Annotated in this window: 56 protein-coding genes, 3 tRNA genes and 4 pseudogenes (2 of these 63 running past the window's edge); 25 read left to right on the plus strand and 38 right to left on the minus strand. The window is 64.4% G+C overall.

Annotation, left to right across the window (positions count from 1 at the left end):
* Positions 1–490, minus strand: the 5' portion of a protein-coding gene (locus F600_RS0121665; RefSeq protein WP_018162758.1) for a uracil-DNA glycosylase. 185 nt of this gene lie to the left of the window's left edge; 490 of the gene's 675 nt are visible here — the first part of the coding sequence; the start codon lies at positions 488–490; its stop codon lies off the left edge, out of view.
* A 1-nt stretch (position 491) separates the two neighbouring features.
* Positions 492–1,478, minus strand: coding sequence for a thiamine-phosphate kinase (locus F600_RS0121670; RefSeq protein ID WP_018162759.1), 987 nt, complete (start codon positions 1,476–1,478; stop codon positions 492–494).
* 55 nt (positions 1,479–1,533) lie between these two features.
* Here F600_RS0121670 and F600_RS29300 point away from each other — a divergent pair, with 55 nt between their 5' ends.
* Positions 1,534–2,067 (plus strand): DUF3515 domain-containing protein, encoded by a 534-nt coding sequence (locus F600_RS29300; RefSeq protein ID WP_018162760.1) that lies wholly within the window; start codon positions 1,534–1,536, stop codon positions 2,065–2,067.
* Here the strand turns inward: F600_RS29300 and F600_RS0121680 are convergent.
* Together F600_RS0121680 and F600_RS0121685 are read right to left on the minus strand one after the other, a co-directional pair.
* Positions 2,064–3,131, minus strand: coding sequence for a D-alanine--D-alanine ligase family protein (locus F600_RS0121680; protein WP_051090893.1), 1,068 nt, complete (start codon positions 3,129–3,131; stop codon positions 2,064–2,066). The two genes, F600_RS29300 and F600_RS0121680, sit on opposite strands and share 4 nt — an antisense overlap.
* A 19-nt stretch (positions 3,132–3,150) precedes the next feature.
* A complete protein-coding gene (locus tag F600_RS0121685) occupies positions 3,151–4,149 on the minus strand; it encodes an NAD(P)H-dependent glycerol-3-phosphate dehydrogenase (protein WP_018162762.1) in 999 nt (332 codons plus the stop codon).
* A gap of 106 nt (positions 4,150–4,255) precedes the next feature.
* Between F600_RS0121685 and cofC the strand changes: the two genes are divergently transcribed.
* From cofC to F600_RS0121700, 3 genes and pseudogenes are all read left to right on the plus strand, one after another.
* Entirely contained in the window at positions 4,256–4,897 is a 642-nt protein-coding gene (cofC, locus tag F600_RS0121690) for a 2-phospho-L-lactate guanylyltransferase (protein ID WP_026306822.1), read from the plus strand.
* Positions 4,898–4,974: 77 nt separating this feature from the next.
* A pseudogene (locus tag F600_RS29305) lies at positions 4,975–7,041 on the plus strand (RNA degradosome polyphosphate kinase); the annotation flags it as partial.
* A 2-nt stretch (positions 7,042–7,043) separates the two neighbouring features.
* Positions 7,044–7,961, plus strand: a complete 918-nt coding sequence (locus tag F600_RS0121700; RefSeq protein WP_026306823.1) for a bifunctional NUDIX hydrolase/histidine phosphatase family protein — start codon at positions 7,044–7,046, stop codon at positions 7,959–7,961.
* 32 nt (positions 7,962–7,993) lie between these two features.
* Here F600_RS0121700 and F600_RS0121705 read toward each other — a convergent pair.
* The 3 genes and pseudogenes from F600_RS0121705 to leuC all read right to left on the minus strand — a co-directional run.
* A pseudogene (locus tag F600_RS0121705) lies at positions 7,994–8,377 on the minus strand (HU family DNA-binding protein); the annotation flags it as partial.
* A gap of 165 nt (positions 8,378–8,542) precedes the next feature.
* A complete protein-coding gene (leuD, locus tag F600_RS0121710) occupies positions 8,543–9,145 on the minus strand; it encodes a 3-isopropylmalate dehydratase small subunit (protein WP_018162767.1) in 603 nt (200 codons plus the stop codon).
* A 12-nt stretch (positions 9,146–9,157) separates the two neighbouring features.
* Positions 9,158–10,567 carry a 3-isopropylmalate dehydratase large subunit gene (leuC, locus tag F600_RS0121715; RefSeq protein ID WP_040632270.1) on the minus strand — a complete coding sequence of 470 codons (1,410 nt, stop codon included), beginning with the start codon at positions 10,565–10,567 and terminating at the stop codon, positions 9,158–9,160.
* Between the two features lie 44 nt (positions 10,568–10,611).
* On the opposite strand from leuC, the gene F600_RS0121720 reads away from it, so the two are divergent.
* Positions 10,612–11,313 (plus strand): IclR family transcriptional regulator, encoded by a 702-nt coding sequence (locus tag F600_RS0121720; RefSeq protein WP_018162769.1) that lies wholly within the window; start codon positions 10,612–10,614, stop codon positions 11,311–11,313.
* A gap of 25 nt (positions 11,314–11,338) precedes the next feature.
* On the opposite strand, the gene F600_RS0121725 is transcribed toward F600_RS0121720, so the two are convergent.
* Positions 11,339–12,178: an endonuclease domain-containing protein gene (locus F600_RS0121725; RefSeq protein ID WP_245541601.1), complete on the minus strand. Its 840-nt coding sequence runs from the start codon at positions 12,176–12,178 to the stop codon at positions 11,339–11,341.
* Positions 12,179–12,315: 137 nt separating this feature from the next.
* Positions 12,316–13,137, minus strand: a complete 822-nt coding sequence (locus tag F600_RS0121730) for a DUF2804 family protein (protein WP_018162771.1) — start codon at positions 13,135–13,137, stop codon at positions 12,316–12,318.
* Between the two features lie 17 nt (positions 13,138–13,154).
* On the opposite strand from F600_RS0121730, the gene F600_RS0121735 reads away from it, so the two are divergent.
* Positions 13,155–13,892, plus strand: coding sequence for a class I SAM-dependent methyltransferase (locus F600_RS0121735; protein WP_018162772.1), 738 nt, complete (start codon positions 13,155–13,157; stop codon positions 13,890–13,892).
* A 1-nt stretch (position 13,893) separates the two neighbouring features.
* Here F600_RS0121735 and F600_RS0121740 read toward each other — a convergent pair whose 3' ends face one another.
* Together F600_RS0121740 and F600_RS31735 are read right to left on the minus strand one after the other, a co-directional pair.
* Positions 13,894–14,331: a DUF4870 domain-containing protein gene (locus F600_RS0121740; protein ID WP_018162773.1), complete on the minus strand. Its 438-nt coding sequence runs from the start codon at positions 14,329–14,331 to the stop codon at positions 13,894–13,896.
* A 167-nt stretch (positions 14,332–14,498) separates the two neighbouring features.
* A tRNA-Glu gene (locus F600_RS31735) sits at positions 14,499–14,585 on the minus strand.
* A gap of 163 nt (positions 14,586–14,748) precedes the next feature.
* Here F600_RS31735 and F600_RS0121745 point away from each other — a divergent pair.
* The 4 genes from F600_RS0121745 to F600_RS30770 all read left to right on the plus strand — a co-directional run bounded on the left by F600_RS0121745 (position 14,749) and on the right by F600_RS30770 (position 18,990).
* Positions 14,749–15,099 (plus strand): hypothetical protein, encoded by a 351-nt coding sequence (locus tag F600_RS0121745; protein ID WP_018162774.1) that lies wholly within the window; start codon positions 14,749–14,751, stop codon positions 15,097–15,099.
* Between the two features lie 409 nt (positions 15,100–15,508).
* The gene (locus F600_RS0121750) at positions 15,509–15,967 is read left to right on the plus strand and encodes a DUF4145 domain-containing protein (RefSeq protein ID WP_018162775.1); all 459 of its coding nucleotides are present in this window, start codon (positions 15,509–15,511) and stop codon (positions 15,965–15,967) included.
* 116 nt (positions 15,968–16,083) lie between these two features.
* Positions 16,084–16,722 (plus strand): hypothetical protein, encoded by a 639-nt coding sequence (locus F600_RS30765; RefSeq protein WP_156024758.1) that lies wholly within the window; start codon positions 16,084–16,086, stop codon positions 16,720–16,722.
* A gap of 132 nt (positions 16,723–16,854) precedes the next feature.
* Entirely contained in the window at positions 16,855–18,990 is a 2,136-nt protein-coding gene (locus F600_RS30770) for a protein kinase domain-containing protein (RefSeq protein ID WP_018162777.1), read from the plus strand.
* Between the two features lie 90 nt (positions 18,991–19,080).
* Here F600_RS30770 and F600_RS31740 read toward each other — a convergent pair whose 3' ends face one another.
* The 8 genes and pseudogenes from F600_RS31740 to F600_RS0121795 all read right to left on the minus strand — a co-directional run bounded on the left by F600_RS31740 (position 19,081) and on the right by F600_RS0121795 (position 23,190).
* Positions 19,081–19,230: a hypothetical protein gene (locus F600_RS31740; RefSeq protein WP_018162778.1), complete on the minus strand. Its 150-nt coding sequence runs from the start codon at positions 19,228–19,230 to the stop codon at positions 19,081–19,083.
* The gene (locus F600_RS0121770) at positions 19,230–20,537 is read right to left on the minus strand and encodes a phage major capsid protein (protein ID WP_018162779.1); all 1,308 of its coding nucleotides are present in this window, start codon (positions 20,535–20,537) and stop codon (positions 19,230–19,232) included. The genes F600_RS31740 and F600_RS0121770 overlap by 1 nt, the downstream gene beginning before the upstream one ends.
* 313 nt (positions 20,538–20,850) lie before the next feature.
* Complete coding sequence (locus tag F600_RS0121775) at positions 20,851–21,411, minus strand: hypothetical protein (protein WP_018162780.1); 561 nt, start codon at positions 21,409–21,411, stop codon at positions 20,851–20,853.
* A 175-nt stretch (positions 21,412–21,586) separates the two neighbouring features.
* A complete protein-coding gene (locus F600_RS0121780) occupies positions 21,587–21,958 on the minus strand; it encodes a hypothetical protein (RefSeq protein WP_018162781.1) in 372 nt (123 codons plus the stop codon).
* The gene (locus F600_RS32480) at positions 21,955–22,158 is read right to left on the minus strand and encodes a hypothetical protein (RefSeq protein ID WP_245541602.1); all 204 of its coding nucleotides are present in this window, start codon (positions 22,156–22,158) and stop codon (positions 21,955–21,957) included. Before F600_RS32480 ends, F600_RS0121780 begins: the two co-directional genes overlap by 4 nt.
* Positions 22,159–22,551: 393 nt before the next feature.
* Positions 22,552–22,761, minus strand: a pseudogene (locus F600_RS32740) (hypothetical protein); the annotation flags it as partial.
* On the minus strand, positions 22,758–23,018 hold the full coding sequence (locus tag F600_RS31335; RefSeq protein ID WP_040632272.1) for a WhiB family transcriptional regulator: 261 nt from the start codon (positions 23,016–23,018) through the stop codon (positions 22,758–22,760). The gene F600_RS31335 and the pseudogene F600_RS32740, both read right to left, overlap by 4 nt.
* Entirely contained in the window at positions 22,999–23,190 is a 192-nt protein-coding gene (locus F600_RS0121795) for a helix-turn-helix transcriptional regulator (protein WP_245541603.1), read from the minus strand. The genes F600_RS31335 and F600_RS0121795 overlap by 20 nt, the downstream gene beginning before the upstream one ends.
* 101 nt (positions 23,191–23,291) lie before the next feature.
* Between F600_RS0121795 and F600_RS30775 the strand changes: the two genes are divergently transcribed.
* Complete coding sequence (locus tag F600_RS30775) at positions 23,292–23,852, plus strand: helix-turn-helix domain-containing protein (RefSeq protein WP_018162784.1); 561 nt, start codon at positions 23,292–23,294, stop codon at positions 23,850–23,852.
* Positions 23,845–24,978, plus strand: coding sequence for a tyrosine-type recombinase/integrase (locus F600_RS0121805; RefSeq protein WP_018162785.1), 1,134 nt, complete (start codon positions 23,845–23,847; stop codon positions 24,976–24,978). Before F600_RS30775 ends, F600_RS0121805 begins: the two co-directional genes overlap by 8 nt.
* Before the next feature lie 40 nt (positions 24,979–25,018).
* On the opposite strand, the gene F600_RS0121810 is transcribed toward F600_RS0121805, so the two are convergent.
* The 4 genes from F600_RS0121810 to F600_RS0121825 all read right to left on the minus strand — a co-directional run bounded on the left by F600_RS0121810 (position 25,019) and on the right by F600_RS0121825 (position 27,566).
* Positions 25,019–25,091: transfer RNA gene (locus F600_RS0121810), tRNA-Glu, on the minus strand.
* 42 nt (positions 25,092–25,133) lie between these two features.
* Positions 25,134–25,205, minus strand: a tRNA-Gln gene (locus F600_RS0121815).
* Between the two features lie 125 nt (positions 25,206–25,330).
* A complete protein-coding gene (gene gltX, locus F600_RS0121820; protein ID WP_018162786.1) occupies positions 25,331–26,794 on the minus strand; it encodes a glutamate--tRNA ligase in 1,464 nt (487 codons plus the stop codon).
* Positions 26,795–26,804: 10 nt separating this feature from the next.
* A complete protein-coding gene (locus F600_RS0121825; protein ID WP_026306826.1) occupies positions 26,805–27,566 on the minus strand; it encodes a fumarylacetoacetate hydrolase family protein in 762 nt (253 codons plus the stop codon).
* Between the two features lie 326 nt (positions 27,567–27,892).
* Here F600_RS0121825 and F600_RS0121835 point away from each other — a divergent pair, with 326 nt between their 5' ends.
* The 6 genes from F600_RS0121835 (at position 27,893) to F600_RS0121860 (ending at position 35,053) form a co-directional block, all read left to right on the plus strand.
* Complete coding sequence (locus F600_RS0121835) at positions 27,893–28,513, plus strand: DUF4333 domain-containing protein (RefSeq protein ID WP_040632274.1); 621 nt, start codon at positions 27,893–27,895, stop codon at positions 28,511–28,513.
* 258 nt (positions 28,514–28,771) lie between these two features.
* Complete coding sequence (locus F600_RS0121840; RefSeq protein ID WP_156024760.1) at positions 28,772–30,394, plus strand: beta strand repeat-containing protein; 1,623 nt, start codon at positions 28,772–28,774, stop codon at positions 30,392–30,394.
* 134 nt (positions 30,395–30,528) lie between these two features.
* Positions 30,529–31,530: a hypothetical protein gene (locus F600_RS0121845; RefSeq protein ID WP_026306828.1), complete on the plus strand. Its 1,002-nt coding sequence runs from the start codon at positions 30,529–30,531 to the stop codon at positions 31,528–31,530.
* 159 nt (positions 31,531–31,689) lie between these two features.
* Positions 31,690–32,844, plus strand: coding sequence for an MFS transporter (locus tag F600_RS0121850; RefSeq protein ID WP_018162790.1), 1,155 nt, complete (start codon positions 31,690–31,692; stop codon positions 32,842–32,844).
* Between the two features lie 174 nt (positions 32,845–33,018).
* A complete protein-coding gene (locus F600_RS0121855) occupies positions 33,019–33,333 on the plus strand; it encodes a hypothetical protein (protein WP_018162791.1) in 315 nt (104 codons plus the stop codon).
* 451 nt (positions 33,334–33,784) lie between these two features.
* Positions 33,785–35,053, plus strand: coding sequence for a hypothetical protein (locus tag F600_RS0121860; protein ID WP_026306829.1), 1,269 nt, complete (start codon positions 33,785–33,787; stop codon positions 35,051–35,053).
* Positions 35,054–35,338: 285 nt separating this feature from the next.
* Here the strand turns inward: F600_RS0121860 and F600_RS31745 are convergent, their stop codons facing one another.
* The gene (locus F600_RS31745) at positions 35,339–35,545 is read right to left on the minus strand and encodes a hypothetical protein (protein WP_156024761.1); all 207 of its coding nucleotides are present in this window, start codon (positions 35,543–35,545) and stop codon (positions 35,339–35,341) included.
* Positions 35,546–35,547: 2 nt separating this feature from the next.
* Between F600_RS31745 and F600_RS0121870 the strand changes: the two genes are divergently transcribed.
* Entirely contained in the window at positions 35,548–36,183 is a 636-nt protein-coding gene (locus F600_RS0121870; protein WP_156024762.1) for a hypothetical protein, read from the plus strand.
* A gap of 82 nt (positions 36,184–36,265) precedes the next feature.
* Here the strand turns inward: F600_RS0121870 and F600_RS0121875 are convergent, their stop codons facing one another.
* The 6 genes from F600_RS0121875 to F600_RS0121900 all read right to left on the minus strand — a co-directional run bounded on the left by F600_RS0121875 (position 36,266) and on the right by F600_RS0121900 (position 43,456).
* Entirely contained in the window at positions 36,266–37,273 is a 1,008-nt protein-coding gene (locus tag F600_RS0121875; protein ID WP_018162794.1) for a 3-isopropylmalate dehydrogenase, read from the minus strand.
* On the minus strand, positions 37,270–38,856 hold the full coding sequence (serA, locus tag F600_RS0121880; protein ID WP_018162795.1) for a phosphoglycerate dehydrogenase: 1,587 nt from the start codon (positions 38,854–38,856) through the stop codon (positions 37,270–37,272). The genes F600_RS0121875 and serA overlap by 4 nt, the downstream gene beginning before the upstream one ends.
* A 113-nt stretch (positions 38,857–38,969) precedes the next feature.
* A complete protein-coding gene (locus F600_RS0121885; RefSeq protein WP_018162796.1) occupies positions 38,970–39,296 on the minus strand; it encodes a 4Fe-4S dicluster domain-containing protein in 327 nt (108 codons plus the stop codon).
* Positions 39,293–40,879, minus strand: a complete 1,587-nt coding sequence (locus F600_RS0121890; RefSeq protein WP_018162797.1) for an FAD-dependent oxidoreductase — start codon at positions 40,877–40,879, stop codon at positions 39,293–39,295. The genes F600_RS0121885 and F600_RS0121890 overlap by 4 nt, the downstream gene beginning before the upstream one ends.
* Positions 40,866–42,152: an MFS transporter gene (locus tag F600_RS0121895; protein ID WP_018162798.1), complete on the minus strand. Its 1,287-nt coding sequence runs from the start codon at positions 42,150–42,152 to the stop codon at positions 40,866–40,868. Before F600_RS0121895 ends, F600_RS0121890 begins: the two co-directional genes overlap by 14 nt.
* Positions 42,134–43,456, minus strand: coding sequence for an LLM class flavin-dependent oxidoreductase (locus F600_RS0121900; RefSeq protein WP_018162799.1), 1,323 nt, complete (start codon positions 43,454–43,456; stop codon positions 42,134–42,136). The genes F600_RS0121895 and F600_RS0121900 overlap by 19 nt, the downstream gene beginning before the upstream one ends.
* A gap of 265 nt (positions 43,457–43,721) precedes the next feature.
* Between F600_RS0121900 and F600_RS29330 the strand changes: the two genes are divergently transcribed.
* From F600_RS29330 to F600_RS29340, 3 genes and pseudogenes are all read left to right on the plus strand, one after another.
* On the plus strand, positions 43,722–44,819 hold the full coding sequence (locus F600_RS29330) for an ABC transporter substrate-binding protein (protein WP_245541604.1): 1,098 nt from the start codon (positions 43,722–43,724) through the stop codon (positions 44,817–44,819).
* A 2-nt stretch (positions 44,820–44,821) separates the two neighbouring features.
* Positions 44,822–45,598 (plus strand): annotated as a pseudogene (locus F600_RS29335) (ABC transporter ATP-binding protein); the annotation flags it as partial.
* A 22-nt stretch (positions 45,599–45,620) separates the two neighbouring features.
* The gene (locus F600_RS29340) at positions 45,621–46,463 is read left to right on the plus strand and encodes an ABC transporter permease (RefSeq protein WP_156024763.1); all 843 of its coding nucleotides are present in this window, start codon (positions 45,621–45,623) and stop codon (positions 46,461–46,463) included.
* 57 nt (positions 46,464–46,520) lie between these two features.
* Here the strand turns inward: F600_RS29340 and F600_RS0121920 are convergent, their stop codons facing one another.
* The gene (locus F600_RS0121920) at positions 46,521–47,345 is read right to left on the minus strand and encodes a type IV toxin-antitoxin system AbiEi family antitoxin domain-containing protein (protein ID WP_018162803.1); all 825 of its coding nucleotides are present in this window, start codon (positions 47,343–47,345) and stop codon (positions 46,521–46,523) included.
* A 162-nt stretch (positions 47,346–47,507) separates the two neighbouring features.
* Here F600_RS0121920 and F600_RS30780 point away from each other — a divergent pair, with 162 nt between their 5' ends.
* The gene (locus F600_RS30780) at positions 47,508–47,888 is read left to right on the plus strand and encodes a hypothetical protein (RefSeq protein ID WP_156024764.1); all 381 of its coding nucleotides are present in this window, start codon (positions 47,508–47,510) and stop codon (positions 47,886–47,888) included.
* A gap of 47 nt (positions 47,889–47,935) precedes the next feature.
* Here F600_RS30780 and ilvC read toward each other — a convergent pair whose 3' ends face one another.
* From ilvC to F600_RS0121940, 3 genes are read right to left on the minus strand one after another with little or no spacing between them, the layout of a single operon-like run.
* A complete protein-coding gene (gene ilvC / locus F600_RS0121930) occupies positions 47,936–48,937 on the minus strand; it encodes a ketol-acid reductoisomerase (protein ID WP_174523579.1) in 1,002 nt (333 codons plus the stop codon).
* 46 nt (positions 48,938–48,983) lie between these two features.
* Positions 48,984–49,490 (minus strand): acetolactate synthase small subunit, encoded by a 507-nt coding sequence (ilvN, locus tag F600_RS0121935; protein WP_018162806.1) that lies wholly within the window; start codon positions 49,488–49,490, stop codon positions 48,984–48,986.
* On the minus strand, positions 49,487–51,391 hold the full coding sequence (locus F600_RS0121940) for an acetolactate synthase large subunit (RefSeq protein WP_026306830.1): 1,905 nt from the start codon (positions 51,389–51,391) through the stop codon (positions 49,487–49,489). The genes ilvN and F600_RS0121940 overlap by 4 nt, the downstream gene beginning before the upstream one ends.
* Before the next feature lie 254 nt (positions 51,392–51,645).
* Between F600_RS0121940 and F600_RS29350 the strand changes: the two genes are divergently transcribed.
* Positions 51,646–52,074 (plus strand): PH domain-containing protein, encoded by a 429-nt coding sequence (locus F600_RS29350; protein WP_018162808.1) that lies wholly within the window; start codon positions 51,646–51,648, stop codon positions 52,072–52,074.
* A gap of 15 nt (positions 52,075–52,089) precedes the next feature.
* Here the strand turns inward: F600_RS29350 and F600_RS29355 are convergent, their stop codons facing one another.
* The gene (locus F600_RS29355; RefSeq protein ID WP_018162809.1) at positions 52,090–52,857 is read right to left on the minus strand and encodes a DoxX family protein; all 768 of its coding nucleotides are present in this window, start codon (positions 52,855–52,857) and stop codon (positions 52,090–52,092) included.
* Positions 52,858–52,958: 101 nt separating this feature from the next.
* On the opposite strand from F600_RS29355, the gene F600_RS0121955 reads away from it, so the two are divergent.
* Positions 52,959–54,071, plus strand: coding sequence for a PQQ-dependent sugar dehydrogenase (locus F600_RS0121955; protein WP_018162810.1), 1,113 nt, complete (start codon positions 52,959–52,961; stop codon positions 54,069–54,071).
* Positions 54,072–54,086: 15 nt separating this feature from the next.
* Here the strand turns inward: F600_RS0121955 and gatB are convergent, their stop codons facing one another.
* From gatB to F600_RS0121970, 3 genes are all read right to left on the minus strand, one after another.
* On the minus strand, positions 54,087–55,583 hold the full coding sequence (gatB, locus tag F600_RS0121960) for an Asp-tRNA(Asn)/Glu-tRNA(Gln) amidotransferase subunit GatB (protein WP_018162811.1): 1,497 nt from the start codon (positions 55,581–55,583) through the stop codon (positions 54,087–54,089).
* 9 nt (positions 55,584–55,592) lie between these two features.
* Complete coding sequence (locus F600_RS29360) at positions 55,593–56,339, minus strand: carbonic anhydrase (RefSeq protein ID WP_018162812.1); 747 nt, start codon at positions 56,337–56,339, stop codon at positions 55,593–55,595.
* Positions 56,340–56,443: 104 nt separating this feature from the next.
* Positions 56,444–56,897, minus strand: the 3' portion of a protein-coding gene (locus F600_RS0121970; RefSeq protein WP_018162813.1) for an MFS transporter. It continues 695 nt past the right edge of the window; the window shows 454 of its 1,149 coding nt (coding positions 696–1,149); the start codon falls outside the window, past its right edge; it ends in the stop codon at positions 56,444–56,446.

Genomic DNA, 56,897 nt, shown 5'->3' on the forward strand with positions numbered 1-56,897 from the left:
CGACGAGCGGCTCGGGACGATCAACCAAAGCGTGAATCGCCTGCTCAGTGACCTCTTCCCAGCCCTTGCCCTTGTGCGATCCGGCGTTGCCCGGAGTCACCGTGAGCACTCGGTTCAGCAGGAGGATGCCCTGCTTCGCCCAGGGCGTGAGGTCACCGCTGGTCGGCGGCGGAAAGCCCAGGTCCGTCGCGTATTCCTTGTAGATGTTCTCGAGGCTCCGCGGCAGCGGCCGAACATGCGGCTCGACACTGAAACTCAGGCCGACGGCATGCCCCGGAGTCGGGTAGGGGTCCTGCCCGACGATCAGAACGCGAACCTGGTCGAACGGCTGCTGGAAGGCGCGCAGCACGTTAGCGCCAGCAGGTAGGTATCCACGACCAGCAGCGTTCTCCGCGCGGAGAAACTCCCCCATTGCGGCGATCTGCTCAGCGACCGGAGCCAGCGCTTGCGCCCAGCCGGCTTCCACGACTTCTTCGAGAGGGCGAGCCATCTCAACCTTTCGGATCGAAACTCTGCCAACCTTGGGAGCCCTCCCAAGGTGTGCCATCAACAGTGACGCCGGCGCCCGCGGCGGTGCGCCCGATGCGACGCCAGCCTACGGGCAGCATTACCTCATCCGGAAACACCGCCACCAGCGCGTGGTCCTCGCCGCCGGTGAGCACCCAGGCGAGCGGATCGAGGCCGAGAGCACCAGCCGGTTCAATCAGCGCAGCGTCCGCCAATGCGGCCGAATCGAGGTCGACCGCAACCCCCGACGCTGCTGCCACATGCCCTAGGTCAGCAAGCAGCCCGTCGCTGATGTCGATCATCGCGGTCGCGCCGGCATTCGCGGCAGCAGGTCCGGATGCGTAGTCGGGCGTCGGCGCCTGATGTGCGGCAACGAATCCCCGGAATCCGTCCACCTTGGCATCCAGCAACGCCAACCCGGCCGCCGACCAGCCAAGACGTCCGTGCACCGCGACGGTCTGGCCCGCCTTGGCGCCGCTGCGAGTGGCCGGCGCGCGGCCGCCGAGATCACCGAGCGCCGTCACCGAGATGACGACCCGATCCGACTGGACCATGTCTCCGCCGATGATTCCGCCGCCCGTAAGCGCTGCCTCCGCGGCCATTCCCTTGGTAAGCCCGTCGATCACCGACACCGGAGTCGTCGAGGGGCAGCCCAGACCGATGACGAACCCCGTCACCTCGGCGCCCATCGCGGCGATGTCCGCACCGTTCTGCGCGATCGCCTTACGGCCGATGTGTTCGGGGTCCGACCAGTCGAACCGGAAATGCCGACCCTCGACGAGCATGTCGGTGGTGACGACGACCGAACCCGAAGGTGCCGCCAGCACCGCAGCATCATCTCCGGGCCCGAGAAGCGTCGCCGCGGGTTGAACCAGGTTCGCGGTGATGCGTCGGATGAGCGCGAACTCCCCGAGTTCGCCAACCGTCTCCGTGATGTCCGTCCCCCGTCCGGTCGTTGCGCCTGACCGCAATACAGTGTCACTGACAGTACGCAATCGTTGATCGTGAAGCGGGAGGGCTCCACACGTGATCAAGCCGGCGCAAGCCGCGATCATCGCACTGCCCGTGCTGGGCGTCGCTGCGCTCATCTATGCGGCGCATACCGTCGCGAACGCGCCGATCGACGAACGAATCGCGGTCGGATCGGTTCCGGCACCGAAGGCTTCGAGCGCCGAATGCGCACAGCTGATCGCCGCCCTTCCGGACAAGCTCGGAGATTTCACGGCTGGGAAACTCGTGGAGCCGGCGCCACCCGCGACGAAGGCGTGGGCCTCGCCGAGCGGCGGCGAACCGATCGTTCTTCGGTGCGGCATCGAGCGGCCGAGCGAGTTCAAGGTCGCCACACCGCTTCAAGACATCACGGTCGAGGGCAATGTTGTGTCCTGGTTCCGCATCTCGGACCCCGACATGAAGGCCGCCACCTGGTTCGCCGTCGATCGACCGGTCTACGTTGCCTTGACGATTTCCGACGGCACGAACGCCGCAACGGCGGTCCAAGAAATCACCGAGGCGATTGCCACGTCGCTCGAGCGCGTGAAGATCGACCCAGCGCCCCTCTAACGGAGGCCGGTCCCCCGCGCAATCGCCGTCTCGATGAGCGTCGACAACAGCGTCGGATAGTCGACGCCGGTCTCGGCCCACATCTTCGGGTACATCGAGATGGACGTGAAGCCGGGCATGGTGTTGATCTCGTTGATGACCGGGCCGTTCTCGGTGACGAAGAAGTCGACGCGAGATAGTCCCTGGCAGTCGAGCGCCTTGAACGCCTTCACCGCGATCTCACGAATCTGGGCAGTCGTCTCATCGTCGAGATGGGCCGGAATGTCGAACTCGGTGACGTTGTCCAGGTACTTCGTGTCGAAGTCGTAGAAGGACTCGTCGGTGGTGAGGTTCGTCAGCCGGATCTCGGCGATCTTGCTTGCCTCGACGCGACCGTCCGGGAACTCGAGCACACCGCACTCGACCTCTCGGCCGACGATGTTCGACTCGATGATGACCTTGGGATCGTGGTTTCGCGCCTCGGCGATCGCGGCATCGAGGTCGTCCCAGTTCGCCACGCGCGAGATGCCGATCGACGAGCCGCCACGCGCCGGCTTCACGAACACCGGCAGGCCCAGCTGTTCTTTCTGCTCCGCGGTCAGCGTCTTCTCGCCCGCTCGCAGAACGAGCTGAGTTCCGATCGGAAGCCCTTCGGCGGCAAGCAGTTTCTTGGTGAACTCCTTGTCCATGCCAGCCGCGCTCGCGATGACGCCGGGGCCGACGTACGGCTTCCCGGACACCTCGAACACGCCCTGGATGGTGCCGTCTTCGCCCCACGGTCCGTGCAGGATCGGGAAGATGACGTCCGCGCTGTGCAACGCTTCGACGGCGGCGGCGCTGAGCATCACCCCGCTGCCGTCCGACTCGACCGACGGCAGAGTGCGGTCCTCCCGCGCGCCGGGCATCGCCCCGACGATCCACTCGCCCTCTCGCGAGATGCCGACCGGGATGATTTCGTAGCGCTCCGGGTCGAGGTTCGCGACGACGCTGCCGGCCGAGGTGACACTCACCGAGTGCTCGTTGGACCGGCCACCGAAGATGAGGGCTACACGGGTTAGGGCCGGCACCCGACTTGGATCAGACACGCAGTCACCGTACCTTTGTTTATTCGGGCTTCGGCGGGCGACCGAGCAGCTCGCCGACCGCCTGTCGAACCGACAGACCTTCATGACATACGCGATGAACTGCGTCAGTGAGGGGCATTTCGACGTCGTAGCGGGCGGCGAGCGCACGGATCGACGTGGCCGACTTCACGCCCTCGGCGACCTGACCGTGGGTCGCTTCCTGCGCGGCTTCCATCCCGCCGCCTTCACCGAGCACCTTGCCGAACGACCGGTTTCGCGACAGTGGCGACATGCACGTGGCGACGAGGTCGCCGACACCCGCGAGTCCGGCCAGGGTCGCCGGGTTGGCGCCGAGCGCCACCCCGAGACGGGTCGTCTCGGCCAGACCACGCGTGAGGATGCTGGCGAGCGAGTTGTCGCCCATGCCCATACCGGACGCGATGCCGCACGCGAGTGCGATGACGTTCTTGCAGGCGCCGCCGACCTCGCAACCGATGACATCGGTGTTGGTGTACGGACGGAAGTACCGCGTGGCACTCGCGTTCTGAATCTCGATTGCCCGCTCGGAGTCGAGGCAGCCGATGACCGTCGCAGCCGGCTGACGGGCCGCGATCTCACGCGCGAGGTTCGGTCCCGACAGCACCGCGATGCGCGATTTGTCCGCACCCGTGACCTGGTGAATGACCTGGCTCATGCGCAGCAGCGTGCCGTTTTCGACGCCCTTCGCCAGGCTCAACATCGTCGAGTCGGAGCCGATGTACGGCGTCCACTCTTTGAGGTTCGCGCGTAGTGATTGCGAGGGCACCGCCAACACGACGATCTCAGCGCCGTCGAGCGCCTTGGTGAAGTCATGGGTCGCCGTCAGCGATTCCGGCAGTGTGATGCCTTTGAGGTAGTTGCTGTTCACGTGGTCGTTCGTGATCTCGTCGGCGACCTCTTGGCGCCGCGCCCACATCGTGACGTCACTACCGCCGTCGACCAGGACCTTTGCGAATGCGGTACCCCACGACCCCGCACCCAGTACTGCCGCACGTGTCATTGCTGCACCACCCCGCAAACGAAGTTCACACGCTCACCCCTCACGGCAGTAACCGTATCCCGAGACAGGTTGTGCAGGACCCGGATCGGACTGGCACGATGGGCGCGTGAGCGGAATTCACGCATTGGTGCCGGTTAAGGGCCTTGTGAACGCGAAATCCCGCCTGTCCGCACGCTTCACAGACGATGAGCGCCAGGATCTGGTTCTCGCAATGCTGACCGACACCGTCCGCGCGGCGCTGGCGGCGGAGTCGATCGAACGGGTGGCCGTGGTGACCGGTGACCCGATCGTGGCGGACGCGGTTCGCGCTCTCGGCTGCGAGGTTCTGCGCGAGCCCGCGTGGTGCACGTCGTTGAACGAGGCCCTGAACTGGGCGATCGGTCAGGTGAATCCGAGCGCCCGGGTCCTGATCCTGCAAGCTGATCTGCCCGCGCTCACGGCGACTGAGCTTGCGGCGTTCACCGCGGCGTCTCCGCAGGCTGACCGTGTCTTCGTCCACGACCAGCACGAAACCGGAACGACCGCACTGCTCCTCCGTTCCGCATCCATGCCGTTCGAGCCGAAGTTCGGAGTCGATTCCGCACTCCGTCATCGCGACGCCGGCGTGCAACTGGTGGAAGGTGACTGGCCCGGCTTGCGCCACGATGTCGATACCGCGGACGACCTCGACGTTGCGGTGTCGATCGGCGTCGGTCCGGCAACGCGGGCCGCGCTGGCGCTGGCGAGCGCCACGGTCCAGCGCGGCTGAGGAATCCGCCCGAATTCACAGTCTTCTGTGTGCGAGCAATCCCCGGAATGGGGAATGATCTAACCGTGAGTGAGCCAAGCACCATCGAAGACGAACTGCCCGAGGACCGGTATCTCAACCGGGAGCTGAGCTGGTTGGACTTCAACTCGCGGGTCTTGTGCCTGGCCGAAGACGACCAGAACCCGCTGCTCGAGCGTGCGAAATTCCTGGCGATCTTCGCGTCGAACCTCGACGAGTTCTACATGGTTCGCGTCGCCGGTCTCAAACGCCGTCACGAGACGGGTCTTTCCGTGCGATCGGCCGACGGACTGTCGCCGCGCGAACAACTCGCGTTGATCGGGCAGCGCACTCAACAGATCTCCAAGCGCCATGCGCGGGTGTTCCTCGAGGAGATCCTGCCCGCCCTCACCGAAGACAATGTGCGGATCGTCGCGTGGTCCGAACTCGATGCCGTGCAGCGGGAGCGGCTTTCGGCGTACTTCCACGAGCAGGTGTTCCCGGTGCTCACTCCCCTCGCCGTCGACCCCGCGCACCCGTTCCCGTTCGTGTCCGGCCTGAGCCTGAACCTTGCGGTCACGGTTCGCGAGCCGGAAGAGGGCGGCGAGCACTTCGCGCGCGTGAAGGTGCCGGACAACGTCGATCGCTTTGTTCGACTCCGGAAAGAGGCGGAGTCGAACGACGTCTTTCTGCCGATGGAAGAACTCATCGCGGCTCACCTCGACGTCCTTTTCCAGGGTATGGAGATCGTCGAACACCATGCCTTCCGCATCACCCGCAACGCGGACTTCGAGGTTGCCGAGGACCGCGACGAAGACCTTCTGCAGGCCCTCGAACGCGAACTCGCACGTCGCCGGTTCGGCTCGCCGGTTCGGCTCGAGGTCGCGGACGACATGTCCGAGCACATGCTCGAACTGCTCCTTCGCGAACTGGACGTTCACCCCGACGACGTCATCCAAGTCCCCGGACTCCTCGATCTGTCGTGCCTGTGGCAGATCTACGGCGTCGATCGTCCGCACCTCAAGGACGCGCCCTTCGTTCCCGTGACCCACTCCGCCTTCGCCGAGGGTGAGCAGCCCAAGAGTGTCTTCTCGACGCTTCGCGACGGCGATGTGCTCGTGCACCACCCGTATGATTCGTTCTCCACGAGCGTGCAGCGATTCATCGAGCAGGCCGCGGCCGATCCGCACGTGCTCGCGATCAAGCAGACGCTGTACCGGACGTCGGGTGACTCGCCCATCGTCAACGCGCTGATCGACGCAGCCGAGGCGGGCAAGCAGGTCGTCGCACTCGTGGAGATCAAGGCGCGCTTCGACGAGCAGGCCAACATCAAGTGGGCGCGAGCGCTGGAGAAGGCGGGCGTCCACGTCGTCTATGGACTCGTTGGACTCAAGACGCACTGCAAGACGTGCCTCGTTGTCCGTCGCGAAGGCAACCAGATCCGTCGGTACGCCCACATCGGAACCGGTAACTACAACCCCAAGACCGCTCGCCTCTACGAAGACGTCGGAATCCTGACGGCCGATCCGGAACTCGGCGGCGACCTCACGGACCTGTTCAACTCGCTCACCGGTTACTCGCGGAAAACCAACTACCGGAACCTGCTGGTCGCCCCGTACGGAGTCCGCCGCGGAATCGTCGAGCGGATCGAGAAGGAGATCGCGCTCCACGAGGCGGGCAAGCCCACCCGCATCCGGATGAAGGCGAACGCCCTGGTCGACGAGCAGGTGATCGACTGGCTGTACCGAGCCTCGAACGCGGGCGTTCCGGTGCAGATCGTCGTGCGGGGCATCTGCGCGTTGAAGGTCGGCGTCAAGGGAGCAAGCGAGAACATCGAGGTTCGTTCGATTCTCGGCCGCTTCCTCGAGCACTCGCGACTCTTCCACTTCCTCGGCTCGGACGAGATGTGGATCGGCAGCGCGGACATGATGCACCGCAACCTCGACCGTCGCGTCGAGGTCATGGCCCAGGTCAAGGACCCTCGCCTCGCGGCGCACCTGGGTGAGATCTTCGATTCGGCGCTCGATCCCCAGACACATTGCTGGGAGCTGCAGCCCGATGGCAGTTGGAAGGAATCGCCGACGAGCGGTCCGCGCCACGAGCACCAAGACCTCATGATGCGCCGACGCAGGCCCAGCATCGCCTGATCATGGCCAGCCCTAATTCCGAACGGCCTTCCGTGGCGGCCGCCGGCGCCGTCGTCTGGCGCCGCAAGAAGAAGACCGGCGCGATCGAGATCGCCCTGATCCACCGCCGTCGATATGACGACTGGAGCCTGCCCAAGGGCAAGCTCGAACCCGGCGAGACGGCGATCGTCGCGGCTGTGCGCGAGATCCGCGAAGAGACCGGCCTCGACTGCCGTCTCGGTCGACATCTGCGCCAGGTTCGATACAAGCTCGCCAACGGCTCGCTCAAACGGGTCGATTACTGGTCGGCGCAGATGCTCGGCGGGCGCTTCACCCCCAACCGCGAGGTCGACCAACTCCGTTGGATGACTGTCGAGTCCGCGAAAAAGCTGCTGTCCTACCGCGTCGATCGCAACGTCCTCGACGAGTTCGTGCGGCTGTCGGTCGACCTCCGGACGATCGTCATCGTGCGGCACGCCCTCGCGGGCCGGCGGAAGCGGTTCAAGGGCGACGACAACCGCCGCCCCCTGGACAAGATCGGCCGATTGCAGGCGCAGGCGCTCGTGCCACAACTTCTCGCATACGGCGTCACGCACGTCCACTCGGCAGATCCGGACCGCTGCGTCGCGACGGTGATTCCCTTCGCTGAACTCATCGGCGCGAAGATCAAGATCGAGCCCGAGATGTCCGAACGAGCGTTCGCGAAAAACAACGAACCGACGCAGCATCGAATTCTGGAACTGGCGACAAAGCCGGGAGTTCGGGCGGTGTGCAGCCAGGGGAAGGTCATGCCCCAACTGTTGGGTTGGTGGGCAGAACGCAGCGGCTTCCCGCTACCCCACGGACGCACCCGCAAGGCCAGCATGTGGGTTCTGTCGCTCGACGGCGACCGGATCGTCGCGGCGGATTACGTCGACAGCCCCCTACCGCGTCAGCGGTAAGAGGCTGTCGGAGAGAACTTCAGCGGCGATTACTTCTTTTTCGCGGCCTTCTTCGGAGCGCTCTTCTTGGGGGCGGCCTTGGCGGTGACCGCCGCGCCGGCGCCACGCTTCACCGCGGGCCCGCTCGAAGGCAGCTTCGCCTCCCCAGCGATGACCGCCTTGAACTGCGCACCGGGGCGGAATGCCGGCACCGACGTCGGTTCAACTCGCACGGTCTCGCCAGTGCGCGGGTTGCGCGCGACCCGGGCGGCGCGCTTGCGCTGCTCGAACACGCCAAACCCGGTGATCGTCACACTTTCGCCCTTGTGGACAGCACGCACAATGATGTCCACGATGTTCTCGAGGGTTTCCGTTGCCGTACGACGGTCCAGCGGCACCTTTTCGGTAAGAACATCGATCAGCTCGGCCTTGTTCATTTGAGAAGTCCTCCGCGCGGCACCGAGGGGGCCCATGCATCAGCCCCACCTACGTAACACGTTAATCCTTAAGTGCCGCAATGACGGTCAGCAACGAAAATTTCGCAGCAAATATCCAGCGGATCAAAATGATCTTTGTGGCGCTAAAGCATTCGCGAAGGACGCTTATGCGTGCGGCACCGGCAATGTCACCGGTTTGAACGAAGGGCGGGACGCCTCGAATGCGGCGATCTCGGCGTCCTTCTGCAGGGTGAGGCCGATGTCGTCGAGACCCTCGAGCAGGCGCCACCGGGTGTAGTCGTCGATATCGAATGGCAGTACCGACGATCCCGCGGTCACGGTCTTGGCCTGGAGGTCGACGGTGAGTTCGAGGCCCGGGTTCTCATCGATCAGCTTCCAGAGCAATTCGACGTTCTCCTGCGACATTTGTGCCGCGAGCAGACCCGCCTTTCCGGCATTGCCACGGAAGATGTCGGCAAAACGGGATGAAATGACGACCTTGAAACCGAAATCATTGAGCGCCCACACCGCGTGTTCACGCGAGGAGCCCGTTCCGAAATCGGGTCCAGCGACCAGGACCGAGCCCTTGTCGTAAGGCGCGACATTCAGAATGAAATCCGGTTGCGCACGCCAGGCAGCGAAAAGTCCGTCCTCGAATCCCGTGCGGGAAACGCGCTTGAGGTAGACCGCCGGGATGATCTGGTCGGTGTCGACGTTCGATCGACGCAGCGGGACGCCGATGCCGGTGTGGGACTTGAAGGCTTCCATCTTGTTTGTTCCTTAGTCCAGGTCAGCGGGAGAGGACAGAGTGCCACGAACGGCGGTCGCAGCGGCCACCAGCGGCGATACCAGGTGCGTACGCCCGCCCTTGCCCTGACGGCCTTCGAAGTTGCGGTTCGAGGTCGATGCACAGCGCTCACCGGGAGCGAGCTGGTCCGGATTCATGCCGAGGCACATCGAGCATCCGGCCTGACGCCACTCGGCGCCGGCGCCGACGAAGATCTCGCCCAGGCCTTCTTCCTCGGCCTGTGCGCGAACGCGCATCGAACCCGGCACGATCAGCATGCGAACGCCGTCTGCGACCTTGCGGCCCTTCAGAATGTCGGCGACCTCACGCAGGTCTTCGATGCGTCCGTTCGTGCACGAACCGACGAACACGGCATCGACCGGCACCTGACGCAGCGGAGTGCCCGGCTGCAGGTCCATGTACTTGAGCGCCTTCTCCGCAGACTGACGCTCAGTCTCGTCGGTCATCTGCTCCGGATCCGGGACCGAGGCACTGAGCGGCAGACCCTGGCCCGGGTTGGTACCCCAGGTGACGAACGGGGTCAGCGCACTGCCGTCGATCTCGACCTCGGCGTCGAACACGGCGCCTTCGTCGGTCTTGAGGTCTTCCCACGCAGCAACGGCCTGGTCCCACTCCTCGCCCTTCGGCGCGTGCGGGCGGCCCTTGATGAACTCGTAGGTGATCTCGTCCGGGCCGACCATTCCGGCGCGTGCGCCGGCCTCGATGGACATGTTGCACATCGTCATGCGCGCTTCCATCGACAGCTTGCGGATCGCCTCACCGCGGTACTCGAGGACGTAACCCTGCCCACCGCCGGTGCCGATCTTCGCGATGACGGCGAGGATCAGGTCCTTGCTCGTGACTCCTGGCTGCAGTTCGCCGGAGACGTTGATGGCCATGGTCTTGAACGGCTTGAGCGACAGCGTCTGCGTCGCCATGACGTGCTCGACTTCGCTGGTGCCGATGCCCATCGCGATCGCACCGAATGCACCGTGCGTCGAGGTGTGGCTGTCACCGCAGACGACCGTCATGCCGGGCTGGGTCAGGCCGAGCTGCGGGCCGACAACGTGCACGATGCCCTGCTCGATGTTGCCCATCGAGTGGAGGCGGATGCCGAACTCTGCACAGTTCTTGCGGAGGGTCTCGACCTGCGTGCGGGAGACCGGGTCGGCGATCGGCTTGTCGATGTCGATCGTGGGGACGTTGTGGTCCTCGGTCGCGATCGTGAGGTCCGGGCGCCGAACCGGACGTCCGGCGAGGCGGAGTCCGTCGAAGGCCTGCGGGCTCGTGACCTCGTGAACGAGGTGCAAGTCGATGTAGATGAGATCGGGGCTGCCGTTCTCACCCTTTACGACAACGTGTTGATCCCAGACCTTTTCGGCCAATGTGCGCGGTGTGCTCATCAAAACCTCTTTGATCTCACTATTTGAGACGTTAGTATCGCCCTATGGGACATATTAGCGGCATCGGCGTGCTCGACAAAGCAGTGCTGGTTCTGCGCGCAGTTGCCGAGGAGCCGTGCGGGCTCGGCGAGCTGTGTGCCCGGACCGGGCTGCCCCGGGCCACCGCGCACCGACTCGCCGTCGGCCTCGAGGCGCATCGCCTGCTCATGCGCGATACGTCCGGTGTCTGGCGTCCCGGCCCAGCTCTGACCGAACTTGCCGCGACCGCGGCGGATTCTCTCGCTGAAGCCGCCGCTTCCATCCTCCCCCGGCTGCGTGAACTCACCGGAGAGAGCGTGCAACTGTATCGCCGCGAGGGCGCAGCCCGCGTGTGTATTGCCGCAGCCGAAGCACCTTTCGGCCTTCGCGACACCGTTCCGGTTGGCGCGCGGCTGCCGATGAACGCCGGGTCCGGCGCGAAGGTGCTGTTGGCATGGGCCGACCCAACGACTCAAGCCGCTCTTCTGCCCGACGCTTCCTTCGGCGAACGCGCCCTGGCCGAGGTCCGCAAGCGCGGATGGGCGCAGAGCGCCGGCGAGCGAGAGACCGGGGTGGCGAGTGTCTCGGTGCCGGTCCGCGATGACAGCGGAGCTGTCATCGCGGCAATCTCGGTCAGCGGCCCCACGGACCGGATCGGCCGCAGGCCGGCCGTCCGCTGGGCCGCAGACCTCATTGCGGCAGCGGACGCTTTAACGAAGCGGCTCTAGTTCCGTGGGCAAAATTCTGGATCGCTCACGAAATTTTGCCCACTCGAAGTGCGAGAGCGGCCCGCACCTCTCGCACGACGTTCTCCGGGTCGTTCGCCAGCCGATGCCAGTCGAACCGCAGCATGTGCCAACCTGCGTTCACCAGCGTGTTCTGGCGCGCAAGGTCATTTGAATTCCGTTTCGCGTCCTTGTGGAACCGCCACCCGTCAACCTCGATCCCGACTCGTTCGCTGACGAAGGCGGCGTCGAGCGCGTAGCCCAGCACCGTCGCCTGCGCTTTCCAACCTCGAAGACCGGCACGGCGAAATATCCGATGTAGTAGCTTCTCCGCGGCGCTCCGGCTTCCGTCCGCGGCCGCGGCAAGAAGTCGCCCAATATGCGTCGCGCCAACCCGCTTGCCATTGCGGGCGTGCACCTCGACCAACTGTTCCAGCGTGACTGATTTTTGGAGCGCCTGGTCCATGACAACCGATCCCTGCGGAAGTCCGGCTGCATCCAACACCGTCAACGGCAGTGCGGTGATGGCGAGTCCGCGGACCTCGGCCACGTCGTTCGGATCCAGATCGCGACGCCGCACGGAAACTTGCTGCAACCGCCGCACTCGCCGTATCGCCGGAATGGTGACCTGGGGTCGTGCCGGCGGCAAGTCCAGAAGGCCGTGCCACCAGCCCGCACTCGCTCCCCACGCAACCGCATCTTTTCCGGATGCGAACACCGCCGCACGCAGACGGGCCTCGTGGGACATCCGGTGCGACGTATCGAAGTAGATGCCATCGAAGAGACGGCGCCATGCGCCGGACATCGTTCGGGCATAAATCTGATCATCGGAGAGACCACATTCGAGGACTTGGTCTCGAGTGATCACGCCGTCCTGCGTTGCGATGTACTGCGCTAGGTCCGAGTTGTGCACACCCAGTTAGACGGTGATTCGTGCGACCGGTTCCGGCCTTCCAGGATTGGGCAATGTTTCGGATCGCACCCGAAACATTGCCCACTGCCCACTCACCACCGAACGTCGTGACTCTCCATGACGCCGTAGCCGTCTGAGAGTTCGACATTTCCAACGCGGCCGGTGAACGTGCCGAACGGCTGCCGATACTCGCTGTCGATCAGCACGAGGCGGTCGTGCCGCGCGCGCTCAGCTTCGGCGTGGAACACCAGGTCACCTGCCCGGGACAGGTCCGTGGCGAAATCGACCGCACCGACTTCCTGGGGAACTCCGTCAACCCACAGCGTCCGCTCGGAGTTCGTCGGGGAATCGTGAACGCCGTCGACGAGGTTCCAAGTCACCTCCGCGCCGGTGTTCGAGACGCCGCAGCCGGCACTCCAGAACCACTTCGTCACGCGTGCGTGGTGACCGGCCGACTCATCGACGAGTCCGCGCGAATCGATCGCCTTCCCGTCGACCGTCCCCGTGACCCGCACTGGCGTCTTCCGGGTCCAGATCGGGTAGTCGCCATGCCTCGATAAGGTCTCCACCGGGTCGCCCGCCCGCTCGTACCGCAGATCGACGCCGCTGAACGTGACTGAGGAATCACCGAATTCGACCGCCGACCACATCACCGCACGATCCCGGAATTCACCAGAGACGCGATCGTGGACGGCCCAGAACGACTGGGCGGCACCGGCGATGCGCGCAACGCCCACGCACAGCTGCACGTCCGCGCCATACACCCCGAGATACCGCCAGCGCTTGAGCGGCCGTAAGCCACGGAACCGCGGCAGGCTGCTGACGTCCAGCGGTGCTTCGCCGTCACCGCCGCGCCAGGGCAGGTCCAAGTTGTCATTGGCGGGCGGGGCAATCAGCTTCCGAAGGTCGAACACCAATTCAGACTAAAGGCATGTCGACGGCACTGGAGCGGGCCCGGGCCACCGCCTTTCCCGCGGCCGAATACGTAGGCCAGGAGAGCTTCGTGTCCGCGAGCGAGATCCGGCAGCTGGCTCGCGAGGCGAGGGTCAGTTCCAGTGTCTCCGTGCTCGACCTCTGCTGCGGAATCGGCGGGCCGGGCCGGATGATCACGGCGGAGTCGGGATGCCGATACCTGGGCGTCGACCGTTCCGCCGACTCACTTGCCACCGCTCGCGAGCTCGCCGGGAATCTCCCCTGCCGATTCGAACAAGCTCACCTCCCGCCGCTTCCGGAAGGCCGCTTCGAGGTCGTGTTCCTGCTGGAGACGATGCTGGAATTCCCAGACAAGAACGCCTTGGTGCGCGAGGTGGCGCGAGTGCTCGAGCCGGGCGGGCGGTTCGCCTTCACGGTTGAGGAAGGCCACCCGCTCACCCCGCAGGAACAGGCGCAGATGCCCGCCGCCGACACGGTCTGGCCGATCGAGTTGGCGGAACTGCGGGCCGTGCTGCGCGACGCGGGACTGACCGTGACCTGGCAGCAGGACTGCAGCTCTTCGCACCAGGCGACGGCGACGGCGCTCCTACGCAGCTATCGAGGGGATTCTTCCCAAATCGCGGACGAGATCGGCGCACCGGCCACCGCCAAGCTGATCACAGCCCATGAGCTGTGGAGTGACTGGCTCGGCAGCGGCCGGGTGCGCAAGTTCGCGATCGTGGCCGCGAAGCGATGACTCAGTGTACGAATCGCGGGGTCATCGGCGGCTTCCACCACTCGCCGCGGTTCGCTTTCATCGCACCGATAATGTGCACGACGAAAGCAAAGAGCAGCGCGAGCGGGTACGTCACGAAGCCGATCAACACCAACATGAGCACGACTGAGATGACCAGCATGATTCCCGTGATGATCTGCACGTTCAGCGAGTTCACCGCGTTCTCACGGACGAACGGGCCACGATCCTTGTAGACGAGATAGATCACGAGCGACGCCACGAATCCGAGCAGTCCGCCGCTGAACACCATCGCGATGAGTGGCACCAGGTGAGCCAGCATTCCGACGGTCCGCTCGTCATCGGCCGTCATCGGGCGAGCCGTGTACGCCGGAGGCGGGTATCCCGGCGGCGGTTTGCTGGGCGCGGAGTATCCGCTGCTGTCGAACGGGGGCTGTGTCATGGTTTCCCTCATCTCGGGTGATGAAGCCAACGGACTTATCTCCCAAACGTACTGACATCTGGGGCTTTCCGCTGTGAGACGTGGGACGCATTCGTCCAAATTGCCCGACTCGACATGCGGCTCGAGACACAAAAAATCCCCGGTCCGAAGACCGGGGATTTCCGTTGTAGCCCCGACGGGATTTGAACCCGCGCTACCGCCTTGAGAGGGCGAAGACGGCACGCAGGTCGAAGAACATAAACAACCTTCTAGCTGCCTGTTTGCCGTTTTCAGGCGTTGGTAAGAGGTGACTGTTTTCGGACGTTTTGTGTACCCGATGTGTACCCGCGCGGCATGGTTTCAGTTATGCGTTTCGCGTCAATCGCTCTGGCTGTGGTTATCGCAGGCTGCTCGACTGGCGTTCAATCAAATGACCGCATGCAAACGCCGAGTAGTACGGCGAGCGCCGTACCGCCCCCGGTAACAACCCAGGCCGGAGTCACGCCACAGGCGCTGTCGGGCTGCTCATACACCACCGACTCTGGTGGATTAGCGGTCATCGAGCTTGTTCAGGGGCAAGCCAAGTGCTCGGAGATGATCCGAATAGCGATCCAGTACGCGATTGACGTCAGCCCCCACCTGACGCAAGCGGGTGAGGACGACTCGCCAGCGATAGCCCCTTGGCAATGCCTTCGCCCGTGGAGCGCCGAGCACGGGAGAGCACAGTACGTCGAGTGCGCCAAGGCTGGTCCGGTGGTGTTCCGCATCATCCAGAAGCCGAAAACCTGAGTCTCACGGAAGTGCCGGAACTAGTTCTCTGTTGTCGACTTTGGCAGCGGACTGTCGGGCACCTTTGTCAGTGCCTACCCTTAGAATCCGCGCGTCACCACATTCACTTCACACGCGACCTTCGAGGAGCCGTGCTCTCGTGCCGACCACGATCTGTTGGAATTGCGAAGCCCTCACACAGCACGAGCTGGTGAACGTCAATGCAGTAAGCGTTGCCGGGCCTCAACACGATTCGCGTCTCGCCAGGCCTCAACACGATTCGCGTCTCGCCAGGCCTCGATACGATTCGAGTATCTCCCGGACGGATAGGTACATCGCATACGGCGCATTCAAATGCCATGCCTGCCAGTCGCTCGCGATTGGAATCGCCGAGAGTCCGAATGGCTCCTCTGCGACCGGTAGGAGCGTTTTGGAGCGCGCCGACACCAGCTTTGTGTGGGCTCCCACCGCAGGACAGACGAAGCCGTACCCACACGCACCCTCCCACATCGGCGACGCCGCGACCGAGGGTTACGAATGCCTAGCCCGGAACCACTACCGAGCGGCGATCATGCTGACGCGCGCCGTGATCGAGGCGACCGCGAAGCACAAGGGCATCGCGAACGGCAATCTGTTTCAGAAGATCGACGCTCTCCGCGATATCGGGGTGATACGCGCACATATTTGTGACGGCGCACATGGCATCCGAAAGCTCGGCAACGACATGGCCCACGGCGACTTCACTGACCCGATAACCAAGGAAGACGCCACTGCCGCGATCACGATGATGGGTGTGATCCTGGATGAGGTCTACACGGCCCACTCGATCATTTCCACAGTGACTGCGTCTGCGGACCAGCGGAAACAGGTACTGCACACGGGTGGATAGTGTGGGGTCAGTTCGGTGTCGTGGGCCTATGCACAGGGCTACTTCGTGTACCCCGTTCGATAGACACGCCTCGCGAACCGAGGAGTACTGACGTCGGCTGCACCATGATCGATGTCGTGACGCAGCCGCCTCCACCACCATGGCAATCGCAGCCACAGCAGCCGCCGTACTCGTCTCAAGCCGGTCAGCCGTACCCGCCGCAGTACCCGGGTACCGGAATGCCGCAGGGGTTCTACCCACCACCGAAGAAGAAGCACACAGTCCGCAACACGATCCTGATCATCGTCGGCGTCATCGTGGGTTTGTTCGTAGTCCTAGGGGCGTGTGCTTCGATCCTCAGCAACGGTAATGACTCAGCCTCGAAGGCCTCGGGGTCGAGCGGCACCGCCGCCGCAGGCAAGCAACAGAGCGGCACGGCGGTCTTGAAGGTCGGCGAGACCGCAGACGTCAAGCGCTTCGACGGCTCAGCGCGCGTCACCGTGTCCGATCTCGTCGTCGCCAACGGGCAGGCCACGGTCATGGTCCGCATCGAGGTCACCAGCGGAAAGTTCACCTACAACGAACTCGACTTCAATGGCCGCACCAAGGATGGTCGCGACACCAAATGGGGCGACGGTGACTTGGGCTCTGGCGATGCTCTCGCGGGAGAGACGGTGAGTGGCCACGTCGGCTTCACCCTTCCCGACGGCAGTGAACTCGGGATCATCACGTACACGCCGGGATTCGATCGCGTGGCGTCCTGGTCAGCTCCGTAGCGGAAAGGCCCGACCAGAAAACGTCGGTTCGACCCCGGGGTCGTTCGCCGAATTTCTTCCGAATCCCCTGCCCCGCGACGCCGTCTGCCGCACAGTGCTCTTAGTCGCGGGCGATGAGCGCTGGAGGTGGGTGTGGACGAGATCGCGTTCGGCCGCTACCGCCTGCGCGGCTCGCTCGGCAAGGGCGGGATGGGTGAGGTCTTCCGGGCCTACGACGTGAACACCGATCGGTACGTCGCGCTGAAACTTCTGGCCCCGCACTCGGCCGACAACGAAGTCTTCCGCGAGCGATTCCGTCGCGAGTCCCACGCTGCGGCCAGCCTGGTCGACCCGCACGTGATCCCGATCTACGACTATGGCGAGATTGACGGTCGACTGTTCCTGGCGATGGCCTTGATCGATGGCACCGACGTGCAGACGATGCTCACGTATGGACCCCTGGCACCCGACGTCGCCGTCGACGTGATCGAACAGGCTGCTTCGGCACTCGACGCTGCGCATGTCGCCGGACTCATCCACCGCGACGTCAAGCCATCCAACCTTCTCGTCAGCGCCAGAAGGTTTGTCTACCTCATCGACTTCGGAATCGCACGGACCATTGCCGACACCGGACTCACCAGCACGGGCGCCGCGGTCGGAACCTTCTCGTACATGGCCCCGGAGCGGTTTACGCAGGCGAAATCCGACCGACGCGTCGACATCTACGCCCTCACCTGCGTGCTATATGAGTGCCTCACCGGAGCCAAGCCCTACCCCGGCGCGAGCATCGAACAACAGATTTCCGGGCACATCAGCGGAGTCATCCCCAAGCCGAGTGACGAGCGCCCCTCACTCGGCACGGCCTTCGACGCCGTCATCGCGACTGGCTTGGCCAAGGACCCCGACCACCGCTACCAGAGCGCGGCCGCACTGGCGACGGCTGCGCGGAGTGCTCTGGCCACCAAGGCAACACTGCCTCGGCCACCCTCGCCCCACCCCCCGAACGACCGCCGCGACGGTCTAGTAGGCCCCCGCGGTTTACTGCGAGCCTTGGTCAAGCGAACCCCAGCGACCAGAAAGCTAGTCGAGTCTGGCACTGAGACGACGCATTCATCACCGTCGAGCCCTTTGCCTGACGAGCATGTTGCTCCGTTCGTCGCGGTTGACCCGGCTGTGATGAAGAGGGACCGACTTCCGCCACTGCCCGGTCCGGCTGGCGGAGTCAGGCAACCGCCTCGCCCGACAACGATGCCGGTTGGGCCGGAGACCATCATCACGGACCACGGCGGACGCCGACCGGCGGGATCGGGTGCGGTCACCGCCGCCGTCGGAGCGTTGTCGCTGACCGCACGAAGACACCGACGGTGGTTTTGGCTCGTTTACGGCGCCGCAATCGTTGTCGCTGTCGCCGCAATTGCAACCACCACGACATTCTTGCGATCCGATGTGAGTTCGACACAACCGCGCATCGCGACAGGAGTTGACTATTCTCTGGCATTGACAAGTTCAGGGGACGTCATCGTGTGGGGCGGCAACCGCGGATTGGGTGCATTCCCTGACCCGCCGTCCAACACGAAATACACGGCGATCTCAGCCGGAGACGCGCAAGCGGTCGCGGTGACAGTTGCGGGCAACGCAGTAGTTTGGGATCGGAGCGGTGTGCGGGAACAACCCCCGCCGGGCGGCCATGTATACACCGCTGTCGCAATGGGCCGGAACGCGTGGTTGGCGTTGACGGACGCGGGCACGATTGACGCCTTCGGCGGGCTCACGAGAGTGCCGGCCCCTGCGAATGGACAGCGGTACACCGCGATCGCGGCAGGAGCCTCTCACGTGATGGCGTTGACTAGCGCCGGTCAGGTCCTCGTCTGGGGCAACGCCAACGCCGAGCTGACCACCGTCCCTGACCCACCTCCGGGTCAGCGCTACACCGCAATCGCCGCGGGCGACAGCTTCTCATTGGCATTGACGACCGCCGGTCAGATCGTCGCCTGGGGACGCAACGCTCACGAGCAGACTACGGTCCCTGCTCTTCCGGGCGGTCAGCGCTACATCGCAGTCGCGGCAGGCTATGGAAATGCTCTGGGACTAACCAGTGCCGGCAGCATCATTGCGTGGGGCGACCAAAGCTATGCGTTAGCGAACGGTCGTCATGCGCCCACTGGCCAAATCTTCACCGAACTCGCCGCGGGTCGGAGCCACGCACTGGCGCTAACAAACGATGGCCGGGTCATCGCCTGGGGCAGCGATCTCGACAACCAGACCAACGTTCCTGACTCGCTCCGCTGATTGAGCCGATTCCGACTCCCATGACGTCGGTAGGCGGTTCGCCGGATGACCACCAGTCGCTCTTTTGGCCTGCGGCAACGGGCGTGCCCTTCACTCCTCCACGGAGCGCGGCAGTTGCCGCCAAAGATGGACCGGTATGCCTTCGCGGATTTCACCAACATCGGGATCATCGAGGTCCGGCCGCTGCGACAGATACGCGACGAGCACCGGCAGTGTGAGCCCGACGATGTAGCGGGCCATCACAGCACCCCGGTGTCGACGACGAACGCACCCGGTTGCAGCACCGCGACGTCGGCCCGCAAATGTGCCAGGAACCCGACCTGCTGGTTGTCGGCGTAGCGCTCGCTGAGGGCCCGGAGTTCGAACCCGGTGCGCAGGCCGATGACGAGCTGATCCCACTGCCCTGTGTACACCTCGGTGGCATTGGACGCGGTGCCCACGGTGAGGTTCGTCGGGACCTGGTTCGTCTGCAGGATCGGCAGCATCCCTTCGGGTGCCTGCAGGTAGCGGCCTTGGGAGTCCTTGAGCTTCGCCAGGCTTGTCGATGTGCGCGGTGCAACGATGTGCGCGGTCGGGCGGTAGTTGTGGCTGCGAACCGAGAGCACGGCATCGAGAAACCAGTCGTAGTTCGAGATCGTCGTGCCGTTTGTGCCGTGCGTTGTCGTCGTGATGCCAGGCGTGTTGAGAAGGCCACGTGGCTCGGGGCTGCTTCCGGAACCCCGGAGAGCAGCACGGTCGAGTTCGACGGCGATCTGAGCCGCGAAGCTGTGGGCGATGACCTGGGAAACTGAAGGATCGCTGTCCTCGAGAAGTTCGCGGGAGACGAGGACCAGACGGTCGAGCGATTGCGCGACGAGGGTGACGACGCCGAACGTCAGATCACCGGCGGTGACGGCCGCGTTCTCGTTTCGCCAGGCCGGTGCGCCTTCTCCGGACAGTTTCGGGATTTTCAACGTCTGCGACCGCATCGGGACGGTTTGTGCACCGGCTTGCACGACTTGGGTGGCGTTGCGGGCGAGGTCAAGCACGTACCCGGCGAGTGGTGTCGGAACGGTGTAGCCACCGGCGGAAAGCGTTCCTTCGGCGAGCGCGCGCTCCTCGTGGGCGCCGGACCAGTTGCCGGTGGCGATCCCACGCAGGTACCGACCGAAGTGGAGATCTTCACCGCGAACTCGGCGCTCGGTCATAGAGAGCCCATTGTCGGTGACCCACTGGGCCAGGGACTGACTGCGGTTCAGCAGTTGAACGCCGTCCAGGTGCTCGGATCGTTTGCTGCTCAGGTGGGCGATGCCGCGTTCGATGGCGTGTTCGCGTTCGAGGTCGTCGCGGAGTTCGGCCTCGCGTTCTCCGAGTTCGGCGAGCTTTGTCTCGTGCTCGGCGATCTGGGCGGCGATTGCATCCCACTGGCGCTGCTGGTCGGCCGAGAGGCTGTCGCGCTTCGCGCCTGCGGCCTCGGCGATGATCTTTCGCCGTTCGCCCCGCGCGATTTCGAGCGAGCGGCGGGTGTTGGTCTGCGCCTCGATGACGCGTTCCAAGAGTTCTTTCATGGTGAATTTCCTTCGGAGGAAGTGAATTTGAGTGTGGTGAAATTGGGCTGCAACCATTCTGGGCAGCGCAATGCGATGTTCACTTTTCGTAATTCACTTTTCGGCGGAATGTTCACTTGTCGCCCAGCGATCATGCGGGGACCGATTCGGGCCGGACTTCGCGTTCCATACCTGCGGGGAAAAGGAGGAAACCCCTAAACGTGAAGGCCGGACCGAACCGCTGATACGAGAGTTCGAGGAACCCTCGTATCAAGAATAGCAATTACCAGCGTAATTGTAACGTCGGCGCGCCGGAATTACGCCGAACATGAATTTACGCGGCATCGTCATCGGAGTCGGCGTCCTTTGATGCTTCGGACCACGGAGGAATGCCTGAGATATCACCAGTCAGATCGGACGGCGGCTGCGGAAAGCCATCGCGAACAGCGCCTGTCCAGTAGTCGGCGACCTCGCGAACCCGCGCTCGGTCGTCAGCTTCGCCCCCGAGTAGGAGCACTGCGCGGGCCCAGTCCCCGAAGTGTTTGGACTCCGCCATGTTGCCGAACAGTTTCAGCCAGCCGGCCCAGGTCGTCGGGCGAGCGCGCAGCTTGTCTAGCTCGGCGGCCTGTGTCAGCTCACCGGGCGTGCGGCTGTCCATCGCAAGCTCATTGAGCGCCTTGGCCGCGGTCTCGGCGGCTCGAACGAGTCCTGGTGGCGTTCGCCATGTGTCCTGCCTGCGCTGGCCCACCGGGCGCGCCTTTGCTCGGGCTTCACGGTCGCGTTCGCGCTGGGCAAATTCAGCGAGAAGTGCGGCCGCCTGCAAGCGCTCAAGCCGCACCCGGTCGAATTCGGTGTACGCGTCTTCGGGTAGCTCGTCGTCGTGGTTGTCGAGCATTTGCTGTCTCCTACGGTCGAAAATTTAAAAGGTGTGAGAAATTGGAAAGGGTGGGAAGTTTATCGGCGTATTCCTACGCGTAAAACTCCCGGGGGGAGAAGAAGTCGATCCTCAGGCGCCGGAATTCTGAATTCATTCGAAGTTTTGACCCCGCCCCCCTTTCTCCGCTGGAGATTTACGGAATTCGAGAGCTCGCGAATCCAAGTACGCGCGCTGACGTGTGCAGTTCAGGTGCCCACGTCGTGAACCGGTTCCTACCACCACCTCGATCGAATCGGACAACGACAGAGGCGACGCCGCGATACGCCGCAGCCTCTTCGACGCTCCCCCAGCCGTAACGGTCGTGGATCACGCGATCACCCACGTAGAACCGCCGCGCTTCCGGCTTCTCCTGCCGCTCGCTGTTGAGACTGTCGTGTCTCCTGGCGGCGAGTTCGTCATCTGGCACCTCAGCCAAGCGAGTGACGTCGAGGGCATTCGGCTGTGCACGTAGAGAGCGGCGCACTGCAAGGTCGTCGGGCGTCCCGTTCTTCGTGACGGTGCTCATGAAGCAGCCTCGACTTTTCTGAGAGGCAGGCCGGGCAGAAGCGCGAGCCGAACTCTCCCCGACCTGCCGAAGTCGACGATCACGGAGTCAAACCCGCCCAGCTTGGCCGCCTGGACTACCCTGCCGTCGCCGTACTTGTCGTGCACGACACGATCGCCCACGGAGAGTTCGAGCGCTGCGACGAGGGGCGGATCGGACATCTCCCGTCGGTGATGGTCTCGGCACACATCGGCGCAGTAGCCGACGGGGTCAGTCTGGAACCTGGGAAGGCTGCCGCCACACCAGAGGCACTGCCGAGGCCCTTCGACAGACGGGCCATCTTCGGTGCGAGCGCGAACCCCCGGAGCCTCAGCGGAGGGGTGAGTGCGAAGCTCCCCCTCTTTCTTATCGTCTTCTGTGCGCAGAATTGGCACTGTCGGACCCCGCAAATCGGTACGGAGATAATCACTACCGTCCCGATTCTCGGCACCGTCACGCCGAGAACGATGGTCCCGATTTTCGGCACCGTCACGAAAGGGCTGCTGTGGAAGCAGTGCCCACAACGCCGCCCGTCGGCCCCGGAACCCTCCGCGCGAAAGGCAGCGAATCCAGCCTTCGCGCTCCAACTCCTTCAAAGCGGACTCCACCGTCGACGGTGCCAGACCGCACTCTTGCGCGAGCCGCCGCACGCCGGGCCGAATTGTCGGCGCGTGCTCCATCAGCCCGAAGGCCACCACCTTTGTGGCAGGCTTCAGTCGCGATCCCAGCAGTGCGGTACGGTATGCGGGGAAACTGACTGCGTACGAGGGCTTACGGTTCGTCATGCCACGGCACTTCCGTTCGCGAGCCAGGCGACCAGAGGCGCGCGCTCGAAACGCACATCGAACGCCGCCCAGACGCCGAACCCGATGTTGAGGTCGATCGCATACAGGCCGCACGCACGCCGGACAGGGCAACCCATACAAATCGCCTTGGCGTCGAGCGCGAGGCCTTGGCTCGGAAACCACGCTTCAGGGGTGCCCGCCCTGCAGGCAGCGTCTTGCCGCCAGTGGGGATGCTCGTCAGGCAACGTCGCTGTCACCCGTCACGGTGCGCCGGTACTCAGCATCGAGCCACTTCTCGACATCACTGCGCCGGTAGAAGACCCTCCGGCGGCCGAGCCGATAAGACTTGGGGCCCAAGCCCGCGAATCGCCAGTAGCGCAGTGTCCCAATTGGGATGTTCGTCTCGTCGCTGACCTGCTGCGTGGTCATGTTCTCGTCCACCATGGGGTTCCTCTCCGGGCGTTTGAGCCCTACAACCAGAATGGCAACGCCCTCTTGCGCTGGCAAGCTATTTTGGCTATGTTGCGATTATGGCAAGCACAAAGATCGCGGAGGAGTTCCGCAAGCGAATTCGGACCGAGCGAGAGCGTCGCAAGTGGTCACAGCCACAACTGGCAGTCCTCATCGAGGGAAAAGGCATTCCGATGCACACAACGGCCATCGCGAAGATCGAGGCGGGCCGTCGCGAGGTCAGGATTGACGAAGCGAGTGCCATGGCCGACCTTTTTGGTCTGTCCGTAGACACACTGCTTGGCCGGTCATCGGACGAAAGCGAGGCTGACCGGTACGCCCTGGTACGTCTCTCGGAACACACGCACTCAGCGCTGGGCGAGTTACGGAAGATGCACCGAATCTTCGTCGCTGATCACGGCGCACTCGCGGCCGCGCACGCCGACCAGCTGAGCGACGCTGCTCGGTCGGTCGAGAGGGCAGTCCAGCGAGTCAACAGCCTGAGTGTCGCGCTGTTCTTCGACGAGGCCACCAACCCGGACAACAGGGCTTATGAGTTCACGCCACCGGCCCCGTACTACGACGACGACGTGAACCCCGCCGACGACGACGCGAAGGGTTCGGCGCATCAAAATGGCTAGCATCGAGAAGCGACTGCGCGACGGCAAGACCCGTTGGTATGCCCGATATCGGGCTCCAGACGGTGCGCAGCGGACGAAGACGTTTGACCGCAAGGTGGACGCCGAGAAGTTCCTCGTGACCGTCGAGAACTCGAAGCTGTCGGGCTCCTACATCGACCCGAATCGATCGAAGGTCAAGCTCGGGCCTTGGGCTGACGACTGGATCGCGTCTCAGACAGACTTGGCACCGAAGACTCGGGATCGATACGAGGGCATCATCCGCGCGCATATCAAGCCCCGTTGGGAGTCTGTTGGACTTGCCGACATCGGGCACGCGGAGGTTCAGAAGTGGGTTGCAGGACTGGACCTAGCACCGGCTTCGGTGCGCAAAATTCACCGCGTCCTTTCGATGATGCTGGATTGGGCTGTCGCTGATGATCGGCTGGCGAAGAACCCCGCCGACAAGATCTCATTGCCACGAGTGGAGCAGAAGGAGATGCGCTTCCTGGACTACGTGCAGGTCGAACAGATCGCCGATGAGTGCGCAGCAGTGTGGAGTGAGTACGGCCTGGTTGTTCGCTTCCTTGCGCACGTCGGAGTCCGGTGGGGCGAGATGGCCGCGCTTCGAGTTCGCCGGATCGATTTCCTTCGCCGTCGCATCCTTGTCGCAGAGTCCGTGACGCCGGTCAAGGGTGTGATGACCTTCGGACCCACGAAGGGGCATTTACACCGTCAGGTTGCGCTGCAGCCGTGGTTGTGCGACCTTCTCGCCGCCCAGGTCGCGGGGAAGGGTCCCGATGACCTCGTGTTCTCAGGCGAGCGCGGAGGTGTGATGCGGTCGCAGACGTTCCAGCGGGCAGCGCTGACGGTGGCTGCGGACAAGGTCGGCGTATCGGGATTTCATCCTCACGAGTTGCGGCACACCTTCGCCTCGTTGGCACTCGCTTCTGGGGCGGACATCAAGGTCGTGCAGAACGCGCTCGGGCATAAGACGGCGATGATGACGATGGATCTCTACGGCCATCTGATGCCGGATCGACTCGACGTTGTGGCCGACGCGATGGACGCGGCAAGGCGTAACGCACTCGCTGATGTGTACCCGTTGTGTACCGGCGCAGAGATTCGGCAACTCAGAACTGGGTCCTGAAACGACGAAATCCCCTGCCTAAGCAGAGGATTCATCGTTGTAGCCCCGACGGGATTTGAACCCGCGCTACCGCCTTGAGAGGGCGGCGTCCTAGGCCGCTAGACGACGGGGCCAAGACTCGCTATTTTGCCGACTGGATCAACAGATCGAGTGCGCTGGGGTACCAGGACTCGAACCTAGAATGGCTGAACCAGAATCAGCAGTGTTGCCAATTACACCATACCCCAATATATTTCACGAATTGCTCGCGCTTTTCGCTCACTGCTCTGACGCTTTCAGGGGATCGCCCCTCTGTCGTTCGAGCCGTGTAAGAGGTTAGCAGACAACCGGCCACTCCCTACAAATCGGCAGGTCAGAGTGCCTTTCTGGCGCTTTCCAACCGAGCGAGCGAGCGCTCGCGGCCAAGCAGCTCCATCGACTCGAAGAGCGGTGGGCTGATGTTCGAGCCCGTGACCCCAACGCGGACCGGGCCGAACGCGTTGCGCGGCTTCAGTCCAAGGCCATCGACAAGGGCAGACTTCAGCGCTTCCTCGATCGGTGCAGCCTCCCAAGCCGGCAGAGCCTCGAGCGCGGCGAGAGCAGCGTCGAGGACCTCAGCAGCACCGGCACCAAGGTTCTTGGACGCAGCAGTCGGGTCGATGGCGAACTCGTCCTCCGGAACGAACAGGAACTTCAGGAGCGCCCACGCGTCCGACAGCACCACGATGCGGGTCTGGATCAGCTCGGCGGCAGCGGCGAAGACCTGGTCGTCGACATCCGGGCCCAGGTGCCCGTGCCCGGTCATGAAGATGCGCAGGCGCTGCGTGAAGTTCGCCGGACTCAGGAGCCGAATGTGCTCGGCATTGATCGCGTCGGCCTTCTTCTGGTCGAACCGCGCAGGATTGGAGTTGACCTTGTTGATGTCGAAGGCGGCCACCATCTCGGCCAACGAGAAGACATCGCGGTCATCGGCGATCGACCACCCCAGGAGCGCGAGGTAGTTCAGCAGGCCCTCGGGGATGAACCCCCGGTCGCGGTGCAGGAACAGGCTCGACTCGGGGTCGCGCTTGGAGAGCTTTTTGTTGCCCTGCCCCATGACGAACGGGAGGTGCCCGAACTCCGGCGTCCCCTCCGCGACACCGATCCGGCTCAGCGCCTCGTAGAGGGCGAGCTGACGCGGCGTCGACGGGAGCAGATCCTCGCCGCGAAGGACGTGCGTGATTTTCATCATCGCATCGTCGACCGGGTTGACCAGCGTGTAGAGCGGGTCGCCGTTGCCGCGCGTGAGAGCGAAGTCCGGCACGACGCCGGCTTTGAACGTCGTCTCGCCGCGCACCAGGTCGTTCCACGTCAGGTCGTGGTCGGGCATGCGGAGGCGAATGACCGGCTTACGTCCCCCGTCGATGAACGCCTGCTTCTGCTCATCCGTCAGCGTGCGGTCGAAGTTGTCGTAGCCGAGCTTCGGGTCGCGTCCGGCCGCCTTGTGCCGAGCTTCGACTTCTTCCGGAGTAGAGAACGACTCGTAGGCCTCCCCGGCCGCCAGCAATTTCTGCACGACATCGAGGTGGATGTCCTTGCGCTGCGACTGCCGGTACGGCTCATACGGTCCCCCGACCTCCGGTCCCTCGTCCCAATCGAGGCCGAGCCAACGGAGCGCGTCGAGGATCGCCGCGAACGACTCCTCGCTGTCTCGTGCCGCATCGGTGTCCTCAATGCGGAAGACAAAGGTGCCGCCGTGATGACGTGCAAAGGCCCAGTTGAACAGAGCCGTCCGGACCAGCCCGACGTGTGGCGTGCCGGTCGGCGACGGACAAAAGCGAACGCGTACCCGCGACAATGGAGGTTCCTTAACGCTTGCTGGTGACGGTGTTGGTGAGCGTGCCGATGCCTTCGATCGTCACCGAGACCGACTGGCCTTCGACGATCGGGCCGACGCCCTCCGGGGTTCCGGTGAGGATCACGTCGCCCGGGAGCAACGTCATCACCGCGGATACCCATTCGATGAGTTCCGGAATGCTGTGCAGAAGCAGGCTCGTACGACTCTGCTGTTTGACGACGCCATCGACCTCGGTCTTGATCTCGAGGTCGCTCGGGTCAATGGAGGTTTCGATCCACGGTCCGAGCGGGCAGAAGGTGTCATAGCTCTTGGCGCGAGTCCACTGCCCGTCCATCCGCTGATGGTCGCGAGCGGTGACGTCGTTGGCCACGGTGTAGCCAAGAATCACGTCGTTGGCGCGAGCAGCCTTCACGTCCTTGCATGGGCGCCCGATGACGACCGCAAGTTCGCCTTCGTAGTCGACCTGTTGCGAGGTCGGCGGAATGACGATCGCCGAGTTCGGGCTGGCAATCGAGGTGCTCGGCTTCATGAAGATAACCGGGTTCTCCGGGGGTGCCGAGCCCATCTCAGCCGCGTGGGCCGCATAGTTCTTGCCGACGCAGATGATCTTCGACGCCAGGATCGGCGCAAGCAGCCGAATGTCGGCGAGCTGCCAGGTTCGACCCGTGAACGTCGGATTACCGAAGGGGTGATCCGCAATCTCGCGGGCTACTTCACCCTCCACGCTGACAAACGCAACACCATCTGGACTCGCGACTCTCGCTAAACGCACTGGCAAAGCTTACTTCTCTGTGGAAGTCCGCTGTTCACGGTCCGTCACCCGGCTGAGGGGACGACGTCCGAGGCGGAGGAGTTCAAGGCGCAAACGCGTTGAACTGACTCGCGTTGACGTCCCAGTCGGGAGCGCTCAGCCGACTTCACACGATCCGATGGCCCCATCCGTCCCAGGTCGACGGACAGACGGTCAGCTGTCCGGACTCAGTGATTCCGATCTGGAAACCGTTATCGGGCAAACGAATGACCTTGATCTGATCTTGCAATTTCAACTACGTGGCGCGCTCTACTCTCGACCAATCCACCGCCACGTACGAGGGTCTGATGATTCGCACACGAAACCTGCACCGTCCAGCACTCGCCTGCGCCTGCTTCGCGCTCATCTGCGGACCGCTCAGTGCCTGCAGCTCCGGTAGCGCTAGTGAAGCCGTCAGTGTCGACAAGGCGCAGATCATCAAAACGCTCAACGATGCCGCGCGCCAGAATCTCGGCGCGCCCTTCGACAAGCTCGACTGCGATAAGGGCCTCAAGCCCACGATCGGCGACAAATCGCGGTGCATAGCCGAGTCCGGCGGCGTTCGCGCCGCGTTCGATGTCTCCGTCACGTCGATCGACAAAGGGAACCTGAACTTCGACTGGACGCTCGACGAAAACAGTCGGGTCGTGACCGCGGAGGCGGTTGAGAAGGAAGTGCGTCCGAAGTTCAAGGATCAGACCGGCGCGGACCTCAAGACGTTCGACTGCATGGGCGACATCCCGGGCCGCGCCGGCGGAACGGGCATCTGCACGGCGACCGGAACCGACGGGGTGGCGCACAAGGTCAACGTCACGGTGTCCTCCGCCGACGGAATGGGCGTCGGCTACGAGTGGAACATCGAGTCGCCAAAGCCTGATCCGAAAAAGAAGACCACCCCCGCTCCGACGACCTCGAAGCGCCCGAACTAAACCGAATTCTTTCGAGTCGGCAGGTAAAGCCTGTCGGCGCTAATTCTCGTTCACGACGGTTTTAGGGCCCCACGTTTTCTCCGGTTCCCTGTCATTCAATCATTTGTCAGCCGTTTTGTTGTCGTGCATTTTGCCGAGTCATTCAATGGGTGGAATCACCACCGAAATGATCTTTATCAGTCCGTGATAGTTCTACTTTCAACTCGTCCGGCGGGGTCGGGACGGTCGCTGGCAGAATTTTGTTTCGGAAGGAATCCAATGTATTCAACTCGCCGCGCATCCCGCGCATTGATCGCCGCCGCTTCGGGTGCGGCGATCATCGGCTTCGCAGTGGCGCCCGCCATTGCGAGCGCCGCCACCCCAGGCCAGAACTACTGCTACTCCGCGAACGGCCGGACCATCTCGAAGGGCTCGGCATCCTGCACGACCGACCCAGGCCGCAACTACGCCTCTGCCCGCGGCGCGAATTCGTCCGCCACTGCGACCGGCGGCACCAACAACCGCGCGACGGCAAACGGCGAGAACTCGCACGCTGAAGCCGGAGCCGGAAACAACAACACGGCGAACGCCAGCGGCAAGGACTCCGTCGCCGTCGCCAACTACGGAAACGGCAACAAGGCGACCGCGGTCGGAAAGAACCGGGCCTACGCGGGTCTCGGCAACAACAACAGCGCAACCGCACGGGGTAACAACAGCAGCGCGTCGGCCGGCGGGTACGACAACTACTACAACTCCGGCAGCGGCGACAACAACACTGCGAGCGTCAACGGATCGAACAGCACCGCCGTGGCCGGAAACGGAAACGGAAACAAGGCCACCACGACGGGCAACAACAGCTCAGCCACCGCTGGCAGCAACGACTATTACTACTACTACGGCACCAACGACAACGACAACAACACCGCCACCGTCAAGGGCGACAACAGCCAGGCGACCGCTGGTCAGAGCTACTACGGCTACGGAGACAACGACGGCAACACCGCGACGGTCAACGGTGACGGTAGCTATGCAAACGCAACCGACGGTGACGGCAACACCGCCTCGACGACCGGTCACGACTCGAATACCAATGCCTACGCGGGCGACAGCAACAGTGCCACGGTCAAGGGCGACGCCAGCAGCGCAAGCGCCTACGACGGTTCGGGTAACACCGCCAGCACCACCGGCACCGGCAGCTCCGCGACGGCCAGCAACGGCGACGGTAACACTGCGACCACTACCGGCGACAGCAGCCAGTCTCAGGCCTTCTCCGGCGACAACAACAGCTCGACCGCCAAGGGCGACGGCAGCCAAGCAGCAAGCGGCTTGGGCGACGGCAACACCGCAACCGTCACGGGCGACCAGAGCATTGCTGGGGCGGGCAACGGCGACAACAACACCGCGACCGCCGAGGGTGATGGAAGCTCCGCTGGCGCCGTCGGCGGCAACGGCAACAGCGCCCAAGTGACCGGCGACGGAAGCATCGCGGCCGCCGGAGGTGCGGAGGATTACTACGGTTCCAACACCGGTGACAACAACACCGCGACCGTCAATGGCGACGGAAGCACGGCATACGCCGGTGGTTACGGTGACTACTACGGCGGAGGCGGCGGTGGCGACAACAACACGGCCACCGTCAACGGCGACAACGCCCAGGCCAACGCCGGTAACGATGGCAACACGTACTACTACGGCTACCCGGTCGGCGACGGCTCGAGCGGCAACACCGCAACCGCGACCGACAACAACAGCTACGCCCAGGCCGCGGGCGGCGACGGCAACACCGCCACCGCCAGCACCGGCGGTTCCGCCACCGCCGGCCCGACCAGTGGCAACACCGCAACCGCGTCCAACGGCTGCACCGTGGCCGTAACCGGCGTCAACCAGACTGGCGGCTGCTAGCAGTCCTCACCTCAGGAGCCCGGCACATCGACGTGCCGGGCTCCTGCACTGTCCAGGCGTTGACGTGTCATCCAAACGGCGTAACGGCACAGAGAACCGCTCTGAGCAGTTCGCAGCCGTTCTACTTTCAACCCATGCATTCAGCTCGCCGAGTTTCCCGCGCACTTATCACCGGCGCAGCCGGCGCCGCGGTCATGTTCTATGCAGTCTCCCCCGTCATCGCTAACGCCACTCCAAGCCCGAACTACTGCTACTCCGCGAACGGCCGGACCATTTCGAAGGGCTCCGCATACTGCACGACCGACCCGGGCCGCAACGTCGCGGCCGCGCATGGCGCCAACTCGTCAGCCACCGCAACAGGCGGATCCAACAACCGCGCGTTCGCAAACGGCGAGAATTCGCGCGCTGAAGCCGGGAACGGCAACAACAACACCGCGGCCGCGAGCGGGAAGGAGTCAATCGCCGTGGCCAACAACGGAAACAGCAACAAGGCCACCGCGATCGGCACGAACCGGGCATACGCCGGATATGGCAACAACAACACCGCGACGACCGTCGGAAACGGCAGCACGTCGTCCGCTGGTGGATACGACCGCGACTACCAGACGGGTAGCGGAGACAACAACACCGCAACCGCCATCGGAACCAACACGCTGGTGGTCGCCGCGGGCGGCAACAACAACAACGCCAAGGCCATCGGCGACAACAGCGACGCGTTCGCCGGCCACGGCTACGTCTACCCGGACGGCAACTACAGCGACAACAACACCGCCACGGCGCTCGGCGACAACAGCTTCGCAGCCGCTGGTGGCCTTGATTCCCAGAACCAGGACGGCGCCGACAACAACACGGCGACCGCGACGGGCGACGGCAGCCGAGCCGCTGCCCACGAAGGCGACAACAACACTGCGACCGCGAGCGGGCAGTCCACTAATGCGGAAGCAAAGAACGGCTCGGCGAACACCGCGACCGCCACCGGTGACGGCAGTAGCGCGCTGGCAACAGATGGCGATGGCAACACCGCCGCGGCCAGCAACGGTGGCGCGGCGATCGCCGGACCCACCAGCGGTAACACCGCCACCGCCAATGCCTGCAGTATCACCGTCACCGGCGTAGACCAGACCGGAAGCTGCTAGTAAACACCTTCTCCGCGGGAGCCCGGCACACCGATGTGCCGGGCTTTCGCGCTGTCAGGCACCATCTCACTTCTCACTATGTGGAAATTGTGTTGCACTATATGGGATGAGTCCGCACGATGATCTCAGACACCAGGTCATCGATGTGATGAGGTCCGCATGAGCGATCCGAGCCAGACTCGACGCTGGACCATGTTGTGGGTCGGAGTGTTCGCACAGACCGCATCGGGAGTCTTCGTCAACGGCGCTGCATTTCTGCTGCCGAAGCTCACCGAAACCAGGTCGACCGCGCATGCCGCAACGATCGTTGCGATGGCCTCGGTCGGGCTCATGCTGACGTTGGTGCTGTGGGGCTACATCCTGGACCGCACCGGTGAACGATTTGTGCTCACGACCTGCCTCACGTTGGTGAGCACAGCGAGCATCGCAGGCATGTTCGCCCATAACGACATCACGCTCGGCGCTACCCTCCTCGCTGGCGGAATGTCAGCCGCCGGCACGAACGCGGCAAGCGGCCGGGTCGTCGTCGGTTGGTTTGCCCCAGACAAGCGCGGCCTTGCGATGGGGATTCGACAGTCGTCGCTGCCGCTGGGAGTGGGGATCGCAGCCATCCTGATTCCCCAGGCAGCGGCCGCTTACGGCATCGCGGGTGGATTGGCGGTACCCGCTATCTTGGCCGCCGCCGGAGCAATCGCGTGCATTGTCGGAATTGTCGACCCACCTCGGCCGGCCCGGACGGACGTCGCGTCGTACGGCAATCCCTATCGCGGTGACCGCCGCCTGGTGCGCATCCACGTCGTGTCGGCCATGCTGGTCGTGCCTCAGGTGACCCTCTGGACGTTCGCGCTCCTATGGCTCCATGACGCCCGCGGATGGACCTTGGCCGCCGCCGGAGTGATGATCACCTTCGTCCAGATCCTCGGAGCGCTGGGCCGCATCGGCGCGGGGGTCTGGTCGGATCGCCTGGGCAGCCGGATGGTGCCACTGCGACAGATCGCGATCGCCGCAGCGATCTCGATGGCGATTCTTGCCTTCACCGACTTCGTCGGCTGGCCCATCGCAGTCCTCGTCATGGTCGCCGCCAGCGTCATCACGGTTGCTGACAACGGCCTTGCCTATACCGCGGTCGCGGAGATCGCGGGTCCATTCTGGAGCGGCCGGAGCTTGGGTCTTCAGAACACCGGGCAGCACGCCTTTGGCGCCGCCATTGCGCCGATCTTCGGCGCGATCATTGATACGACGGGATATCCAGCGGTCTTCGCAGTGTGTGCATTTGTTGCTTTCGCCGCGATACCGCTCGTGCCCCGGGACTGAAAACGCGGCAGTTCCGATATTCGACTGTCAGCCATTCGACCGTCATTCCAAAGGCGAGCCTATTTCCAGCTCGGAATAAGCCGTCGTTATAGGTCCGCAAAGCGGATCACATCGGCTGCAAATGATCGAGTCACCGAATTTCGGGTTCTAGTCTCAGCCAATCCAACGACCCCAATGGATTGGCTGAAATTCAGAAAGACGGATCCCACGATCAATGCCCGCCGGGAATCTAGGATCGCCCAAACTCTCCTCGCAGCCGCAGCGATCACCATCGCCGCTCCAGCCTTTGCGAGCGCCGCACCGACAAAGAACTACTGCACTTCCGTCAACGGCCGCACCAGTTCGAAGGGCACTGCACAGTGCAGCAGCATCCCCGGCGGGAACTGGGCCACTGCCCGCGGTGATGGCGCCAGGGCGTACGCGGGCGACGGACGTGGAAACCGCGCGACCGCAAACGGCGACGGTAGCGAGGCGATCGCAGGCGGCTGATGGCCTGTCTGCAACCACAGACGGTTGCAGTGCCGTCGCCAACCCAATGAACACGCCGGCGCCTGCCCGTAGCACGCAATTCTTGGAAGGGGCTGGCAACTCTGCCAGCCCCTTCTTTGTTTGTCATAAAACTTTCAATTAGCGCGCCATCCGAAGCGGAATGTCCACGCCCGAAGTAGCAGTCGACCTTCCGCGACATCGCTGAGTATTGTTGTACTGCAACATCTTTCGTCTCCCGTTGCAAACCTTGAACGCTTCTGGCAACGGGGTTCATCTGACCGAATGTCGGTCAATGAATATAGGGGTTTAAATACACACGAAATCACGCCGTTATGCGTCATCGATCTAAATGACATCAATCCGAAATGATCTTCATTGATGAATGAATCGTCCTAATCTCAACCAGTTCCAGCGCCCGACTTGCCCGATTGAGCTTCAGAAGGACGATCCAATGAACCCCCGCCGAGAATCACGAATCGCACAGTCGCTGCTCGCCGCAGCTGCCGCCATCACGACACTCAGCATCGCCGCGCCGGCGATGGCTGGCGCGGTAACGCCCGCGAAGAACTACTGCAAGTCCGTCAACGGCCGCACGATGGCCAGGGGAACCGCCACATGCAGTAGCACCAAGGGCGGAAACGTGGCCGTTGCCAACGGCGACGGCGCCAGTGCCGACGCCTCGAACGGTAAGGGAAATCGCGCAACAGCTACAGGAGCCGGCAGCTCGGCAGTTGCCACCAACGGCGACAAGAACACGGCGACCGCAGACAACGGTGGCGATGCGTACGCCGGCGATGGAAATGGGAACAAGGCCGACGCAAAGGGGCCTGACAGCCATGCCTACGCAGGCTTTGGCAGCAAGAACACCGCGAGTGCGGTCAATAGTGGACAGGCGTTCGCCGGAGGTGGCGACAACAACGTTGCCGACGCCGATTATGGGATGGCTTTCGCCGGCGACGCCTGGGGCGAGTGGATCAGTTCGAACAACACGGCGCACGCCAGCAACGGCGGAGTGGCGTTTGCGGGCAGCGGAAACGGCAACACCGCGACCGCTACCAACTACGCCGAGGCCTTCGCCACTATCGGGAACGGCAACAGTGCCACCGCGGACGGCTTCGAAAGCATTGCGGGGGCCGGCGGTGGGACGGAGCCCGACGAGGTAGGCAACAACAACACCGCCAAGGCGACGAACGGCGGCCAAGCGGGCGCATTTGTCGGCAACGGTAACCAGGCAACCGCCGACGGCACCGGAAGCAGTGCGATGGCCGGCGAAGGCGACACCAACATCGCATCTGCGACGAACGGCGGCCAAGCGGGCGCGCTAGTCGGAAACGGGAACCAGGCGACTGCCGACGGCACTGGAAGCACGGCGGAAGCCGGCGAAGGCAATAGCAACACCGCGTCAGCCAAGAACGGCAGTGAGGCACGGGCCGGCGAAGGGGACAACAATTCCGCGACCGCGGACAACCTCAGCCAGGCAGGTGCCGGCGAGGGCAACTCCAACACGGCATCGGCGGACAACGGTAGTCAGGCAATGGCCGGTGAGGGCGACGGCAACAGCGCCTCTGCCGACACCGGCAGCCTCGCCCTCGCGGGCCAAGGCGACAACAACACCGCAACCGCAGTCAATGGTGGCCTTGCCGGCGCGGGCGGCGGTCTCGACGGTCAGACGGCATCCGCGGACGGATGTGGTCCGGCAGCGAACACCACCTGTCCGTAACCCTCCACGGACAATCGGGGCGACGCACTGAGTGCGTCGCCCCGATTCGTTTGGGTTGGTACAGCCGAGCGCCGCGCCGTCATTCAATCGTCTGTCAACCGAATCGCGTCGCTGCCAATGCCGCGATCGGCGGCATCAGGTTCTTCCATCCACACCCCGATTTGTCCGGATTCGCGTCACGTGGCTGTCGTCGAACGGCGATGATCTAGGTTATGGCTGTGAACCCACGTGGTGCACCGGCTTCGACGACAACGACAACCGTGCGAGTGTCTCGCGAGCCGGTGGCTATGCAGACGGCGGCAGAAGCGGCGGCGGGGCGATAACAATGGCGCTGTCACCGTCGGCGATAACCGCACCGCCTACGCCGGAACCACGACCGGCAACAACATCGGCGACGGTACGAGCAACAACGTAGCCGTCGCTGACTCCGATAACGGCACCGCCGTCGCAGCCGGCGGTAACGCGACCGGCGCGTGCTGACCCAAGGAGCATTAGTGAACAAACTCAGGACATCTCTCGCCACCGCCGGTGTAGCGGGAGTGTTCGCCATTCTTGCCCCTACAACTGCGAGCGCTGCACCCAACTCGCTCTACTCCAGCCAACCCGGATGCATCTCGGTGAACGGCTCGACCTACACACGCGGAAACGCGGCATGCGAATCGACCCCCGGCGGCAACGTCGCCATCGCGCGAGGCGACGGTGCGACAGCCACAGCCAACGATGGGGTGGGAAACCGGGCGTTCGCCACCGGAGCCGGGTCGAGCGCCTACGCGGGTGCCGGAACCGGCAACGTCGCAGTCGCGACCAACGGCAGCTCGGCCGGGGCGTATGCCGGTGATTACAACCGAGCGGTCGCAAACGACAACTCCGAGGCCAACGCCAGCTTCGGCACCCGGAACACTGCGCTCAGCAGTGACGGCAGTCTTGCCGTGGCAAGCGGCGGGCGCCAGAATTATGCAACTGCCCGCGATGGCAGTACCGCGTTCGCGGAGGTCGGCAACCACAACACCGCCATTGCGACGAACGGCAGCACGGCAACCGCGGCGTACGGCCATAACAACACCGCGACCGCATCCTCCACTTGCACGGTGTCCGTAATCTACGTCGACAACACCACCCAAAGGTGCTGAGCGACAGGGTCACCTACTACCCCGGAGACCGAACGAAGACGAGCCGTGCGGAACATCCGCACGGCTCGTTTCGTCAACAGTGTTAGAGCAGCGACGCGATCCGGTCGCCGACCTCATGGGTCTTCGCCGGACCGGTGCGGTTCGCAAGATCCTCCGCCACAGCCTTCTCGACTCGTGCCGCAGCCTCTTTCTCACCGACGTGGTCGAGGAGCATCGAGACCGACAGGATTGCCGCGGTCGGGTCGGCCTTGGCCTGGCCCGCGATGTCCGGAGCACTTCCATGAACGGGTTCGAACATCGACGGGTTGGTGCGCGTGGCATCGATGTTGCCCGACGCCGCGAGCCCGATGCCGCCGGTGACGGCCGCCGCGAGGTCGGTGATGATGTCGCCGAACAGGTTGTCGGTGACGATCACGTCGAAGCGACCCGGGTCAGTGACGAGGTGAATCGTCGCCGCGTCGATGTGCTGGTAGGCAACATCGACCTCGGGATAGCCCTTCTTGATGTCGTCGACCGTGCGCTGCCACAGCGAACCGGCGAAGGTCAGCACGTTCGTCTTGTGCAGCAGCGTCAAGTGCTTGCGGCGCGTAACCGCCTTCTCGAACGCAAAGCGCACGATCCGCTCGACGCCGAACCGGGTGTTCACGCTGACCTCGGTCGCGACCTCCTGCGGCGTCCCGACCCGAAGCGCACCGCCGTTGCCGATGTACGGACCCTCAGTGCCTTCACGGACGACCACGATGTCGATCGGCGGGTTACCCGCGATCGGGCTCGTGACGCCCGGGTACAGACGCGACGGACGGAGGTTCACGTGGTGGTCGAGCGCGAAGCGGGCCTTCAGGAGGAGGCCGCGCTCCAGGATTCCGCTCGGCACCGACGGGTCACCGATCGCTCCGAGGAGGATCGCGTCCTGGCCACGCAGTTCTTCGAGAACGCTGTCGGGAAGCAACTCCCCCGTGCGGTGGTACAGCCGGGCTCCGAGGTCGTACTCGGTCGTCTCGACGTTCGGAACAACCGCGCGAAGAACCTTCAGTGCCTCGGTGATGACCTCGGGGCCGATGCCGTCACCAGCGATAACGCCGAGCCTCATGCGAGGTTGACGACCGCGAGGAGGCTGGCGTCAACTGCCGCGGCGATCTTCTCGCGCACGTCAGCCGGCACATCCTTGTCGACGCGGAGCAGGATCGTCGCGAGAGGGCCCTCGGCGTCCTGCGACAGCGCGGCCGCGAGGATGTTGATGCCGGCGTCGCCCAGCGCGGTGCCCAGCTTGCCGAGCGCACCCGGCCGGTCGCCGTAGTGAACGAGAACGTTCAGACCCTCGGCGCGAAGGTCGAAGTTGCGCCCGTTGATGTTGACGATCTTCTCGACCTGCTGCGGACCGGTCAGGGTGCCGGCAACGTTTGTGGAGGAACCGTCGGCGTAAACGGCGCGGACGTCGACAACGCTGCGGTGGTTCGGGCTCTCCGACGCCTTGGTGAGGGTCGCGACGAGGCCGCGCTCCTCGGCGAGAGCCGGGGCGTTGACGAAGGTGACCGAGTCCTCGATGACCGCCGAGAACAGGCCGCGAACGGCCGACAGCTTGAGGATCTCGACGTCCTCCGAGGCGAGCTCACCCCGGACGTCGACCGTGAGGCTGACCGGAAGCTCCGTAGACAGCGCGCCAAGCAGGACACCCGACTTGCGAACGACCTCGAGCCACGGAGCAACTTCGTCGCCGACCGAACCGCCGGCAACGTTGACTGCACCCGGAACGAACTCGCCGGCGAGGCAGAGAAGAACCGACTTGGCAACGTCCGTACCAGCGCGGTCCTGCGCCTCCGACGTCGAAGCACCGAGGTGCGGGGTCACAACGACCTGCGGCAGCTCGAACAGCGGGCTGTCGGTGCACGGCTCGGTGTTGAACACGTCGAGGCCGGCCGCGCGGACGTGGCCCGACTTGATGGCGTCAGCGAGCGCCTGCTCGTCGACCAGACCACCACGCGCCGCGTTGACGATGACAACGCCCGGCTTGGTCTTGGCGAGGTTCTCCTTGCCAATGAGGCCCTTGGTCTCCGGGGTCTTCGGAAGGTGGACCGAGATGAGGTCAGCACGCTGCAGCAGTTCGTCGAGCGAAACGAGCTCGATGCCGAGCTGAGCGGCGCGAGCGGCCGACACATAGGGGTCGTACGCGATGATCTTGGTCTCGAACGCGGCGAGGCGAGCCGCAAACAGCTGACCGATGCGGCCGAGGCCCACGACACCGACCGTCTTGTCGAAGATCTCGACACCGTTGAACTTGCTGCGCAGCCACTTGCCCTCGCGCAGGCTCGCGTCGGCCTGCGGGATCTGGCGGGCGGCCGACAGCATGAGGGTGACGGCGTGCTCGGCAGCGGTGTGGATGTTCGAGGTCGGGGCGTTGACGACCATGACTCCGCGCGCGGTCGCGGCCGGCACGTCGACGTTGTCGAGGCCGACACCAGCACGGGCGACGATCTTCAGCTTCGTGCCCGCAGCGAGGACGTCGGCGTCGACAGTCGTGGCCGAGCGAACGAGCAGAGCGTCAGCCTCCGGCACGGCGGCCAGGAGTGCGGGGCGGTCAGGTCCGTCAACCCAGCGGACCTCGACACCGTCACCGAGGGCGTCAACAGTGGACTGGGCAAGCTTGTCGGCAATCAGAACTACCGGACGAGTCACGTAGGCTCCTGAAAATCAGTTCGTGGCGATCGGGCTATAGCTTAGTTGGCCCTAATCAGCTATCCAGAGTCCGGTGTCTACTAAGTGGGAAACTCCACTCGCCGGTGCCGTGCTCACAGCACCGGGCCGATCGCGAACTTCGCACCCGGGGTGCGACCCCGGCCCCAACCGAGCTTCTCGCGATAGCTTCCGATCAGCCCGTTCTCGACGAGATGCGCCTCGTCTCGCAGCGGCGAATCGGCCGGCAGCGGCTGCCGTTCGACCGCCACGAAAAGCGCATCTACCGGGCAATATGCCTCGCACATGAAGCACGTTTGGCAGTCGTGCTGCCGGGCGATGACCGGGATGCCGTCCGCGCCCCGATCGAACACCCGCGTCGGGCAGACATCGACGCATTTATCGCACTCGATGCAGCGCTCCGACGAAACGACCTCGATCATGCGGACACCGCCGACTGACTGCGCAGAAATTGTGCCTCCGGCATCGACCACAATTCGTCGAGACCACCGGCGATGAGCCGATGCGCCTGGCGCGGGTCTTGCTCGGGAAAGTCCGCCCGCTTGTGCATGCCACGAGTCTCGGTCCGCGTCAGCGCGGCATTGAACATCCACCGGGCGTGCGCGACCATCGCCGCGGCCTCGCGCGACCGGTAGGTGTCGCCCGCGAGTCCGGAAACGACGCGTCGCCATGCAAGGTTGACCGAAACCAGAGCCGGCTCCAGCCGGTCCTGTGTCCGGAACAGGTTGGTCTCGTAGGGAATCACCTGGTTCTGCACTTCTCGACGAGCCTCGTCAGCGGTGATGTCGCCGCCGCGCCCGAGCGGCCGAAGTCCCGCCTGGCCCGCTGGACGAACGACCCGACTGGCGGCCCGCGCACCCACACTCAGTGCATATCGCGCTGCGCCGGCACCCGCCCAACTTCCCGACGAAATGGCCCACGCCGAGTTATGGCTTCCGCCGCCGGTGAACCCACCGCAGATGAGCTCCCGGGTTGCGACGTCACCGGCGACGTAGAGGCCCGGCACATCTGTCGAGAGGTCCTCGCCGGCGACCCGAACTCCCCCGGTGCCACGCACGGTGCCTTCGAGCAGCATCGTGACCGGGAAAGGGTCAACGAAGGGATTGATGCCTTGGCGATCGAACGCGAGGAAGAAGTTGGGCTGTCCCGTGCGCATATCGGCCTGCATCTGGGCATCGGCCTTGTCGATGACGCAGAAGACCGGTTCCGTCAGTAGCGTCCGGGCGATGACCGAGCGGCCGCGCGTACTGCCGGCACCTTCGATTACCGATCCGTCCGCGCGGTAGAACGTCCCGAAGCTGTAGTAGGCGGTCTTCGTGATCGACGTGAACTTCGGTGCGATCGCATAGGCGTTGGAGAACTCCATTCCGGAGAACACCGCGCCGACCTCAGCTGCCATCAAAGCCCCGTCGCCGGTGTTGACGTTGCAGCCAAGCGTGCCGGACTGAAACGCGCAGCCGCCGCTCGCAAGGACGACCGCACCTGCCTTGACCTGGTAGTTCTCGCCCGTCGTCAGGTCGGTTCCGGCTGCCCCCGCGACTGCTCCGGTGCCGTCGGTGAGCAATTCGAGCACGGGACTGTGGTCGAGAATCCGAACACCCGCACGCTTGACACGTGCCCGCTGCCGACGCATGTACTCCGGACCCTGGACACCTCGACGGATCGGAGTGCCGTCACTGCTCGCGGGGAACGGGTACTTCCCCACTTCGGCGAGCTCGTTGATACGCGCATACGTCTCGTCGAGCACGCGATCCATCCACTCGTGATCGGCAAGATAGCCGCCGAGCGCCTCCCGGCTTGCCTTCGCTTTCGCACGAAGTTCGGGCTCCGGCTGGACATACCAAACCCCGGTTCCGGCGGCCGCGGTCGCGCCGCTCGTACCGCAATATCCCTTGTCCGCGAGGACAACGGAGGCTCCGGTTGCGGCGGCCTTGAGCGCGGCCCAGGTTCCGGCGGGACCACCTCCGACAACGAGAACGTCAGCGTGCAATTCATAAGTGGACATGGATCTCCTTACGGGAGGGAGTGAACTTCGGGAGATAGCGAGCAAAGACGCCGGCGCCGACCGCAGATGCCGCAGCCAGCGAGGAAAAGGCCGCCGACAGCGGAAACACGACAGCCAACCCGCTGACGACGAGCGGACCGGCGAACCATCCGACGTCGTGCATGAGACGCCAGGCCGCAAGGTATTCGGCACGCGCATGAGGAGGTGCAGTATCGGCGCCGATCGTCATGATGATTCCGTTGCCGAAACCGTTCCCGAGTCCGAAGACGAGGGCGACCGCGATCAATGTTGGCGCACTGTGTGCGAATGCGATGAGCACGTATCCCGCACCCAGGGTCGCCACCGATGGCACCGCCACGAACGCCCGACCGAACCGATCCATGAGGTACCCGGCCGGGTAACCGCACGACATGTCGATCGCGGCCGCGGCTGCGTAGGCGAGGCTCGCAACCGCCGCGCTCAGTCCGATGTGTTCGGCCCAGAGCGGCAGGACCACGGGAACGGCAGCGCGCGCGGCGCCGAGCAGCACGGAGCCGCTGCCCAGCGTGACGAGCACCGACGAGTTCGCCGCTATGACTCCGGCTAACGGCACGTGCTGGTCACTGCCCGTGAGGCCATCCGGGTCCGGCTGACGAGCCAGGAGCAATCCCGCGAGGAGGACGCCGACGGCCTGGATGACGAAACCACCGCGGATTCCGATCAAGGCGATGAGCCCGGCGCCCGCGACGGGCCCGACGAACATGCCGATCCGGAAGGTGAGCCCGAACGTCGACATGACGCGCGCGCGATGGCTCAGCGGAACGACGGCCGAGAGGTAACTCTGCCGCGCCAGACCCCACACCGCGTTCGAGACGCCGGTGATCAGGACGCCGACACCGAGCACCTCGACACTCGGCGCAAAGATGCACAGCACCACGCCGACGACGGCCGTGAAACTGGCCAGCACCAGCGCTTTTCGCTCCCCCAGCCGAGCCACGAGCACCCCGGACGGCAGGTCGCCGAGCACCATCCCGAGACCTGCGAGCGATGCGACGAGCGCGGCAATCCACACCGGCGCGCCCAGCTCCCGGGCGGCGAGCGCGACGACCGGAGCCGCCGCGCCCATCCCGATTCCGAACAACGTCGCCGGCACGAAAACCGGCCAGAAGAGTTCGGCGAGATACCGCCGCTCTGCCGATGGGTGGACCGTCGGGCCTTCCGCTCCTCGCTCGTCCCTCGCTGCGATGCTCAGGTCCTCCTCCTTCCACCCCGGCTCTACTGTGCAGCTGGCCATGCCGCCGCGGCATCGACCTCGGGCAGTCCGTAGTGCTCGCGCAGCGTTCGGCCTGTGTATTCCGTGCGGAACAGGCCGCGCTTGCGCAGGATCGGCACGACGTGGTCGACGAAGTCCTCGAGCCCACCGGGCAGGTACGGCGGCATGATGTTGAACCCGTCGGCAGCGCCCTGCTCGTACCAAAGCTGCAGTTCATCGGCGATTTGCTCAGGCGTACCCGCGAAGGTGCGATGGCCACGTCCACCGCCGAGCCGCGCGATGAGCTGACGAACGGTGAGCTGCTCACGCTCGGCCAGATCCTTCACGAGCTGGTACCGGCTCTTGTTGCCCTGGATCTCGTTCTCGGGCGGAAGCGGCGGGAGCGGCGCGTCGAGCGCATGCTCGGTGAGATCGACGCCGACCATCGTCGACAACTGTCGCAGCGCGTAGTCCGGCGAGATCAACGCCGTGAACGACTCCTCGAGTTCGCGGGCTTCGGCTTCCGTCGACCCGATGAACGGCACGATTCCGGGCAGCACTTTGAGGTCGTGTCGGCTGCGGCCGAACTTCGGCAGCCGGCACTTGAGGTCGGTGTAGAACTCCTTGCCCTCCTCGAGCGCGCGCTGCGCGGTGAAGACGGCTTCGGCATATTGAGCGGCGAACTCCTTACCGGTTTCCGAGGAACCCGCCTGTACGAGCAGCGGCCGTCCCTGCGGTGAGCGCGGCGTGTTAAGCGGACCCTTCACGCGGAAACGCTCGCCGACGTGGTCGATCGGGTGCACCTTCGCCGGGTCGGCGAAGCGGCCCTCCGCGGCGTCGAGCACGATCGACCCGGGCTGCCAACTGTCCCACAATTTCAGCGCGACCTGCAGAAACTCGTCCGCACGCTCGTACCGGCGCTGATGCTCGGGGATGCCCTCCAGGCCGAAGTTCGCGGCTTCGTCCGCTCCGGCCGACGTCACGATGTTCCAGCCCGCGCGACCGCCACTGATGTGATCGAGCGAGGCAAACGCGCGCGCCAGGGTGAAGGGCTCGTTGTAGCTCGTCGACGCGGTCGCGATCAGCCCCACGTGTTCGGTCGCCGTCGCGATCGCCGTCAGCAGGGTGATCGGCTCGAAGACTGCCAGGGTGTTGCGCTCGATCCGCGGACCCGCGGCCAGACCGTCGGCGAAGAACACCGAGTCGAGGGTGCCGCGCTCGGCGATCCGGCCGAGGTTCTGAAAGTGCTCGACGTCGAGAACCGCGCGCTCGTTCGTGCGCGGGTGACGCCAGGCGGCTTCGTGATGGCCGACGCCCATCAGAAATGCGTTCAAGTGGAGGGACATCTTTCTTATCTGTGTCGGCGGTGTCGCACGTGACAACAGTTGCGATCACGGTGGCGCAAATGTCCGAGTTTCGATCACGGTGAGGGAAAGGCTCGTGCCGGCCCGTGAGCCTGAGCCAGCATGTCCCCCATGACTTTCATGCCCTCGACCTGTTGTCGGTAGAGCAGCCCTCGTCATTCCTCGCGCCTTTGTTGCGCACCCCTTTTGCGCCGTGCGTGCTCGATCGAGCACTTGTTTGGCGTGCCATTCATCAAGGAGAACTACGTTGTCGATCCGTACCCAATTCCGATTTCGGCGGAAACCAGCCGTGCGCGTGGTGGCTCTTGCCGTCGCCGCGGCGACGGTCCTGACCGCCTGCGGGTCGAGCGAATCGAGCGAATCCGGTCCCGACGCGTCGGGCGTGACCACGCTGCGCTACCAGGGCTGGAACAACCAGGTGACCCTTCCCGAACTCGCCGACTACCTCGGCTTCTTCGACGGCAAGATCAAGCTCAACTGGGTCGGAAACACCATCAGCGGACCGCAGGACATCCAGTCCGCGGCCACCGGCGAGACCGACTTCGGCGGAGCTTTCGGCGGCGCGGTCGCGAAGCTGGTCTCCTCCGGAGCCGACATCAAGGCCGTCATCAACTACTACGGCGGTGACGACAAGGACTTCGGCGCCTACTACGTTCCGGCCGACAGCCCGATCAAGTCCGCGCGCGACCTCATCGGCAAGAAGGTAGCCGTGAACACGCTCGGAGGTCAGAACGAGGCCGACATCTTCAACGAACTGAAGAAGGAGGGCCTGACCCAGGAGGAGATCAAGCAGGTCGAACTCGTGACTCTGCCGCCGCCGAACCAGGAAGACGCGCTGCGCAAGGGTCAGGTCGACGCCGCCGGCCTCTCCGGCCAGTTCAAGCAGCGTGCGGACGCGGCCGGTGGTCTCCGGGTTCTGTGGGACCAGCATTCGGAGTACGGCGGCCCGTTCAACGGTGGTCCGTACGTCTTCCGCAATGACTTCATCAAGAAGAACCCCGATGCTGTGCGCGCATTCGTCGACGGCGTCGGCAAGGCGATCCAGTGGGCTCGGCTGACCCCGCGCGACGAGGTCATCAAGACCTTCACCACGATCATCGAGGCACGTCACCGGCCGAACGAGAACACTGACACCCTCAAGTACTGGCTCACGCCTGGCGTCCCGTCGTACTACGGCTACATCGAATACTCGGACTTCGAGCGCTGGGCAGACTGGCTCAAGGCCACCGGTGCGGTGAAGGAGTTGCCGTCGGCGAACGAGTTGTTCACCAACGAGTTCAACACCAACGCCACGACGGCGGTCCAGCCGGCAGACGCTCAGGCACCGCAAGCGGCGAAGAAGTAGTCATGGCTTCCCACACCGGAATTCAGCTTCGGGACGTCACCAAGACGTTCCCGGCGCGCAACGGCGGGCCGGACTTCACCGCGCTCGACAATATCTCGCTGGACATCGCTCAGGGTGAGTTTCTCACCCTGGTCGGTCCCAGCGGGTGCGGCAAGTCCACCCTGCTCGATCTCGTCGCGGGCCTCACCACTCCGACCTCGGGGCAGATCCTGCTCGGTGACCAGCCGGTCACCGGCCCGGGCCTCGATCGCGGAGTCGTGTTCCAGCAATACGCACTGTTTCCCTGGCGGACTGCGCAGGCAAACGTCGAGTTCGGGCTCGAAGTGAAGGGCGTGCCCCGCAAGCAGCGGGCCGAGCGGGCGCGGGAAGTGCTGGCACAGGTCGGACTCTTGGCCTTCGCGAAGCATTACCCGCACGAACTGTCCGGCGGGATGCGGCAGCGCGTGGCGATCGCGCGCAGCCTCGCCTACGAACCGGAAGTTCTGTTGATGGACGAGCCGTACGCAGCCCTCGATGCGCAGACTCGGGAGGCGCTGCAAGGCGACCTGCTTGAGATCTGGAAACGCACCGGTACGACGATCCTGTTCATCACGCACGGCATCGACGAGTCGGTGTTCCTCGGCCAGCGGGTGGCGGTCATGACGTCGCGACCAGGGCGGATCAAAGAAATCGTCCAGATCGATCTCGGGGATCGAGCCGTCGAAGATCTGCGCTCGACCCCCGACTTCATCGCCTATCGACGTCAGATCTGGGGTCTGCTCCACGACGAGGTCCGCAAGACCTTCGAAGCACAGGAGGTGGTTGGCGTTGGTTATCGCAACTCTCGACAAGCCGGTTTCCGTCGTCGCTCGCGCGGTGCCGGCCGTCCGCAGGCCTCGTCGGGTGCTTCCACTGGTGAGCACGATTGCCAAACGAGTGGTCGCTGTGGCGACCTTCCTCTCGATCTGGGAAGTCGCGCCGAGGCTCGGCTGGGTCGACCGGGCGTTTCTCAGCCCGTTGAGCGAGGTGCTCTCAGCGCTGTGGCAACTGACGCTGTCGGGTGACCTGTGGATCAGCATCGACGCGAGCCTGCACCGATCGTTGACCGGACTGCTCGTGGCGGTCTCGATCGCAGTGCCGCTGGGCCTGCTGATCGCGTGGTATTCGGCTGTGGCCGAGGTGCTTTCGCCCCTCTTGGCAATCTTCCTGAACACGGCCGCGGTGGCACTGCTACCCGTGTTCACGCTGATCCTGGGAATCGGCGACCTGTCGAAGATCGCAATCATCGGCTACGCGTGCTTCTGGCCGATTCTGTACAACACGATCAGCGGCGCCCGCACAGTCGATCCGCTGTTGATCAAGTCGGCGCGATCGCTGGGTTTGAAGGACTTCAAGCTCTTCTACAAGGTCATCGTGCCGGCGGCCCTGCCGACGATCTTCACCGGTCTTCGGCTGGCGACTGCAGCTTCGATGCTCGTGCTCATCACGACGGAGTACGTCGGTGCAAAGGCCGGCCTCGGCTACCTGATCATCTCGTCGCAGTTCAATTTCCAGATTCCGCAGATGTACGCCGGCATCCTGACCGTCTCGATCATCGGTCTGGGCCTGAACTACCTGCTCGTGTTCGTCGAATCGCGCGTCACGAAGTGGCGACCTAAGCAGTAGCTGCTCCACTTGTGTGCTGACAACCGAGGCAACTCCCATGTGGGGTTGCCTCGGCTGTCAGACGACAACTTGAGCAGGCTTGAGGTGGTCACCTCGCCGGATCACCGCCAGAATGTCCTGCTCGGCATCCTTCCAGTTGTCCTCGATATCTTGCTTGGTCAACCGAATCACGTTGAATCCCAATGCTTTAAGCCGCCGATCACGCTCCCGGTCGGCGTGAAACTTCTCCCGGTGCGTGTCCTCCCCGTCGCACTCGATGATCAGCGACCGGCCGATCAACAGGTCGACACGACCGATGTCGCCGACGACGACCTGAATCCGCACCGCGATATTTCGGCTGCGCAGTCGAAGCCTGGTCATCGTCTCCAGTCCTGACTCGCTGTCCCGCTCGCACTTCTCATCCAGGCGCAGGTGGGCATACTTCGAGTCACGGATCAAGGTCGTGGCATCGGCCATCTGAATCAGCCGCTTGTTGAGCGCCGAGTCAAGCGCAACGACCACCTGCTCTGGGTCCAGGCAGTTCACCGCGCACGCCAGTGCCACGTCCAAGGTGTCGATCGACCCCTCTTCTCGCGGACGCCTCCGATACGGCTGGCAGTTCCGGCCCGTTGGCCTCAGTGCCCGCGCCGCGTAGCGAATATGCAGTTCAGTATCGGAAACCCACACGCCATGCAGGCGGAGAACCGATACACAGCTCACCACACCGCCGGCCTTGACCGCGCGGAGGACTCTCGCGTTCGCGTTCGGCGATGCGTACCAACCGCGCCGCGGACGGTCCCAGCCCAGCTTGCGAATCTCGGCCTTGGGCATACCGCCGGCGATCAACTGCCTCGTCGAGACAACTCCGCCGTACCTCGCAATCAACCGCTCGACTTCCTCCACGTGCAATCAGACGCGAACGGCCCGCCCCCGGTTCCACCGATCGGTGGACACGCCTGTCACCCCACGGACCATCCGGTCGCCGGACAACGCGCTGACCTGCGAAAAGCGAAAGTTATGGCATCGCCGGAGAAGCCGGAAGAACATCCCAGACAGGACATGAAAATGAACATCAACCGCCTCGCAATCGTCGGACTCGGAGTCGTCGGAGCCGCAATGGCCGCTCCCCTGCTTGTCGCCGGAACCGCGTCCGCAGACACCGGAGCCGCCGGTGGCATGCAGGCCGGCTTCTGCGCCCCGCAGTACGGACCGATCAACGGATTCACCGCCTCGTCGGCCGGCAACGACCACACCTCGTGCGCGTTCGCCGAGAACGTCCGGCTGGCCTTCGCAACCAGCGGACCGGCTCGCCAGGCGCGCTGGGTGCAGGCCTACAGCCCGGTCACCAAGCAGACCTACGACATGTGGTGCCAGCCGGACTACATGAGCGCGACCGTCACCTGCACCGGAGGCAAGGACGCCGTCGTCACGCTCTACCAGGGCTAGAACGCAAAAGAGCCGGCCTGGTGGCCGGCTCTTTTGTGTGTGAGAACTTAAGCGGTCTCGGTGATCGGGCGGTCGACCCAGCTCATCAGGCCACGCAGCTGCGCGCCGACGACCTCGATCGGGTGCTCGGCGTTGGCCTTACGCAGACCCTCGAGCTCCTTGTTGCCACCCTCGACGTTGGCGACGAGGCGCTTGACGAAAGTGCCGTCCTGGATGTCGGACAGGATCGCCTTCATGCGCTCCTTGGTGCCGGCGTCGATGACGCGCGGGCCCGACAGGTAGCCACCGAACTCAGCGGTGTCCGACACCGAGTAGTTCATGCGGGCGATGCCACCCTCGTACATGAGGTCGACGATGAGCTTGAGCTCGTGGAGAACCTCGAAGTACGCCATCTCCGGCGCGTAGCCAGCCTCGACCATGACCTCGAAACCGGTCTTGACGAGCTCTTCGGTACCACCGCAGAGAACGGCCTGCTCACCGAAGAGGTCGGTCTCGGTCTCTTCCTTGAAGTCGGTCTTGATGACACCAGCGCGGGTGCCACCGATGCCCTTGGCCCACGACAGCGCGAGCGCCAAGCCCTCGCCCTTCGGGTCCTGGTGAACGGCGACGAGGCACGGAACGCCCTTGCCGTCCTGGTACTGACGACGAACGAGGTGACCCGGGCCCTTCGGAGCAACCATGGCAACGGTGACGTTGGCCGGAGGCTTGATCAGGCCGAAGTGGATGTTGAGGCCGTGGCCGAAGAACAGCGCGTCGCCGTCCTTGAGGTTCGGCTCGATGTCCTCGGTGAAGATCTTGGCCTGGGCGGTGTCCGGCGCCAGGATCATGATGACGTCGGCCCAAGCGGCGACCTCAGCAGCGGTGCCGACCTCGAGGCCAGCCTCCTCTGCCTTGGCGCGGCCGGCCGAACCCTCGCGCAGGCCGACCTTCACCTGGACGCCCGAGTCACGAAGGCTCAGCGAGTGAGCGTGACCCTGGCTGCCGTAGCCGATGACAGCGACCTTGCGGCCCTGGATGATCGACAGGTCAGCGTCGTCGTCGTAGAACATCTCGACTGCCACTGGTGGTTCTCCTCTTTAGCTTCTGGGGCCAGTCTTAGCGACTGGCAGAGATTGACTTGGGTCCGCGGCCCACCGCGACGACGCCGGATTGAACGATTTCGCGAATGCCAAACGGTTCGAGCATACGCAGGAGTGCCTCGAGCTTCGAATTGGTCCCCGTCGCTTCCACGATGAGGGAATCCGGAGCCACGTCGATGACCTTCGCGCGGAAGAGGTTGACGGCCTCGATGACCTGTCCACGATTGGACGAATCAGCCCGCACCTTGACCAGGACGAGTTCGCGGTTGACTGACGCTTCCTCTTCCTGCTCAACGATTTTCAGGACGTTGACCAGCTTGTTGAGCTGCTTGGTCACCTGTTCGAGTGGCAGGTCCTCGACAGTCACGACGATCGTCATGCGCGAGACCTCGGGGAGCTCGGTGCCACCGACGGCGAGCGACTCGATGTTGAACCCGCGCCGCGAGAACAACGCAGCGACGCGAGCCAGTACACCGGGCTTGTCCTCGACCAGAACGCTCAGCGTGTGACGCGTGACGGTCATTCTTCCTCTCCCTGCTGGGACCGCTCCATGGCCTCATGGATCACGGCGGGTTCCGAAATGTTCTCGTCGTCATCGAACAGCGGGCGGATGCCGCGCGCGAACATGATCTCGCTGTTCGACGTGCCGGCGGCGACCATCGGCCACACCTGGGCGTCCTTCCCGACGATGAAGTCGATGACGACCGGGCGGTCGTTGATGGCCTGCGCCTGGCGGATCGCCGGCTCAACGTCTTCTTCGCGCTCGACGCGGATACCGACGCAACCGAGGGCCTCGGCAAGCTTCACGAAGTCCGGAATCCGGATCTTGTGGTGGGTGCCGAGCTCGGTGTTCGAGTACCGCTGGTCGTAGAACAGCGTCTGCCACTGGCGAACCATGCCGAGGTTGCCGTTGTTGATGACCGCCACCTTGATCGGCACGCCTTCGAGCGCACACGTCGCGAGTTCCTGGTTGGTCATCTGGAAGCAGCCGTCACCGTCGATGGCCCAGACTTCCTTGTCGGGCATGCCCATCTTGGCGCCCATCGCGGCCGGCACCGAGTAGCCCATGGTCCCGAGGCCGCCCGAGTTGAGCCACGTGCGCGGCTTCTCGTAGGTGACGAACTGCGCCGCCCACATCTGGTGCTGACCAACGCCGGCAACGTAGATCGCGTCCGGACCGGCGAGCTGGCCGATCTTCTCGATGACGAACTCGGGTCCGAGCGTGCCGTCCGACTGGGCGTCATAGCCCAGCGGGTAGCGCTTGCGGATGCCGTCGAGGTAGGCCCACCACTTGGCGATCTCGATCTTGCTGCCGGTGGCGAAGTCCGCCCGCAGCGCCTCGATGAGCTCGTTGATGACTTCCTTGCAGTCGCCGACGATCGGCACGTCCGCGTGCCGGTTCTTGCCGATCTCCGCCGGATCGATGTCGGCGTGGATGACCTTGGCGTCCGGCGCGAACGAGTCGAGCTTGCCGGTCACGCGGTCGTCGAAGCGCGCGCCGAGGGTGATCAGCAGGTCCGACTTCTGGAGCGCGGCAACCGCACCGACGGTGCCGTGCATGCCCGGCATACCCATGTTGAGCGGGTGGGTGTCGGGGAACGAGCCCAGTGCCATCAGCGTGGTCACGACCGGGATGCCGGTCAGTTCGGCGAGCTGACGCAGCTGCTCTGCGGCATTGGCCTTGATAACGCCGCCACCGACATAGAACACCGGCTGCTTGGCGGCGAGGATCAGGCGGGCAGCTTCGCGCACCTGCTTGCCATGCGGCTTGGTGACCGGGCGGTAGCCCGGCAGACGCATCTCCGGCGGCCAGCTGAACGTGGTGTTCGTCTGCAGGATGCTCTTCGGGATGTCGACGAGAACCGGGCCCGGACGTCCAGACGAGGCGATGTAGAACGCCTCCGCCATGATGCGCGGGATGTCGATCGCGTCGGTGATGAGGAAGTTGTGCTTCGTGATCGGCATGGTGATGCCGCAGATGTCAGCTTCCTGGAACGCGTCGGTTCCGATCATCGCCATCGGGACCTGGCCGGTGATCGCGACGATCGGCACCGAGTCCATGTAGGCGTCCGCGATCGGGGTCACGAGGTTCGTCGCACCGGGACCCGAGGTCGCGATGCAGACGCCGACCTTGCCGGTCGCCTGGGCATAACCGGTCGCAGCGTGACCCGCGCCCTGCTCGTGGCGGACCAGGACGTGACGGACCTTCTTCGAGTCGAAGAGCGGGTCGTAGAACGGAAGGATCGCACCGCCCGGAATACCGAACGCCGTGTCGACACCGAGCTCCTCGAGGGCTCGAACGACCGACTGTGCACCGGTTACCGGTTCTGGCGCGCCTTGTGGACGTGCAGGACTGACCGGCGCGGCCGCCGCGGGCATCGGCCGGCGGGACGGATTCCCAGGCCGAGCTGTTGGTGCGCTCACTTTCGTGACTCCCCTTATGTCTTCCGGACAACAAAAAACCCTCGACAGCATCGCTGTGCGAGGGTGGCGCGTCGTTGCTTTGAGTTAAACAGCAGACTCAGGCGTCGACGCGCCGGTCTACTACGAGAATCTCAAATCGGATCACGGACGACAGATTATGCGTGCGCGTACCACTGAGTCAAATAACTTCAGCCAAACCCTGAAGACAGATCCCATTGTGTGAGACCCAAAGACGCTAATGCGAGGATGGAGTTGTGTCCGAATCGCATCAGTCCGTGCCACCGGAAGAATCTTCCCACACCAAGCTTCCGAACTCGTACACCATCCGGACGAACCGGCAGGTGCTGATCCCCCTGGGATTCATGTTCATCCTGACCAGCTTCGTGGCGCTCGGATGGCCGCTGGCGCTGGGGTGGCTCTACCTCATCCCCATCGGACTGACGTTCTGGGTTCTACGAGCCGGCACGACCGTCAACAAGTCCGGTCTCGTCGTGCACCGCATCTTCGGCGATCAGAAGATCAGCTGGTCGAACCTCAAGGGCATCCGCATGCCGAAGCATGGCTGGGCGCGGGCGGTTCTGCTCGATGAGACTGAGGTCGCGCTTCTCACCGTCAACGTCGACCGCCTGCGGGAACTCGCCGTGACATCGCACGGCCACATTCCGGACCCCGGCGAGCGTTAGCACTCAAGGCGAGCGCTAGACGAACGGATTGCCGCCGTGCAGCACGACCCAGGTCGCGGCGGCAATCGCAATGGCCGCGAGGAACGCCGCCAGTGACCCGGCGTGCGGACGGATCGCCCATCCCATTCGGCGATCGAGGGAGAGTCGACCCGGACCAGCCAAAATGATCGACGACGTCGCCCCGATGAGCAGAGTCTGATATTCGGGACCGCCCGGCGCACTGAACTGCAATCCAGGCGCGAGCGCCTGTCGCGTCAGCCAGGAATTGATCACGATGGCCAGGACGGCGCTGGCCGCGACCGGTGTCGCGACACCGAGTAGAACCATGAGTCCGCCGAGCGTCTCGCCGACCGCGAACAGCACGGCGGTGAGGTGCGGCTGCTTCCAGTTCGCACCGGCGACGGCGTCGGCCATCTCGCTGAAGCCGGGGCCGCCCCACCAACCGGTGATCTTGCGCAGTCCGTGGAAGAGCATGATGCCGCCGACCGACACCCGGAGAAGCAGCAGACCGAGGTCGCTGGTTCCGCGACGGTGGTGCTCCTCTTCGTGGCGTCCATGCCGAGCATTGACTGGAGCCGCCGGCTTCGGCACGACAGCCGGGCTGTTCGGGCGAATCTCCGTCGACCGGACGCGCGGCATGCTCGATGAGATCGGGTACGTCGTCATCGCCTCGTCGAGATCGACATCGAGGTCGTCGTCGGTGAGCGGGTACGAGATGTTCGATCCGTGAGCGGGCATAACGAAATCGGCGTCGGTCACGCCCGACTTCCGCTTGTCCGTCACCCCGCCAGCCTAAGACCCCCTACCACGCAGATACCTGAACCCGGCCCGGCGTGCCGTGCTCGTACCGAGTGGCAATAAGCACGTTGCGTACGATTGCGCTCATGTCGTTCCGTCTCGCTCGCATCGCAGCAGTGTCAGCGATGACGGCCATACTCCTCACCGGTTGCGCACGATTCGACGACTCCACCACCAGTCCGTTCGAGCCCCCGCCCACCCAGGCGCTCGGCGGCGAAGTCGGGCCCGGGACCCCCACGACGACCTCGAAGGCACCGCGGCCCACCGGTCCGTGCATCGATCCAGACGAAGCCGTCGTCGTGAGCTGCCTCGACACCACCGGCGGCATCGTCGTCCTGCCCGATGCGGGCAGCGCGCTCGTCACCGAACGACGCACGGGCCGAATCCTGCAGGTCACCGCGGATCGCAAGCCCGTCGAGGTCGCCAAGCTCAACGTCGACGCGACCGGCGACGGCGGGCTCACGGACATCGCCTTGTCCCCGCACTACGACGAAGACAAATTGATCTATGCCTACGTGACAACCGGCAGCGACAACCGAATCGTCCGCTTGGCACCCGGCGATGAACCGAAGCCGATCCTCGTCGGTATTCCGAAGGGCCCCGACGGCAACGCGGGAGCGATCGACTTCGCGCCCAACGGTGATCTCATCGTGCTGACCGGGGATTCCGGATCACCGGCCGCAGCGGCGGACCCGAACTCCCGCGCCGGAAAGGTTCTGCGGATCACCGACCCACAGACCACCGGCGCCTCCCCCTCCTCGATCCTCATGTCTGGCGTCGGCCGCGCCGGCGGACTGTGCCCCGACCCGCAGGGCAACATCTGGGTCACTGACCGCACGGAAACCGAGGACCGACTGTCGAAGGTCACCAGCGACGGGACGGTTCTCAATTCGGTGTGGACCTGGCCGGACAAGCCCGGTGTCGCCGGATGCGCTGCCGCAGCGGACGCCATCGTGGTTTCGCTGGAGTTCGCGAAGGCGCTCGCCGTCGTCCGCGTCGAGGCGAGCACCGGCACCGTATCCACCGCACCGTCGATCGCTCTTCAGCAGCGCTACGGCGCATTGCACGGCGCGGCGACAGGTCCGGACGGCCTGATCTGGATCACGACCGCCAACAAGACCAGCGGCACGCCGGGCCCGTTCGACGACCGCGTCATCCGGATCCCACCGCAGTCGCCGGCGGGCGGCGGGTCGGACTAGGGCCCGCCCCTCCGGCTAGCTGCAGGCTTCGAGGACCAGCTCGCGAACGCGAGCTGCGTCCGCCTGACCACGGCTCGCCTTCATGACGTCGCCGATGATCTTTCCGGCTGCCTGAACCTGCCCGGCGCGGATCTTGTCGGCGATCGCCGGGTTGGCGGCCAGCGCCTCGTCGACCATGGCCTTGAGCTTCGAGTCGTCGCGCTCGACCGCAAGTCCGCGCTTCTCGACGACCTCGTCGGGCTCGCCTTCTCCCGCGAGAACACCGTCCACGACCTGCTTGGCGACCTTGTTGTTGAGCTTTCCGTCGACGATGAGTGCGATGACCCGCGCGACCTGAGCCGGGGTGATCGGCAGCTCGTCAAGCGCGACCTCGCGCTCCTTCGACTTCTCGGTGAGGTAGGCGACCCACCACGAACGCGCCTGGTCAGCAGGTGCGCCCGCGTCGACAGTGGCGATGATGAGATCGAGGGCGCCGGTGTTCAGGAGGTCGCGCATGACCTCGTTCGACAGGCCCCACTCCGCCTGGATGCGACCGCGCACGAGCCACGGGTACTCCGGAATCGTTCCGCGCAGGCTGTCGACCCAGGCCTCGTCCGGCGCGATGGGCTGCAGGTCCGGCTCCGGGAAGTAGCGGTAGTCTTCCGCGGTCTCCTTGCGGCGACCCGGCGACGTGCTGCCGTCTGCCTCCTGGTAGTGCCGCGTCTCCTGGATGATCTCGCCGCCGTCGGTGAGCACCGCGGCCTGGCGACGCATTTCGAACCGAACCGCCGCTTCGACGCTGCGCAGGGAGTTCACGTTCTTGGTCTCGGTGCGCGTTCCGAAGACGGTGGCGCCGACCGGCATGAGAGAGACGTTCGCATCGCAGCGCAGCGAACCCTGCTCCATCTTCACGTCAGAGACCCCGAGCGACTTGAGCAGGTCACGCAGCGCGGTCACGTACGCGCGGGCAACCTCGGGTGCACGGTCGCCGGAACCGGTAATCGGCTTGGTGACGATCTCGACGAGCGGGACGCCGGCCCGGTTGTAGTCGAGCAGCGAGTGGCTCGCACCGTGGATTCGACCGGTGGCACCGCCGACGTGCAGCGACTTTCCGGTGTCTTCCTCCATGTGCGCGCGCTCGATTTCTACGCGGAAGATCGAACCGTCATCGAGCGGGACGTCGAGGTAGCCATTGGTCGCGATCGGCTCGTCGTACTGGCTGATCTGGTAGCCCTTGGGGATGTCCGGGTAGAAATAGTTCTTCCGCGCGAACCGGCCCCACGGCGTGATCGAGCAGTTCAGGGCCAGACCGATCCGGACGGCAGCCTCGACGGCCTTCCCGTTGACCACCGGTAGCGAACCGGGAAGTCCTAGGCACACCGGGCACACGTGGGTGTTCGGCTCGGAGCCGAACACGTTGGCGCAGCTGCAGAACATCTTCGTCGCGGTACCGAGTTCGACGTGCACTTCCATGCCGAGTACGGGCTCGAAGCGAGCGATGACGTCGTCGAATTCCAGAAGCTCTACGGTCACCAGTGAATCTTAGGTGAGCAGCGCGACCTTCCCGGATTCGAGGTGGTAGTCAGCGGCGACGATCGTGAGTTTGCCGTCGGCGACCGCTTTCTTAATGATCGACGACCGGTTGGGTAGATCAGCCGCGATCCCCTTGGAGTTCGCGTCGATGCACCGGTACAGCAGATCGTCGCCGCCCTTTTCCACGAGCGGCCGGATGTTGGTGCCGATCTGCTCGATGAGAAATGCGATGTCGCCTAGACCCTCGTTCGTGCTGTTGTCCTGGATCGACTTGATGGTCGAGTCGACCGCTCCACACTTTCCGTGTCCCAGAACCATGAGCAGCGGGCATTTGATGACGGCAACGCCGTACTCGAGGCTGCCGATGACCGCACGATCGAGAACCTGACCGCCGGACCGAATCACCATGAGATCGCCCAGACCTTGGTCGAAAACCAACTCCGGCGGCACCCGGGAGTCGATACAGCTGAGCAGGAGGGCAAACGGCGTCTGCCCTTCCGCCAACTCGGCGCGGCGAAGCGGAGTGTCCTCGGGGCACGTCGCCTTGTTCGTCACGAACCGCGAGTTGCCGTCCTTCAGGCGCTGGAGTGCTTCGGCGCCGTTCGTGACGGGCGGTAGTGACGCTGTCGCACTCGACGTCGTGGAACCGCTGGAACTGTCTTTGTTGGAACTGCACGCCGCAAGCAGAGTGCCGGCGGCTGCGACGGAGCTGAACTTCAGGAAATTGCTGCGTGAGAGCAAGGTTGACTCGGCCATGATCCGCTACTTCCTCGCGATGGCGACGCTGTCAAAACTGAGCGTATCGCCGCACTCAGACCAGGCATACCACTCGGTATGTTTTCTTAGGAATTCCTTCTGATTCAGGATTGAACGACATCGTTTCGGACCGCCGCCGAAAACCCGAAGCCGATCGCAGCGAGAACCGCACACGCCAGGAAAGCTGCTGTGAGACTGGCTTGTTCGGTGATCAACCCGGCGACGATCGGGCCACCGCCAAGTCCGAGATCGATGAAGATGCTCGCCGTACCCGACGCCGCTCCCCGATCCTCCGGCGGCACGCGCGAGAAAGCAGCGGCGAAGAACGCCGGCGTGGTCAGTGATGTGCCGACCGCGAGCAGGACCGCGCCGGAAATGAGAGCCAGGGCAGACATCGTGGAAGCGGCGACGACGAGCCCGGCGGCAACAAACAGCAACCCGATGGCACCGATGCGCATGGGGTTCGCGTGGTCGGCAAGCTTCGCCAAAGCGACCCGGCACAGCACGACCACGCCGCCGTAGACGAACAGCACCAGGCTTGGATTCTCCATCGGGATA

Origin of the sequence: Smaragdicoccus niigatensis DSM 44881 = NBRC 103563, assembly GCF_000380645.1 — a bacterium.
Classification (GTDB): Bacteria; Actinomycetota; Actinomycetes; order Mycobacteriales; family Mycobacteriaceae; genus Smaragdicoccus; species Smaragdicoccus niigatensis.

Excerpts from the sequence above, each read along its gene's own strand:
- F600_RS0121895 (WP_018162798.1), bottom strand. The coding sequence starts at position 42,152 with ATGGCCAGCTGCACAGTAGAGCCGGGGTGGAAGGAGGAGGACCTGAGC.
- F600_RS0121845 (WP_026306828.1), top strand. The coding sequence starts at position 30,529 with ATGCATTCAGCTCGCCGAGTTTCCCGCGCACTTATCACCGGCGCAGCC.
- F600_RS0121890 (WP_018162797.1), bottom strand. The coding sequence starts at position 40,879 with ATGTCCACTTATGAATTGCACGCTGACGTTCTCGTTGTCGGAGGTGGT.
- F600_RS0121860 (WP_026306829.1), top strand. The coding sequence starts at position 33,785 with ATGAACCCCCGCCGAGAATCACGAATCGCACAGTCGCTGCTCGCCGCA.
- F600_RS0121885 (WP_018162796.1), bottom strand. The coding sequence starts at position 39,296 with ATGATCGAGGTCGTTTCGTCGGAGCGCTGCATCGAGTGCGATAAATGC.
- F600_RS0121775 (WP_018162780.1), bottom strand. The coding sequence starts at position 21,411 with ATGCTCGACAACCACGACGACGAGCTACCCGAAGACGCGTACACCGAA.
- F600_RS0121735 (WP_018162772.1), top strand. The coding sequence starts at position 13,155 with ATGTCGACGGCACTGGAGCGGGCCCGGGCCACCGCCTTTCCCGCGGCC.
- leuD (WP_018162767.1), bottom strand. The coding sequence starts at position 9,145 with ATGGAAGCCTTCAAGTCCCACACCGGCATCGGCGTCCCGCTGCGTCGA.
- F600_RS32480 (WP_245541602.1), bottom strand. The coding sequence starts at position 22,158 with ATGTCCGATCCGCCCCTCGTCGCAGCGCTCGAACTCTCCGTGGGCGAT.
- F600_RS31740 (WP_018162778.1), bottom strand. The coding sequence starts at position 19,230 with ATGGCCCGCTACATCGTCGGGCTCACACTGCCGGTGCTCGTCGCGTAT.
- F600_RS29360 (WP_018162812.1), bottom strand. The coding sequence starts at position 56,339 with ATGGCCGAGTCAACCTTGCTCTCACGCAGCAATTTCCTGAAGTTCAGC.
- F600_RS0121700 (WP_026306823.1), top strand. The coding sequence starts at position 7,044 with ATGGCCAGCCCTAATTCCGAACGGCCTTCCGTGGCGGCCGCCGGCGCC.
- F600_RS0121740 (WP_018162773.1), bottom strand. The coding sequence starts at position 14,331 with ATGACACAGCCCCCGTTCGACAGCAGCGGATACTCCGCGCCCAGCAAA.
- F600_RS30775 (WP_018162784.1), top strand. The coding sequence starts at position 23,292 with ATGGCAAGCACAAAGATCGCGGAGGAGTTCCGCAAGCGAATTCGGACC.
- F600_RS0121850 (WP_018162790.1), top strand. The coding sequence starts at position 31,690 with ATGAGCGATCCGAGCCAGACTCGACGCTGGACCATGTTGTGGGTCGGA.
- F600_RS31745 (WP_156024761.1), bottom strand. The coding sequence starts at position 35,545 with ATGCTCCTTGGGTCAGCACGCGCCGGTCGCGTTACCGCCGGCTGCGAC.
- F600_RS0121900 (WP_018162799.1), bottom strand. The coding sequence starts at position 43,456 with ATGTCCCTCCACTTGAACGCATTTCTGATGGGCGTCGGCCATCACGAA.
- F600_RS30780 (WP_156024764.1), top strand. The coding sequence starts at position 47,508 with ATGAACATCAACCGCCTCGCAATCGTCGGACTCGGAGTCGTCGGAGCC.
- F600_RS0121795 (WP_245541603.1), bottom strand. The coding sequence starts at position 23,190 with ATGACCACGCAGCAGGTCAGCGACGAGACGAACATCCCAATTGGGACA.
- F600_RS0121805 (WP_018162785.1), top strand. The coding sequence starts at position 23,845 with ATGGCTAGCATCGAGAAGCGACTGCGCGACGGCAAGACCCGTTGGTAT.
- F600_RS0121770 (WP_018162779.1), bottom strand. The coding sequence starts at position 20,537 with ATGAAAGAACTCTTGGAACGCGTCATCGAGGCGCAGACCAACACCCGC.
- ilvN (WP_018162806.1), bottom strand. The coding sequence starts at position 49,490 with ATGACCGTCACGCGTCACACGCTGAGCGTTCTGGTCGAGGACAAGCCC.
- F600_RS0121840 (WP_156024760.1), top strand. The coding sequence starts at position 28,772 with ATGTATTCAACTCGCCGCGCATCCCGCGCATTGATCGCCGCCGCTTCG.
- F600_RS0121745 (WP_018162774.1), top strand. The coding sequence starts at position 14,749 with ATGCAAACGCCGAGTAGTACGGCGAGCGCCGTACCGCCCCCGGTAACA.
- F600_RS0121955 (WP_018162810.1), top strand. The coding sequence starts at position 52,959 with ATGTCGTTCCGTCTCGCTCGCATCGCAGCAGTGTCAGCGATGACGGCC.
- F600_RS0121780 (WP_018162781.1), bottom strand. The coding sequence starts at position 21,958 with ATGAGCACCGTCACGAAGAACGGGACGCCCGACGACCTTGCAGTGCGC.
- F600_RS0121835 (WP_040632274.1), top strand. The coding sequence starts at position 27,893 with ATGATTCGCACACGAAACCTGCACCGTCCAGCACTCGCCTGCGCCTGC.
- F600_RS0121855 (WP_018162791.1), top strand. The coding sequence starts at position 33,019 with ATGGATTGGCTGAAATTCAGAAAGACGGATCCCACGATCAATGCCCGC.
- F600_RS0121720 (WP_018162769.1), top strand. The coding sequence starts at position 10,612 with ATGGGACATATTAGCGGCATCGGCGTGCTCGACAAAGCAGTGCTGGTT.
- F600_RS0121685 (WP_018162762.1), bottom strand. The coding sequence starts at position 4,149 with ATGACACGTGCGGCAGTACTGGGTGCGGGGTCGTGGGGTACCGCATTC.
- ilvC (WP_174523579.1), bottom strand. The coding sequence starts at position 48,937 with ATGTTCTACGACGACGACGCTGACCTGTCGATCATCCAGGGCCGCAAG.
- leuC (WP_040632270.1), bottom strand. The coding sequence starts at position 10,567 with ATGAGCACACCGCGCACATTGGCCGAAAAGGTCTGGGATCAACACGTT.
- F600_RS0121875 (WP_018162794.1), bottom strand. The coding sequence starts at position 37,273 with ATGAGGCTCGGCGTTATCGCTGGTGACGGCATCGGCCCCGAGGTCATC.